We start from the raw sequence: 54,875 nt of genomic DNA on the forward strand, positions 1-54,875 counted from the left end.
CAACCTGCAGGGGCGTGACGCCAGCGCGCTGCGCCGGCTGCTGTCGGAGGCGGGCAACCGGCTGATCGCCCAGGACAGCCGGGCGGGCGCGCTGCCGACGCTCTACGCCGCGATCCGAGACCTGCCCGGTGCCAGCTACGTTGGCCCCAACGGGTTCGCCGAGGTCCGCGGCGCTCCCACGCTGGTCGGCAGGACGGCCGCGGCCAGCGACCCGGACACCGCCCGCCGCCTGTGGACGGTCTCGGAGGAGCTGACCTCCGTCACCTTCCCCGACCTGGCCGCAGCCACGAACTGACCGGCTTCTGAGGTGCGCTAGCCTTACGTTCGAAACTTGAGACATCGCATCTCAATCTGTGAGGAGACCGCCGGGTGACCGAGACCGCGCCGACCGGGCTGGGACGGCGGCGGCGCAGGCTGTCGGACGAGGAGACCGAGCGGCGGATGCTGGACGCCGCGCTGGCCATGGTCAACGAGGCGGGCCTGACCGTGAGCCTGGAGCACATCAGCTTCGAGGACGTCATCCGCGACGCCGGGGTGGCCCGTAGCGCGGTCTACCGGCGCTGGCCGTACAAGGACCTGTTCTTCAGCGACCTGCTCAGAGAGCTGGCCAAGGGCACCGGCCCGGCCATCGGGCGCGGCAACCCGGCGGCCGTCGAGGCGATCGGGCGGCTCATCCTGGAGCGGGCGGACTGGCTTCGGACGCCCGAGCTGCGGCGCGCGCTGGCGGCGGAGGTGCTGCGGCAGGCGGCGCTGACCGAGTTCGAGGTGTTCCACCGGTCGGCGGAGTGGCGGACGTACTTCGCCCTGCACGCCACGTTCCTGAGCCTGCCCGACGGCGAGCTGCGCGACGAGGTGCAGGCGGCGCTGGCGGGCTCGGAGCGGCAGCTGCTGACGCGGATCGCCAACGCCTACAGGCGGGTCGCCCGGCTGCTCGGGCTGCGGCTACGGCCGGAGTCCGGTGCCACCTTCGAGACGCTGGCCGGGCTGGTCAGCGCCACGATCAGGGGCATGGTGATCATGGCTCCCGCGACGCCGGAGATCGCGACCAGACGCGTCGAGGCCAACCCGTTCGGCGCGCCGCAGGCAGAGGAATGGTCGGAGCCGGCGCTCGGCCTGGCCGCGCTCGCGATGACCTTTATCGAAGCCGATCCGGAGGTGGAGGTCGAGTGGACCGAGCTGAAGCAGGCGTTGGAGAGCGGCTCATGGGCGAGCTGACGGCGGACTGCTCACGCTGCTTCGGCCTGTGCTGCGTGGCACTGACGCTGTCGAAGTCGGCCGACTTCGCGATCGACAAGCCCGCCGGCGACCCGTGCCCCAACCTGACGCAGGAGTTCCGCTGCGGCATCCACGCCAAGCTGCGGCAGAGCGGCTTCCCCGGTTGCACGGTCTACGACTGCTTCGGCGCGGGACAGAAGATCTCGCAGATCACCTTCAGCGGGCGTGACTGGCGGCAGGCGCCGGAGACAGCCGGGCAGATGTTCGCGCTGCTGCCGATCATGCGGCAGTTGCACGAGCTCCTGTGGTACCTGACCGAGGCGCTGCGGCGGCCCGAGACCCGCGAGCTTCACACCGAGCTGGGCAGGGCCCGCGACGAGATCGAGCGCCTCACCCTGCTGGACGCGGGCGACATCGAGAAGCTCGATGTGGCGGCGCACCGGGGCGAGGTCAACGGGCTGCTGCTGCGCGCGAGCGAGCTGGTGCGCGGCAGGACGCCCAAGAAGAAGGAGCGGCGCGGGGCCGACCTGATGGGTGCCCGGCTCCGCGGCGCCGACCTGCGCGGGGCCAACCTGCGCGGCGCCTATCTGATCGGCGCCGACCTGCGCGGCGCGGACCTGCGGCTGGCCGACCTCATCGGGGCGGACCTGCGCGACACGGACCTGCGCGGCGCCGACCTCACCGGGTCGCTGTTCCTCACGCAGGCGCAGGTCAACGCGGCCAGGGGCGACTCGGCGACGAAGCTGCCGCCGTCACTGACCCGGCCCGCGCACTGGTCCTGACCGCGGGGAGCCCTTGGCCGCGACCCGGGCGCCGAAACGGGCGGCGTCGATGACCGCCCGCTCGTGGGTGCCCGCGCTGATGACGTCCACGCCGTCGTGCGCGGACACCTCGAAGCGCAGCCGTCGCCCGTCCACCTCGACCAGCCGCGCGCGGCAGGTCACCGTCAGCCCCGGCGGGGTGGCGGCCTGGTGGCTGACGTCGATGTGCGTGCCGACCGTCTGCTCGCGCGGCCAGTCAAGGTACGGCATGACGGCCTGCACGCACGTCCACTCCAGCAGCCCGACCAGGAACCCGGTGGCGAACACCCGCGGCATCCGCTGGAACTCAGGCGCCTCCGGATACAGCGCCGCCACGATCTTGCTCTCCGGCACCTGGAAGGCGAACTCGTGCTCCAGCCCCTCACGCATCCTCGGCTCCGATCATCCGTGCGGCGGCCGCCTTGGCCCTGAGCATCGCGCCACGGTCCCCGTCGACCACCACCCGGGCGTTGGCCCCGTCGATCAGCAGGAGCAGCGCGTATCCGACCTCGTCCGGGTCGTCCAGCCCCGCCTGCGCGGCCAGCTCGCTCAGCCGGTCGCGTAGCCAGGCCTTGTAGGCGGAGATCACCTTGCGCGCCGGGTGCGCGGGGTCGGGCAGCTCCACCGCGGCGTTGGTGAACGGGCAACCTCGGAAACCCTCCGCGCCGTGGCCGCGGGCCAGCCAGTCGAAGACCGCCAGCAGCCGCTCGGCCGCCGACCCGCCGGCCTGGACGAGGAACTCGGTCAGCGCGGCCTGCCGTACGGCGCGGCGCCGCTCCAGGACGGCGGCCACCAGGTTCTCCTTGGAGCCGAACTGGGCGTAGAGGGTGGGTTTGGACACTCCGGCCCGCTCGACCAGCGTGTCCACGCCGGTGGCGCGGATGCCTTCGGTGTAGAAGACCTCGGTGGCGACCTCCAGCAGCCGCTGCCCGCCCGGGCTGTAGCGATGCACAGCTTCGATACTGACAGGTCAGTAAAGTCAGGGCAAGCGGGCCACGGCCTCCTGGATGCCGTCCAGGAGGAGCTCCAGTTCGGTGCCGAAGGCCTCCTCGGCCCGCTCCTCCCACCTGGCTCCCCCGGCGTCCTCGGTCTGCAGCCAGATCACCAGCGGATAGCGGTCGGCGAAGCCGGGCGCGACCTCCTCAAGCACGGCCGCGCGGGACATCCACCACTCGTCGTCGGAGGTCCCGGTGGCCGCCGGCGCCTGCCGGGACTCGGCGATCACCCGGGCGGCGCCGCGGACCAGGTCGAGCAGGGCCGCGACCGCGCCGCGCAGCACCCTTGCCCGCAGTCCGGTCTGGGACAGGATCCCGGCGAGCGTCTCGAGCGACTGGAACTCGTTGGGCCCGAGCACCGGGCGGGCCTGCGAAACCTGCAGCACCCAGGGGTGGCGCAGGTAGAAGGCGCGCGTGTCGTACGCCCACGAGGTGAGGGCCGCCCGCCATCCGCCGCCCGGCGGGTAGTCGCGGGGCAGCTCGGCGAGCACGTGGTCGTACATGAGGTCGACCAGCTCGTTCTTGCTGGGCACGTAGGTGTAGAGCGCCATGCCGGTACGGCCGAGCCGCTCGCCGACCGCGCGCATCGAGACCGCGGCCATGCCCTGCTCGTCGGCGACCGCGACGGCCGCCTCGACGATGGCCTCCACGCTCAGCCCCGGCTTCGGGCCCGGACGCGGCTCCTCGGCCTGCGGCGTGCGCCACAGCAGGGACATCGACCGGCGCGCGTCCCCCTGACCGGCGAAGACCGTCATCCAGCAACTCCTTATGGTGTAAATTATTGGGCTCAACCTACCACGGGGCCTTCCGGTAGGGTGTGACGCCCACCCTGGCTCCGAGGAGCGGCTCGCCCCATGATGACAAGCGAGGACTTCTCGCGACGGACCGATCCCTTCCGGCGCGAGCTGCTCGTGCACTGCTACCGGATGCTGGGCTCGGTGCACGACGCAGAAGACCTGGTCCAGGAGACCATGCTGCGTGCCTGGCGGGCCTTCGACCAGTACGACGAGAGCCGCGCCTCGCTGCGCACCTGGCTGTACCGGATCGCCACCAACGCCTGCCTGACCGCGCTGAAGAAGGACAGCCGCAGGCCGCTGCCGTCCGGGATGGTCGCGCCTGGCGAGGATCCGACGCTGCCGCTCAAGCCGGGGCACGAGGTGAGCTGGTTGCAGCCGATCCCCGACGCGATGCTCGATCCGGCCGCCGTGCTGGCCTCGCGGGGCAGCCTGCGGCTGGCGCTGATCGCGGCGATGCAGCTGCTGCCCGCCCGTCAGCGGGCGATCCTCATCCTGCGCGAGGTGCTCGGGCTGCCGGCCGCCGAGGTGGCCGAGATGCTGGAGACCTCGACGGCCGCGGTCAACAGCGGGCTGCAGCGGGCCAGAGCCAGGCTCGGCAACGTCACGCCGTCGGAGGACTCGCTGGGCGAGCCGTCCTCTGCCCACGATCGCGAGGTGCTCGACCGTTACGTGGCGGCCTTCGAGAGCGCGGACCTGGAGTCGTTGAAGCGGCTGCTGACGGACGAGGCGATCCTGGAGATGCCGCCGTTCCTCAACTGGTTCATCGGTGCCGACGCCTACACGCGCTTCATCGCCCGCGTCTACGAGATGCGCGGCACCGACTGGAAGCTGCTGCCCGTCGCGGCCAACGGCCAGCCGGCCGTGGCCGCCTACGCGCGGGCAGACGACGGCGTCTACCGCCTGCACACGCTGCAGGTCTTCGCGGTGGAGGGCTCGCGCATCAGCCGCAACGTGGTGTTCATGGACGACGAGGTCTTCAGTCTGTTCGGTCTAGCTCCTCGGCTGTCGTGACGAAGCGGATGTGGGTGCCGCGGTTGCATTCGCGGACCCAGTCGCGGAAGGCGTCGCTGGCCTCCACGTGGCGGGAGACGTCGCCGACGAAGGCCACGTCCACGCGGTAGACGGCGAGCTTGCCGACGATCTGGCCGGCCACGCCGGTGCTGAGGCGGAAGAAGTCCTCGTGCAGGCGTTCCACGGGGATCGCCACGCGGCCGGCGCGGTGGGAGATGGCCTCGCCGACGAGGTCGGCGGCGTCCTGCTCGGTTCGCAGCGGCTCGCCGTACGGGTCGAGGTGGAAGGTGTCAGACATCGAGGAATTCCTTGATCGTTGAGGTGTGGCCGGGCAATACGGCCAGCGTGCGGTAGCGGCGCTTCACGGCCTTGTCGGTTATCGGCGATCCTGAGTGACGACCTCGACGAGGTTGAGCAGGCCCGCGGTCTCGGCGACGCCGCCGAGGATGATGATCTTCACGGTGGCGCGGGACTCGTCGTAGACGATCTCGACGCGCACCCCCTCGGCGGCGGCCAGGAGCAGCGTGCTGAGGCGGTCGACCTCGACGCGGTCGGTGCCGTCGAGCTGGACGATCGTGGAGGCCTCCAGGTGGCGGGCGGGCTTGGGGGCGCCGGTGAAGGCGGCCAGGTCCTCCGGGGAGATCCGGTACTGCTTGCCGATGCGGACGGCGTTGAGCCTGCCGTCGCGCACGTAGCCGCGCACGGTCTTGACGTGCAGGCCGAGCAGCTTGGCCACCTGCTCCACGGAGTACATGTTCCCCAAACTACCCTATTTCGCATTTATAGGGAGCGATAGGGAATCCATCTGCCGGCAGCGAAAGAGGGCTCCTCTCGACGCCGTGGCCGCGTAGGTTCCGGGTTATGGATCTCGATGAGGTGATGCCCGGGCTGCACCTGCTCCGGTTCGGCCTGGGCCAGGCCTATCTGTGGCACGAGCGCGACGCCCTGACGCTGATCGACACCGGCATGCCCGGGGCGGCCGCCGACGTGGCGGGCGCGATCACGTCGCTGGGGTTCTCGCCGTCCGACGTGCGCAACGTCGTGGTCACCCACGCTCACGAGGACCATTACGGCTCGGTCGCCGAGATCGCGTCCTGGGGCGAGGCCGCGATCATGGTGGGGCGGGCCGACGCCGCCGTGATCCGCGGCCACGAGTCCGCGCCGCGGCCGGTGCGCGAGGAGATGCCCGACTGGGAGCTGGCCCTCTACGACAACCTGCCGCCGATGCCGGTGTGCGCGCCCGCCCGGGTCGACCGCGAGCTGGACGACGGCGACGTGCTGGACTTCGGCGGCGGCGCCGAGGTGATCGCCATTCCCGGGCACACCGCCGGGAGCGTGGCCATCCACCTGCCGCGGCACCGGCTGCTGTTCTCCGGCGACACCATCGCCAACATCGAGGGCAACACGATCCTCGGCGTCTTCAACACCGATCCGGCAGGAGCCGCCGACTCCTTCAGGAAGCTGGCCGAGTTCGACCTCGGCCTGGTGCTGGTGGGCCACGGCGATCCGCTGACCGGCGAGGCCTCGGCCCGGCTGCGTCAGGTGGCGAGCGCGCTGTGAGGGCCGCCTACGACGAGATCGCTTCGTGGTACGAGCACGAGTTCCTCGGCCCTGGAGACGCCATCGGCGTGACCCGGTCGCTGCGCGAACTGCTCGGCGAGGGGCGGGGCACCTGCCTGGAGATCGGCTGCGGCACCGGGGTGCACGCCGCGGCCGTCCGCGAGCTGGGCTGGACCCCGATCGGCGTGGACCTGTCGGGCGGGATGCTGCGATACGCGCGCGAGCGGCTGCCGGTCATGCGCGCCGACGCCGGGCGGCTGCCGCTGCGCGACTCCTCGGTCCCCGCGGTGATCGCGATGATGGTCCACACCGACATGCCCGGCTATCCGGACGTGCTGCGGGAGGTGGCCAGGGTGCTGCGGCCCGGCGGGGTGTTCGTGCACGTGGGGGTGCATCCGTGCTTCTGCGGCGGGTTCGCCGACCGCAGCGACCAGGACGCCATCGTGATCAAGCCCGGCTATCTGCGGACCTACTGGACCAAGGAGTCGTTCACCACGCACGGCGTACGCGACAAGGTGGGCGCCTACCACTGGCCGCTGCCCTCGCTGCTCAACGCCTTCCTGGAAGCGGGGCTGCAACTCGAGCGCTTCGCCGAAGGGGGCGCGCCCATCCCGACCGTGCTGGGGTTCAGGACACGCGCTTCCGGAGCCCGTGTCGAGCCCGGGTAGGACTGTATGACTCGTGGTGTGAACTGGACGGCTATGGTGACCGGCCATGAGGTTTCTCATCGTCGGCGGTAGCGGGTTTCTTGGCGGCGAAATCGCCCGGCAGTGTCTGGCGGCCGGGCATGAGGTGGCTGCGACCTACTTCACCCGGTCAGGAGCGGCCGCGGGTGTCGAGTGGCTGCCGCTCGATGTGCGCCGACGGGAGGACGTCGACACGCTGATCGGCGCGTTCCGGCCAGAGGTGGTCATCAACGCCGCGTACCGGCAGACGGATTGGGCGACCACCGCGATCGGAGCCGCGAACGTGGCTCTCGCCGCCTCCGCGGCAGGTGCGCGCCTGGTCCATGTGTCCAGCGACGCGGTCTTCTCCGGCGCCGCCATTCACTATGACGAGACGTGCGTCCCAGACCCGATCGCCCCCTACGGTGCGGCCAAAGCCGCTGCCGAGACAGCAGTGAACGCGATCGCGCCAACCGCGGTGACAGCCCGGACGTCCCTGATCATCGGTGACGGCGATTCTCCGCACGAGGCGCTCGTGTATTCGCTGGCCACCGGCAAGGCGAGCGGAACGCTGTTCACCGACGACGTGCGATGTCCCGTGCACGTCGCCGACCTCGCCGCGGCGCTCCTCGAGCTCGCCGCATCCGAGTATCACGGCATCCACCATGTCGCAGGAACCGATGCGATGAGCCGATACGAGCTGGGCCTGCTCATCGCCCGACGTGACGGACTCGACCCAGGCCGATTGCCTGCGGGCCGACGAGCGGACACCGATGTGCCCGGCCCGATAGACGTGCGCTTGGAGTGCGGCATGACTCAGCGTCGGCTACGAACCAGGCTGCGTGGCGCGCGGCAGTTCCTGGGGTGAAGGCATACCAGGGAGGGTTATGGGTGGAGGGTCTGGGACAGCCACGTCTGCCAGGCGGGGCCCTGGTCGGCGGTTGGGGTGAAGACGTGGTGGGAGGCGATCATCATGCCGCCCAGGCCCTGGATGAAGCGGTAGAGGGCGTCCGGGGTGCGGATGCCGAGCGTCTGGGCGTTGGCGAAGAAGACTTCACCGTCGATCGGCCCGATTCCTTCGACGGTGAAACGGCCGTCACCTATTTCCGAGCGCAGCACCTGCCAGGCGCGTGCCCAGTCGCTGACCTGCGGGCCGAACTCCGTGACAGTCGTGGCGGTACGGCCGGCGAAGTGCGTGAGGTATTCCACCAGCGTGGCGAAGAACAGTCCGAGCCCGTTGGTCATGGCCTCGAACTCGTCCTCCCAGTCGTCGCCGGGCAGGAAACCGCTGGTGACCATGCGCACGAGCGTGCTGCCCTGGCCGCGGGCCTCGACAAGGAACTCGTAGGCCAGCATGCGGCCGTCCTCGCCGGTGGGTTCGGCGTGGGCGAAGCGTTCGAGGTGATCCGCGGCGGTGACCTTCGAGGTCAGCTCCATGGCGCCGAAGGCGGTGCGGATCACGTCACCGTCGATCTCGGTGCGGCCCATGAACCAGGAGTCGATGCCGGGCCCGGTGGCGATGGCCTGCCACACCTGCTCGGGCGTGACGTCAAGCAGGGCTTCCTGCGGCAGCTCGTAAGCGTGGCCCACTCAGGACTCCTCCTTCACCGAAGGGTGAACGGCCACGATCACCCGGTGCGAGCGGCCGCCCTCGGCGCTCTCGTCGTGGTACTTGCTGACCAGCGAGGTCACGGCCACGGCCAGTTCCTCGGCGAAGGCCGCCCGGTCGGCGGCGGTGGCGAAGCGCACCTCCCCGTCGATCGCGAACGTGGCCAACCGCTTGCGCGCCTTGGCGGCGCCGGTGATCAGCATGCCCACGTCGCGGACGAGCTGGGCGGCCAGTGCCAGCAGCCACCTGGCCGACAGCCGGTCGGGCGAGCGGGAGGGGTCGGGCTGGACGGCGGCGAGGGCGACCGGGGAGATCACGTACGAGGCGCCGGTGGCCCGCATCACGCGCTCGGTGACGTTGCCCTTCTTGCGCTCCTCGACGAGCTCGACCAGGCCGTGCTTCTCCAGGGTGCGCAGGTGGTAGTTGACCTTCTGCCTGGCCAACCCCACCTTCGCGGCCAGCGACGTGGCCGAGCCCGGCTCGACCAGCTCGGCCAGCAGCCTGGACCGCATCGGGTCCAGCGACACCTCGGCGGCCGCCGGATCCTCGATCACCGTCACTTCTTCCATGCCTTAACGATCTCACCGACAATTTTCGTTGTCAACACGGCGGACCGCCCCCTCCGATCGTCCCACACGGCGGTCGCTCGCTTCTTCTGCCGCTCCTCTTGTACGGCCGGCCCCCGCCACCGGCTGCCCGCCGTACGGTGCCCGCGGAGGCGTCATGCCCGCGCGGGCCCACCCCTATTCGGGGATGATCGCTGTGGCGTCGATCTCCACGAGCGCGCCCGGGCGGGCGTGACCCGCGGTGGAAACGACCGTGATGGCCGTGCGGTGATCACCCCACACCGACCGCGTCGCCTCGTATCCCACCTGTGCGTCGCTCCCGCCGACAAGGTAGATGTTGAGTTTGACGACATGCTCGGGACCGGTACCCGCGGCGGCAAGCACGGCCAGCACGTTCCGCATCGCCTGAGCGCTCTGCGCCTCGATGCCGTCCAGCAGGTTCCCCGTGCTGTCGGTGCCGAGCTGGCCACCGACGTAGACGGTCCGGGCGGCGGGGGCGATCACGCCCTGCGTGAAGGCAGGGCTGACGTAGAGCCCTTCAGGGTCGAGGTGGGTCGTCGTGACGGTCATGAGTCTCTCCTTGAGGTGTGCAGGTAGAGGTCGCGCAGCAGGCAGACCTCGGACAGGTGGTGGATCAGCTCGCGGTGGATGTGCAGCACCAGATCGGCCATGGGCGCCTCGGGGTAGGGCTCCTTCTCGCCGACCGGCACCCGCAACCCTGCCTCGCCGAGGCCGCGCACCCCGGCCAGCCAGACGTCGAGCTGGGTCTCGAGCTGGTCGAGCGCGGTGGCCGCGCTGCCGGCGTACTCCCAGCTGTCGTACGACGCCGCCGGCGCGCCGAAGTGCGCCGCGTTGCGTGCGGCGAGCACGCCGACGATGACGTGACCGAGCCGCCAGGCGATCGTGGTGAAGGCCGCGGGGACAGGCGCGGGGATGGCGTAATCGATCGTGTAGTCCCCCGCGCCGATCTGCACGGGCGCCGTCGAGGTGCCGCGCGGCCGCACGCTCCAGGCGTCCGGCACCGGCGACCAGAAGTACTCCTCGTCGGTGAGGCCGTCGAGCCGGGCGCGGAGCTGGTGGTTCCAGTGGAACTCCAGTTGCTCGCGCAGCGCCCGGTTCCAGTCGAGTTCGTCTGCGTCCATGTGGCCACCCTGACGCCTCTGGCGGACAGGATCGGTCCGCTATCTGGCAGGCTGGCGACATGGACGGCGCGCGCGGTGACGAGCAGGGTACGACGGAGCGGGTGCTGACCCTGCTCGGGCTGCTGCAGGAGCGCCGGGTCTGGACCGGCCCCGAGCTCGCCGACCGGCTCGGGGTCACGCCCCGCACGGTACGGCGTGACGTCGAGCGGCTGCGTGTTCTCGGCTATCCGGTGCATGCCAGCCAGGGTGTCGGCGGCGGCTACCAGCTCGGCCCGGGGAAGGACCTGCCGCCGCTGCTGCTCGACGACGAGGAGGCGATCGCCACCGCGGTCTCGCTGCTCGCCGGCGCGGGTGGCGCGGTCGCCGGCGCGGGCGACGCCGCGCTCCGGGCGCTGACCAAGCTCGACCGGGTGCTGCCCACCCGGCTGCGGCACGAGGTGCGCGCGCTGTCCGGCTCGGTGGAGTCCTTCGGCGGGGGCCGCACGCCGGTCGATCCCGAGGTGCTCATGACGCTGGCCAGAGCCTGCCGTGACGAGGTCGAGGCCACCTTCGACTATCCGTCGGGGAGTCAGGTGCGACGGCGGCGGGTCGAGCCGTACCGCCTGGTCGCCTCCGAGCGGCGCTGGTACCTGTTCGCCTACGACCTCGATCGCGACGACTGGCGCAGCTTCCGCGTCGACCGGATGACCGAGGTGGCCGCGCGGACCTGGCGTTTCCACCCGCGCGCGGCGCCCGACGCGGCGTCGTACGTGCAGGAGAGCGTGGCGAGCCGGGTCTACCCGCACCAGGCGCGCTTCCTCGTGCACGCCTCGGCCGACACGGTGCGCGCGCAGATTCCGGCGTCGGCGGCCGTCGTACTACCGCGCGGGAGCGAACGCTGCGAGGTGGTCAGCGGCGCCGCCAGCCTCGACTTCGTGCTCATGCACATGGTCCTGCTGGGGCACGACTTCGAGGTGCTAGACCCTCCGGAGCTGAGCGCGCGCTGTCGCGCGCTGGCCGCCAGACTCCTGTCGGCCGGCGCGACGGTCGCGGAGGAGCTATGAGGTGAGGCGGGCGGCGCGGGATTCGAGGTAGCGCTGTTCAGGGAGGCTGGTGGTACGGCGGGCCGCGTCGCGATAGGCGGCCGCGGCGGCGGCGCGGTCGCCCGACATCTCCAGAAGGTGCGCGCGGACGGCGGCGAGGCGGTGGTGGGTGGCCAGGCGTTCGTCCGCGGCGAGGTCGTCGAGGGCGGCGAGGCCGGCCTGGGGCCCGTTGACCATGGCGAGGGCGATGGCGTGGTTGAGGCGGATGACCGGGTTGTCCTCCATCCGCAGCAGCACCCCGTACAGCGCCAGGATCTGCGGCCAGTCCGTGTCCTCCGCCCGCGCGGCCTCGTCGTGGACGGCGGCGATGGCGGCCTGGAGCTGGTACGGGCCCAGGTCCGTGGTGCGCAGGGCCCGGCTGACCAGTTCGACGCCCGCCGCGATGGCCTCGCGGTCCCACAGGGTGCGGTCCTGCTCGGCGAGCGGGATGAGGCGGCCTGCCAGATCGGTGCGGGCGGGACGGCGGGCCTCGGTGAGCAGCATGAGGGCGAGCAGCCCGGCGACCTCCCCGTCGGCGGGCAGCATCCGGTGCACCATCCGCGTCAGGCGGATGGCCTCCGTGGTCAGTTCGGGGCGGTGCAGGTCGGGGCCCGAGGTGGCGGTGTAGCCCTCGTTGAAGATCAGGTAGAGCACGTGCAGCACGACGCGGAGCCGCTGGGCCCGCTCGGACTCCGGCGGCATGGCGAAGTCCGCCCCCGCGGACTTGATGCGCTGCTTGGCCCGGCTGATCCGCTGCGCCATCGTCGCCTCGGGCACCAGGAAGGCGCGGGCGATCTGCGCCGTGGTGAGACCGCCCACCGCACGCAGCGTCAACGCCAGCTGCGACGGCTCCGACAGCGACGGATGGCAGCACAGGAACAGCAGCGTCAGCGTGTCGTCGCGGTCGCCGAGCCGCTCCTCCCCCGGCTCGGGCAGCACCCAGTCCTCGCGCGCCGCGACGGTCTCCTCCCGCCGGCGGCGCGCGCTCTCGCTGCGTACCTGGTCGGCCAGCCGCCTCGAGGCCACCGTGATCAGCCAGGCGCGCGGGCTGTCGGGGAGGCCCTGCTCCGGCCACTGCACGGCGGCGTCGAGCAGGGCCTCCTGCACCGCGTCCTCGCAGGCGTCGAACTGCTCGTAGCGCCGCACCAGGATGCCGAGCACCTGCGGCGCCAGCTCCTTGAGCAGCCGCTCGACCTCTGTCACCCCTCGACCTCGTCGATGATCGGCCTGACCTCCATCGCGCACAGCCGGGCGTCGGGCCACCGCACGGCGATCTCGGTCGCCCGCTCCAGGCTGTCGCACTCCACGATCAGGTAGCCGGCCAGGTGCTCCTTGGCCTCAAGGAATGGCCCGTCGGTGATCGCGGGCACGCCGTCGCGCACCCGCACGGTCCTCGAGGTAGCCACCTCGGCCAGCGCCTGCCCGCCGACCAGCTCGCCGGACTCGGTCAGCTCCTTCATCAGCGCGTCGACCTCGCCCATGATCTCGTCCATGTGCTCGGCGATGTACTGCTGGGACGCCGGGTTGCTATAGATCATCAGCATGTACTTCATGCGATGGCTCCTCTCTTCCGTCCCCTAGTCGTAGCAGGTCTCGCCTCCTCTACGTGCTCAACGCAAGATCTTTTCGTACGGGTCAGTGGCCCGCCGTACCAGGAAGGTCCTTTCCCAGGCGGGCGAGCGGGGACAGGGCCATGAACAGCGGGGACAGCGCGAGTGCGACCGCGGTGAGGAGGAGGCCGGTGCGCGGTCCGAGCGCGCCGGCCAGGTAGCCGCCGAGCAGCGAACCGAGCGGGGTCAGGCCCATGCCGACGAAGTTGATCGTGGCGACGACGCGGCCCTGGAGCGGGATGGGGGTGATGGCCTGGCGCACCGTGACGACGGTGACGTCCACCAGCTGGCTGAAGACTCCGAACAGGAAGTTGACCGCCATCAGCGCGGCGATCGTGACGGCGGAGGAGCCGTGCAGCGCGGGGACGACGAGCATCACGCCGTCGGCGAGGACGGCGGCGGACACCAGGACGGGGCCGTAGCCGAACCGCCTCGGCAACAGGGCCGACAGCAGGGAACCCACCAGCGCGCCCGGGCCCGTCGCGGCCAGCACGAGCCCGACGGCGGCGCCAGGGAGGTGCAGGGTGCGCGGCAGGAACAGCAGGTAGACGGTCATCAGGGCGGCGAAGGAGAACTGGAAGAGGGCCGAGGAGATCCCCACGGCCCGCAACGAGGGGTCGCCGATCACGAAGCGCAGGCCCTGGTGGGCCTGCCTGGCGGTGGGTTCGGGCAGCGGTTCGACCCTGCGGATCCGCCGGATCGACAGGAAGGACAGGGCGAAGAAGAACGCGCTCCCCATGATGGCGATCGGCGCGGCGAGCAGCGAGGCCATGGCGCCGCCGAGCGCGGGGCCCGCGATCTGCGCGGCGGACCTGCTGCCTTCGAGCACGCCGTTGCCCTGGGCGAGCCGGTCGCGGTCCACGAGGCGGACGAGTAAGGCCTGGTAGGCGACGTCGAAGTAGACGGACAGGGCGCCGATGAGGAAGGCGACCAGGACGAGCAGCGGCATCCCGAGCAGGCCGAGAAGGTAGGCGACCGGGACGACGGCCAACGCCGCGGCCCTGCCGAAGTCGGCCACCACCATCACGGTGCGGGCGCGCCGGCGGTCCACCCAGGCGCCGGCGAACAGCGAGAGCAGCAGGATCGGCGCCTGCTGGACGGAGCGCAGGAGGCCGAGCTGCTGGGCGTCGGCGTTGAGCGCGACCACGGTGATGAGCGGCAGGATGATCTGGCAGGTCTGCGCCCCCAGCTGGGAAGCGGTCTGGCCGAGCCAGAGCCTGCGGAAGTCGGCGTCCTGCCAGAGCGCCTTCGTCGAAGGCCGCGCGGGAATCATGAACGGCACAGGGTGTCCTTCAGTCAGTGCCCGTCCCAGGGGATCCGGGCAGGAGGGGTCGCTGTGCCGCAGTTCGGGGTGCAGCACGCGGTGACGGGCCGTGGTGGCCCAGAACGTCAGCGCGTGCTCGGTTGGCCGACCATCTCCCCTCCTCAAAGGATCATTCGGACCTTAACCACCGTCCCCATGACTGAGCAACGCGTTTACCGCGACAAGTTTGACCCAAGATAGTTAGCAGTCGTACTATCGCTCATCGAATCAAAGGAGACCATCATGCGCACCTTGATAAGGAACGTCCGCCTGTTCGACGGCGAGACCGTCACCGAGTCCGCGAACGTGCCGATCGACGGCACCCGGATCGCCGAACCCGACGAGCGCCCGGCCGACGTGGAGATCGACGGACGTGGCAAGACCCTGCTCCCCGGCCTCATCGACGCCCACACCCACACCTTCGACGGCGATCTCGCCCAGGCGCTGCGGTTCGGCGTGACCACCGAGCTGGACATGTTCTGCCTGCCCGGCAACCTGGCCCGCCAGCGCAGGCTGGCCGCGGAGCGCGACGACGTGGCCGACCTGAGGAGCTCGGGCGTGCTGGCCACCGCGCCCGGCGGGCACCCGAGCCAGATCATGCAGTCCGTGGACGGCGACTTCGGCGACGCGGTCGGCGCGTTCGAGACCGTGGGCGCCGCACCGGAGGAGTTCGTCAAGGCGCGGTTGGCCGAGGGCGCCGACTACCTGAAGATCGTGGTCGACAACGGCAGCGTGTCAGGCCTGGACCTGCCGACGCTCGCCCCGGAAACCGTGGCCGCGCTCGTCGCCGCCGCCCACGACGCGGGACTCCAGGCGATCGCGCACGCCGTCACGGTCAGGGACGCGCTCATCTGCCTGGACGCCGGCGTCGACGGCCTGGCCCACGTGGTCTGCGACGCGGGGCCCGAGCAGGCCGAGGACCTGGCGGGCAGGATCGCGGCGGCGGGCACGTTCGTCGTCAGCACGCTCAGCTACTTCGAGGCCGTCACGGGCGACCCGCGCGGCGCGGAACTCCTCCGCGACCCCCGCATCGCATCCTTGCTCGGCGACAGAGTCACCGACCGCGACACGAGCACCATTCCCGTCCACCCGGAGGGCGTGCCCAACGCGGTGCACGCCGCCGCCGCGCTGCACCGGGCCGGGGTGCCGCTGCTCGCGGGCACGGACGCCAACCCCTGGGCACCCCTGCACGGCGCGAGCATGCACCGCGAGCTCGTTCTGCTCGTCCAGTCGGGTCTCACGCCCGCGCAGGCCCTCGCAGCGGCGACCAGCGTGCCCGCCCGCCACTTCGCGCTCACCGACCGCGGGCGCGTCGCGCCCGGCCTGCGCGCCGACCTCGTCCTGGTCTCCGGGGACCCCACCCAGGACATCACCGCCACCCGCGACATCACCGCAATCTGGCGCAACGGCACCCGCCTGCTCTAGTCCTACGAGAGGCGTCGGTCCACGAAGTCGCGCACCGTTTCGATCAGCGGCACGCGGTGGTCGGAGAGGGCGTGGTCCGTGGCCCACTCGTGGTGCTCCACCCACCCCGACCAGGACTCCACCAGCGGCCGATGGTGGACCTCGGCGGGCGTGACGTCATCCAGGGAGGTGCCGATCAGCATCACCGGCCGGTCGGCGAGCCGGTCGCCGAGCCCGGCCAGGCTCCACCGCTCCCCCGCCGCCTCCATCTCCGTCACCAGGGCCTCCCCGCTCGTCCCGCGCAACGGCAGCAGTTCCCCGTCCCACGCCTCGACCAGGTCGGCCCGCCCGTCATGGGTGAGGGAGCGGGCGACCGTACCGAGGTCGAAGGCGGAGACCGACACCACCGCGCGGACCTCGGGCAGCTCAGCGGCCGTCATCAGGGCCGCGAACCCGCCGAAGCTGTGCCCGAACAGCGCCACCCGCGAAGGATCGAGCCGATGCGCGGTGGCGAACGGCTCGTCGCGCACGGCGCGCGTCACCGTGGCCGCGTCGGCGAGGGCGTGCGACCACGACCAGGTGCCGCCCATCCCCCAGGCGCCCCGGTAGTGGAAGACCAGCGTGACGTAGCCGGAGGTGCGCAGGGCCTGGGCCAGGTCGAGGCTGCGTTCGTTGCCGGGGAAGCCCTGCAGGAGCACCACGACGGGATGCGGCCCTGGTCCGGCGGGCAGGTGCAACAGCCCGGCGAGCGTGACGCCCTGGCTGTCGAAGGTCACGGCGGAAGTGGAGGCTCGATTCACGGCCAAGACCGTAGCACTCCATCGAACCGATCGGTACCATCTATTCATGCCAGTGCCCAAGGGAGCCACGCTCGACCCCGGCAGGACGCGCGCCGCGATCCTCGACACCGCTACCACCGTGCTCTACGAACGCGGGCTCGACGGGGTGGGGGTGGCGGAGCTGTGCCGGGAGCTCGGCGTGTCCAAGGAAACGATCTACCGGCATTTCGGCTCCAAGGAGGGCCTGATCGAGGCGGTGCTCGAGCAGCGCAGCGACCGGGTGACGCAGTGGCTGAGCCAGGCGGCCGAGCAGGCGGGCCCGGATCCGCGGGCGCGGCTGGCGGCCGTGTTCGACGCGCTCGGGACGTGGCACGCCGAGCCCGGGTTCCGCGGCTGCGCCATGCTGAACGCCGCCACCCAGCACCACACCGACCCCGAACGCGGCCTGGCCGCCCGCCACCTGGAGCGCCGCCTCGCCCTGCTCACCGACATCGCCCGCAGCGCGGGCGCGGCCGACCCCGAGTCACTGGCCCGGCAGCTCCTGATCCTCATCACCGGCGCCACGATCGTCGCCGACCACCACCCCACGACCCCGAACGCCGCCGCCCACGCCCGCCACGCCGCCCTCACCCTCCTGCAGGCGGCCGGCAGCGTTTCTTGATCTTGCCGCGGGGCGTCTGAGCTTGTACGGCGAGCCGCCGCCACCGGCCGCCCACGGGCGGCGGGCCCGGGGGATCGGGTGACGCACCGCCGTGACGGTGGGTAACCGTCACCGACTCGCCGGAAGCGCCGGTCACAGGTCCCGCGCCGGAGTGCGGCGGGCGGCCGGTGGCGGTGGCATGCCGTAACAGATCAAGAGACGCACCGGGGTTGGCAGGGGCCGGCGCCCGAAAAACCTGGGCATCTACAAGCCCCGGACCCGGTAGACGTCAAGGCCGGTTCGGATGAGATCCGTTCGCGAATCGCACGGTGATGGACAAGCCGCCGTCGGGGCGTGCGCTGGTGGTAAGGGTGGCGTGGTGAGCTTGCGTGACGGCATTGACGATGGCGAGGCCGAGCCCGTAGCCGTCGCGGCTGCCGTGACGAACAGGCGCCAGTTTCTGGAAGGGTTGAAAGAGGCGCTGGATCTGGTTGCCGGGGATGACCGGCCCGCTGTTGGTGACCGTAAGGGCCACCTGCGCGCCGGAGGTCTGCGTGGTGATCTGGACGTGCCCGTCCGCGTGGTTGTGGCGGATGGCGTTGTCGATGAGGTTGGCGACGAGGCTTTCGATCAGTCTCGGGTCTCCGGTCGTCACCGCGGGCGTCAGGTGTCCGGCGAGGTCGATGCCTTTCCGCGTTGCCTGGTCACGGCGGGAGGCGAGCACTGATTCGGCGACGCGGGCGAGGTCGAGGGTGTCCCAGCGAGTGACGCCGCGCTCGCTGGTGGCCAGAGCGAGCAGTGCCTGGACGAGCCGCTCCTGGTGTCCGCCCAGAGCGAGGGCCTCCTGGCAGGCCGAGCGCAGGGTGTCGGTGTCGGCATCGGGGTCGGCGAGGGCGACTTCAAGCAGGGTACGCAGGCCTGCCAGAGGGGTGAGCAACTCGTGGGAGGCGTTGGCGACGAAGTGGCGTTGGGCGTCGAAGGAGGCCTCAAGGCGGGCGAACAGGTCGTCAAGGGTGTGGCCGAGCTCGGTCAGCTCGTCCGTGGGTTCGCCGAGGTCAAGGCGCCGGTGGAGGTCGCCGGCGGAGATGATTTGGGCGGTGGCGGTGATGGCGCGCAGCGGATGCAGGAACCGTCCGGCGACGAACCAGCCGAGAGCCAGGGCGACGGGAATCAGCAGGACCAGGGCGACGGCGGATCCCGTGAGAAGCTGGGGCAGGCTGATCCCGGGCCCGGTTTCGGTGATCGCGCTCGATGAGGGCTCGCCTTTGGGGGTGGCCGCGTCGATGCTGGCGAGCGGCACGGCGACGAGGACGACCACGAAGACCCCGGCGGCGTAGATGCCCGCCGCGTAGGCGAGCGCGAGCCGGGTCTGCAGGGACCTTCTGGCCGTCATGACGGTCCGATGCGGTAGCCGCCTTCGCGGATGGTCTCGATCACGGGCGGATCGCCGAGCTTGGCCCGTAACCGGTGCATGGTGTGCTTGACGGCGCTGCTGAAGGGGTCGGCGGCCTCGTCCCAGACGCGCTCAAGCAGCTCCTCGGCGGAGATGACCAGGCCGGGTACGGCGAGCAGGCATTCGAGCAGGGCGAACTCCCTGGGGCTCAGGTCAAGGCGCCGACCGGCCCTGGACGCGATACGGCGGGCCGGATCGAGGGTGATGTCCCCGCATGCCAGGGTGGGCGGCAGCGGCGGGGTGGCACGGCGGGCCAGGGCGCGGACGCGGGCGACCAGTTCGGCGAACGCGAACGGCTTGGGCAGGTAGTCGTCGGCGCCGAGGCTGAGCCCGTCGACGCGGTCCTCGATCGTGCCGGAGGCGGTGAGCATCAGTACGCGGGTCTCGCAGCGGCCGTGGGCCAGTCGCCGGCAGATCTCGTCCCCGTGGACGCCGGGCAGGTCGCGGTCGAGGATCACCACGTCGTAGCGGGTGGCGGCCAGGCGGTCGAGGGCGGCGGTGCCGTCCAGGACGACGTCGACGGCCATGCCCTCGCGGCGCAGCCCGGTTGCGATGGAGCGGGCGAGGACCTCGAAGTCCTCGACGACGAGAACCCTCACCGCCGATCACCGCCGGTCGTCGTGCGGACGGGGCGGCCGGGTTCAGGTGCCATGTCTCCACGATGCCAGGTCCCCGGTCGCAGCCGGGTCGCAGCGGCTGCGACCGGGCTGGAACCGGGTGCCGCGTACAACCGTCGGCATGAGTTCAGATACGCCCTACCGATCAAGCCGGCGGGACGGCTTCCCCCGGCTGCTGCGCGCGGAGTGGACCAAGTTCCGCTCCGCGCGGGGCCGGGTGCTCACCATGGCGGCCTCCGTGCTGGTCACCGTGTCGCTCGGACTGCTGGTCGCCGGGGGTGCCCGCACCACCTGCGTGACCGGGAAGGGCGAGGGTCCCTGCCCCGCGCCTTTGGTGGGTCCCGATGGCACGGCGGTGAACGACAGGTACTACTTCGTGCACCAGCCGCTCAAGGGGAACGGCAGTATCACCGCCCGCGTGTCGGACATGACCGGGCAGATGCGGCTGCCGGACGCCGTCCCCGGGGTGCGCAACGTCATGAAGGGGGTGGTGCCGTGGGCGAAGGCCGGGCTCCTGATCAGGCAGAGCCTCACGCGAGGCACGCCGTACGCCGCTGTCATGCTCACCGGAGATCACGGCGTGCGGATGCAGTACAACTTCACCCACGACGTGCCCGGCGGTCCTCACAACGGCCCCCAGTGGCTGCGGCTGACCAGGTCGGGCGACACCATCACCGGCTACGAGTCGGACGACGGCAGGACGTGGGCCGAGATCAGCGCGGTCAAGCTGGCCGGGCTGCCGGAGACGGTCGAGATCGGACTGTTCGCCACCTCACCGGGCGTCCTGTGGGAGATGGCGAAAGCCTTCGCCCAGGCCACCGCCACCTTCGACCAGATCACCCTGCAGGGCGCGAACGGTTCGTGGCGCCGCGACGACGTCGGCGTCTCCATGGAGTCCGACGGCAAGACCCCGCATCATCCCGGCGGGGTCGTCGAGTCCGGCGACAAGCTCATCGTGACCGGAGGTGGTGACATCGGGCCCGCCACGGAGGAGGGCGGTCTGCGCGCTGACCTCATGCTGATCGGCGGGGGCGTGGGGCTGATCCTGGTGCTCGTGGTGGCGGTCTTGTTCTTCACGGCGGAACACCGGCGCGGGCTGATCGGGACCGGGCTGCCGGCCTCGCGGCTGCTGGCGGCCAAGGCCGTGGTGGTCGGCGCGGTCGCGTTCGTGGCGGGGCTGGTGACCTCGGGGGTCGTGGTCCCCGTCGGCCTGGCGATGTTGCGGGCCCATCAGAACCCGATCCAGCCGCTGACCCTGGGTACCGAGCTGCGGGTGATCGTGGGCTACGCGGCGCTGGCCGCGGCGGCCGCCGTACTGGCTCTGGGCCTGGCCGCGCTGGTCAAGCGGGGCGTCGTCGCCATCGGGCTGGCCATCGCGCTGGTCGTTGTGCCGTACCTGCTGGCGATCGCGGGGCTGGTGCCGTGGCTGCTGATGATCACCCCTGCCGCCGGGTTCGCGATCACGCAGAGCGTCCCCACGTTCGCGCAGGTGGACGTGGATCAGTCGCTGATCGCGGGCTATTACCCGCTTCCGCCATGGGCAGGTTTGACCGTGATCTGCGGATATGCCGCCCTCGCCCTCGGGGCGGCGATAGCCGTACACCGCAGGAACGTCCATCGCATTCCCTGAGGTGGGGTGTTGCGACGACCGCTAGAGCCCGCATAGCCGTCGCCCCTGGGAGAACGTGTGGCCCGGGCTCCCGCGTGGGAGCCCGGGACTCGAGTATCTCCAATGACCCTCAGAGACCTGGCCTCTTCCAAGGCCCCTCAGAGACCCGGCCTCTTCCAAGGCCCCTCAGAGACCTACTAGCCCCTCCGGGGATCCGGAGACCTGCTTCTGGAAGGACCGGAGGCCGTGGGTGTGTTCAAGGGCTCGCCGGGAGCTGGGTGCCCTGGAAGGCGAGGGGTTCTCTCAGAGGGTTTGTTCGTGGGGGTTCCAGTTGGCAGGGAGTGGGGGTGGGATGTCGACCGTGCTTGCCACTTCGACGGGCTCCCCGCTCGTGAGGGAGTCGTTGATGGACAGCATCGTGTCGAGGACGTGGTAGGCAAGCTCCCCCGAAGCCCGCTCCCCCACCCCCGCACGGATCGCGCGGGCGAGTTCGAGGGCGCCGGTGCCGCGTTGGGCGGTGTGGCCGTGGGGGGTGAGGGGCACGGGTTCGCGGGAGCCCAGCAGGTGCAGGGCCGTCGGGCCGTCGAAGCGGTTCGGGTCGGGGACGACCGCGGTGCCCAGGGTGCCGGTGACCTCGAAGAAGCCGGTACGCGCCAGACCGGAGTCGAAGGTGAGCAGCACCTGCGCCGAAGCCCCCGACTCGAAGGTCACCAGCGCGGTGACCGTCGTGGGCACCGTCACCTCGAACGAGGCCCCGGCCCGCGGCCCCGACCCGATCTCCCGCCTTTCACGCGCCCGCCCGCCCGCCGCGAACACCCGACGCACCGGCCCGAGCAACTGCACCAGCCCGGTCAGGTAGTAGGGACCCATGTCCATCAGCGGCCCGCCACCTGCCTGGAACAGGAACTCCGGGCTCGGATGCCACACCTCGGGCCCTGGCGTCTGGAAGAGCGTCAACGCCGTGAGCGGCGTCCCGATCCGTCCCTCGGCCACGGCCCGCCTGGCGGTCTGGAACCCGGCGCCGAGCACCGTGTCCGGCGCGCAGGCCACCCGCAGCCCGCCGGCGGCCGCCCGATCCAGCAGCGCCCGCCCCCCTGCCCGGTCGAGGGCTAACGGCTTCTCGGTCCACACGTGCTTGCCGGAGTCGAGCACCGCCAGGCCCACCTCGACATGCGCCGCCGGGATGGTCAGATTGACGACGATCTCGATGTCGTCGTCCGCGAGCAACTGCTCCACGCTTCCCGCACCTGCCACGCCGTACTTGTCGGCCTGTGCCTTGGCCCGCTCGATATCGAGATCGGCCACGAAGCGCACCCGCAGATCGGGAAAGCTGGTCAGATTCTTCAGGTAGGTATCGCTGATAACCCCAGCACCAACGACGCCAACCCCAACGACGCTCATACCCACCCCTCCACACACCCCACAGCCCGCTCCACCAGCTCGCTCATCCCGAACCCCACGCGGCGGTCCCGCACCACCTGCTCGCCCTTCCCGGGCCCCACGCGGTGAGCTCGCACCACCAGCTCACTCACGCCGCCCGACACCAGCACGACGCCGCCGCGCCTGCGAACTCGCCCGCTGACGCAGCTCCGCTCGAGCGCAGCACCGCAGTTCCTGTGGGCTGGCGCGCTAACACCACACCACGTGAACGCAGCTCCGCCGAGACGTCCGGCTCGGCCGCTCCGCTCGAGCGCAGCACCGCCGTTTCTGTGGGCTGGCGCGCTAACACCACACCACGTGAACGCAGCCCGCTGAGACGTCGGGCTCGCTCGCTCACGCAGTGCCGCACGGGCACAACGTCACCGCGCCTGTGGGCTCGCCCGCTGACGGCGCTCAGCGTGAACGCGGCGCCGCCGTGCTCGTGGGCTCGCTTGCTCACGACGCGCCGCGCGAACACGGTGTGGCAGTTCTGTCGAGCTCGCACGTTCACGGCGTTCCGCACGAGCACGGCGGTGCCGCGGCTGTGGGCTTGGTCGTTCACGCCGCCTCTCCGGTGAGGTAGGCGTAGCTGGCGGACAGGCCGTCGTAGATGTCGCCGTCGTAGTTGTCGAACTCCACCACCCGCAGCGCCGACGGGGATGCCGCGAGCACATCGCGCATCGGGACCCGTCCTTGGCCTGCCGGGACCTGGCCGGTGGTGTCCTGGGCCAGGTCGCCGTCCTTGACGTGGATGGCGCGCACCCGGTCGCCCAGGCGGCGCAGCAGCTCGGGCGTGTCGGCGCCGCCGACGGTCGACCAGTAGGTGTCGACCTCCAGCACGACCTCGGGATCCAGCTGGTCGGCGAAGGCCTCGAGCGCGCTGCGCCCGCCCAGCTGCGACTTCAGCTCCCACCAGTGGTTGTGGTAGCCGACCGTGATCCCGTGCGGGGCCGCGGCCTTGGCGGCGGCGTTGATCGCGGCGGCGATGTCGGCCACCTCGACCGGATCGCTCCAGCGCTCGGGCTGCGTGAACGGGTCGATCACGGTCGTCACGCCCAGCACCTTGGCGGCCTCGAACACCTCCTCCAGGTCGCGCCCGATGAGCTGCTGGTGAGCGGTGGGCGCGGTCAGTCCCGCCGCGGTCAGTCCCTCGCGCAGCGCCTGCAGGTTGTCGACGATCCCGTACGGCTCGGCCTGGCGGAACCCGATTCCCGCCAGCCGCGTGAGCGTGCCACCCGGGTCGGCGGCGAAATCCTGCCTGACGGAGTAGAGCTGGACGGACAGTTGCGTGCTCATGGAGCTCCCCGATCTACGACGCTACTGACACGAGTAAGTTATGCTCGGCGTAGGATCCTGACAAGAGGCAATCCACCTCCACGGATCCGACGATTCACCCCATGGCACGACTCTGTCCGTGGTGTGGCGCTCGGGGATCGCCACACCACGCCCAGGTGGTGCAGGCTTGCCGTACCACGCGACGGGGTGCGGGTCTGCCGCATCACCCGACGTGTGGCACGGGTCGGCCGCTCGCGACGCACGCGGGCGCGGGCCTGCCGTATCACCCGACGTGTGGTGCCGGGCGGCCGTTCGCGGCTCATGCGCGTGTGGCGCGGCCTCGCCACACCACGCGGCGTGTACGGCGGGCTTGCCGTTTGCGCGGCGTGTACGGCGGGCTTGCTGCTCGCGCGGCGTGTGGGTGTCGGGCGGGATTGTCGTGGCGTGTGGTGGGTGGTGCGGGCTTGTTGTAGTGGGCGGCGTACAGTGCGTCGTGTGTGGTGGAAGGGGGTGCGGTGGGGCGTCGGGTGACGAGCGTGGACGTGGCGCGCGAGGCCGGGGTTTCGCGGGCGACGGTCAGTTATGTGCTCAACGACGTGTCCACCCAGAAGATCCCTGAGAGCACCAGGGAACGGGTGCTGGCGGCGGCCGAGCGGCTGGGCTATGCGCCCTCCGCCGCCGCGCGGGCGTTGCGGGCCGGGCGGAGCGATGTGGTGCTGTGCCTGCTTCCGGACTGGCCGATCGGGCCTACGGCGGGCGAGTTCCTTGACCACATGTCGACGGCGCTGGCCGACTACGGGCTGACGTTCATGGTGCATCCGCGGGGACGGCACGCGCGGCCGATCACCGAGGTGTGGAAGGCGATCACGCCGTGCGCGGTGATCGCGTATGAGGACTTCGACGAGGCGGAGCTTGCCGCGATGCGGGCGGCCGGGGTGCTGGCCACCCACGTGATCCCGGGCACGGCCAAGGCCAGGGCCAAGGCGGTCGACCAGGTGCGGATCGGCCGGATGCAGGCCGAGTACCTGCACGGACGCGGCCACCGCCGCCTCGGCTACGCCTTCTACCCCGACGAGCGGCTGACCGATCTGTGCCGGCCTCGGCTGGAAGGGGTCCAGCAGGCGTGTGCCTCGCTCGGCCTGCCCGAGCCGCTGGTCGTGGACGTCCCGCTCAACGCCGCGGCGGCGGCCCGCGCGGTGGACCGCTGGAAGGGCGAGGTCACGGCGGTGTGCTGCTACAACGACGAGACGGCCTTCGCGGTGCTGGCCGGTATGCGCGAACGCGGCCTCTCGGCGCCCGCCGACCTGGCCGTCATCGGGGTCGACGACATCCCCACCGCACCGCTGAGCGCCCCACCGCTCACCACGATCCGCACCGACCACGACACGACCGCCAGCCGGGTCGTGGACCGCCTCCTTTCCCTCATGTCAGGCGAGACCCCTCCATCCCCCACCCCTCCAGTCAGCATCCGCCTGATCCACCGCGAATCCGCCTAACCACCATCCCCTGCCAAGGCCCCTGGGCCTCCCGAGATCCCCACCAAGGTCCTGGGGCCTCCCGAGCCCGCCGACCCATCGCATCTCCGGGCCATCACGACCTTGAGGGCCACCAAGACCACGGGGCATCCCGGACGACCGGGGTCACAGCGAGCGACTGAAGCCGCGAGGACCACCGGGGCTGTCCCGGGGACCCACCAGGTCACCCCACCAGGCGGCCATGTCGACCTGACCGGTCCCCGGGGACCCACGAGGTCACCCATCAGGCGCCGTGTCGACTTGGCCGCCGAGGCTGTCCCGGGACCTATGGGGTCACCCACCCGGCGGCCATGCCGACCTGGTCGCCGGGGTTGTCCCGGGGAACCACGAGGCCTATCAGGCGCCGGGCCGCCGAGGCGGTCCCGGGACCTACGAGATCGCCTGCCAGGCGCCATGTCGGTCAGACTGCCGGGGGTGTCCCGGTACCCACGAGATCGCCTGCCAGGTGAGGAGGTGGACGGCGGAGGTCGGCGCCCGGTGCGGCGGGAAACCGTGGCCGGGGTGCCGCGATCACGAAGCGCCGTGGCGGCGGGCAAGTGGAACCGACTCGCCGGAAGCGCCGGTCACAGGCCCTCAGCCGGAGTACGGCGGGCGGCCGGTTGCGGCGGCTCGCCGTACAGGAAACTGCAGGCCTTACGAAGCCACGGACGAGGCCTAAGCGCTTGTGGAGTCGCGGCGGGACGTCTCCCAGGCGGCGATCTCCGCGCGGAGCCGGGCCTTCACGTCGTCGGGGGCGAACGAGGCGTCGACCCCCGCCACCGCCAGGGTGGCCAGGTCGAAGCCGAAGAGGTCGTGGACGCGCGCGTACTCCTCCGCCAGGGACGTCTCGCCGTCGGTGTTGAGCGTGACGCGCAGCCCCGCCTCGGCCAGCAGCGGCAGCGGGTGGTCGGCGAGAGTCGGGACGAGACCGAGCAGGACGTTCGAGCTCGGGCACACCTCCAGCGGCACCCCCCGATCGCGTAGTTCGGCGACGAGCGCCGGGTCCTCGAGGGCGCGGATGCCGTGGCCGATGCGTTCGGCGTGCCCGAGGTCGAGGGCCTCGCGGATGCTGGCGGGTCCCGCGGTCTCGCCGGCGTGGTGGACCAGGTGGAGACCGGCGTCCCTGGCCGCGTCGAGGACGGGGGCGAAGGGTGCCAGCGGGAACGCCTCGTCGCCCGCCAGGCCGATCCCGATGACCTCGTCGTGCCGGGTGGCCAGCTCGAGGGTCTGCCGGAGGCGTTCCACGGGACGGCGGCGGGAGTGGTCGAGCAGCAGGCGGCACTCGATCCCGTGGGCGCGTCCTTCGGCGAGCCCGTCGATCACGGCGGCCAGGGGCATGCCGAGGTCGCCGACGCGCTCGCCGTGGGCGGCGGCGGTGAAGGTGAGCTCGGCGTAGCGGGTGCCCTGGGCGGCCTCGTCCTCGCAGAACTCGGCCGCGATCCTCCGGAAGTCGTCATAGGTCCGGACTCGTTCGCGGACCCGGGCCCGGTGGTCGGCGAACTCCGCGAAGCTCGCGAACGGCCTGTCCGGCTCGGGCGGCCCGCCCAGCTCCAGCACGGTCGAGGGCCTGATGGTGCTCTCCAGGTGCACGTGCAGGTGCGCCTTGGGCGGCCCGCTAGGCCTTGGGCTTGGCACGGACGTGGATCCTTTCTCCCTGACGGCCGAAAAGGCTGAGCACCTCGACCGGCCCCTCTCCCGTGCTGCCGAACCAGTGCGGCAGCCGGGTGTCGAACTCGGCCGCCTCCCCGGGCCCGAGCACCAGATCGTGGTCGGCCAGCACCAGCCGGAGCCGTCCGGCGAGCACGTAGAGCCACTCGAAGCCCTCGTGGGTGCACAGATCGGGCGTGCTGCGGGAGGCCGGGATGATCGACTTGAACGCCTGCAGCGGCCCAGGATGGCGGGTCAGCGGCAGCACCACCTGGTCGTTGACGCGGCGGGGCGTCAGCCGCACGCGCGGGTCGCCGACCTCGGGCGCGCCGACCAGCTCGTCGAGCGGCACCTGGTGGGCCTGCGCGATCGGCAGCAGCAACTCCAGGCTCGGACGCCGCTGGCCCGTCTCCAGTCGCGAAAGCGTGCTCTTGGAGATGCCGGTGGACTCCGCCAGGGCGGCCAGCGTCACGCCCCGCTCGGTACGCAGGCGCTTGAGCCGGGGCCCCACCTCGGCCAGCGCGGCGGCGATCCGGTCTTCCACCCGGACATCGTCCCAGAAACGGCAACAAAAGTTGTCATCGGGGTACCCGCTGCGCAGTCTTGGCCGCATGGACGACACATACGACGTGGTGATCATAGGCGGCGGCGCGGCCGGGCTGAGCACGGCACTCGTCCTCGGACGGGCACGCCGCCGGGTGGCGGTGATCGATTCCGGCGAGCCGCGCAACGCGCCCGCCGAGCACATGCACAGCTTCCTGTCGCGCGACGGCATGCCGCCCTCGGCGCTGTTGGAGGCGGGCCGCGCCGAGGTGACCGAGTACGGCGTGCGGCTCGTCGAGGGGCGCGTCGAGGGTGTCGAGCCCGGGTTCACGGTCCGGCTGGCCGGCGGGGCGACGCCGGCGGCGCGGCGGATCGTGGTGGCCACCGGGCTGCGCGACGAGCTGCCCGACATTCCCGGCCTGCGTGAGCGGTGGGGCGTCGACGTGCTGCACTGCCCCTACTGCCACGGCTACGAGGTGCGCGACGAGGCGCTCGGGGTGCTGGGCAACGTGCAGCACGCCTTGCTGCTGCGGCAGTGGTCGGACGACGTCGTCTTCTTCCCCGGCGACATCGAGCCGTCAGCTGAGGAGCTGGAGCGGCTGGCGGCGCGCGGCGTGCCCGTCGTGGCGGGGAAGATCACCCGGATCGTGGTCGAGGGCGGCAGGCTGCGCGGGGTCGAGCTCGCCGACGGCCGGGTGGTGCCGCGGACGGCCGTGTTCGTCATGCCGCGGATGCTGCCCCACGACGCGGTGCTGACCAAGCTGGGCTGCCGGAAGTCCGACGGCTGGGTGGTCACCGACCCCTCCGGACGCACCAGCGTCGAAGGGGTGTGGGCGGTCGGGAACGTGGTCGATCCCCGGGCCCAGGTCATCACCGCTGCCGGAATGGGTGCCGCGGCGGCCTTCGCGCTCAACCACGACCTGGTGGAGGAGGAGGTGGTTCGGGCTCTGACTATCCGGTCTCGAATAGGCTGACCTGCATGGAGGACGCGATCGACGTGATACTCGCCCAGTGGCGCCGCGAACGGCCCGACCTCGACCTGGAGGCCATGAGCGTCTTCGCCCGCCTGGCCAGGGCGTCCCGGCTGGTCGAGGACGCGGTGGACCAGGTCTTCACCCGGCACGGCCTGCGGCAGGGCGAGTTCGACGTGCTGGCGGCGCTGCGCCGCTCCGGCCCGCCGTACACGCTGATCCCGTCGGAGCTGTCGCAGGTGCTGATGATGTCGCGGGCCGGCATGACCAACCGCCTCGACCGCCTGGAGGCGGCCGGCCTCGTCTCGCGCGCCCTCGACCCCGCCGACCGCCGCAGCTTCCGCGTCACGCTCACGGACGAGGGCCTCCGCGTCATCGACGCCGCCCTCACCGACCACGCCGCCAACCTCGCCCGCCTGTCCTCCCGCCTCTCCCCCGCCGACACCGCCACCCTCGACACCCTCCTCCGCACATTCCTCTCACCCTGACCTCTACGGTGGTTCTCTGGGCATTCCGGTGCGGGCGAGGTTCTTGTACGGCGAGGTGCTTGTACGGCAAGCCACCGCCACCGGCCGCCCACCGCACTTCGGCTGATGACCCGCGCCCGGCGCTTCCGGCGAGTCGACGCCGCTGACCCGCCGCAACGCCCCTTCGTAACCGTGACACCCCGGCCACGCCCCCCGCCGCACAGGGCGCCACCCTCCACCGCACACCTCCCCACCGACCCGGCGCCAGAAATGCGAGCCCGTGGTCACCCGAGAAACCCCAGAGCTCCCCAGGCACCCGGGCGGCAGGGCGTGGGCGGCGGGCAACCGGAGGCCGGGGTGTCACGATCACGTAGCGCCGTGGCGGTGGGAAGCGGCGTCGACTCGCCGGAAGCGCCGGGCGCGGGTCCTCAGCCGAAGTGCGGTGGGCGGCCGGTGGCGGCGGCCTCGCCGTACAGAAGCCCAGAAAGACAGAAGCCCAGAAAGCCTGCCAACCAGGAGAGCCTCACGCTCGCCGTACAGCAAGCCCAGAGGACCTGCCATAACAGAGAGCTCAGAAAATCAGGAGCGCCCGGGGAGGCGTCAGACCTTGATGGTGAGGGTTTCGAGGGCTTGGACGAGGGGGGTGAGTTCGGGGAGGTGGGCGGCTTCGGCGAGGGCGGATTCGAGGGCCGCGTTGTGGGTCGGGGCGGCCTGGTCGTGGAGGAGGCGGCCCGAGTCGGTGGCCTGGGCGTAGATGCCGCGGCGGTCCTCCTCCGACAGGACGCGGGTGAGCAGGCCGCGCCTCTCCAGGCGGGCGACCAGGCGCGTGGTGGCGCTCTGGCTGAGCACGAGCAGGTCGGCGAGCTGCTGCATGCGCGTGTGAGGTCCGTCGGGTCCGGCCAGGTGGTGCAGGACGCAGAACTCGTTGACGCTGAGGCCGTGTTCGTCCTGCAGGGCGCGCTCGATCTTGACCTCGATGCGGTTCTGCAGGGCCGCGAGCGTGCGCCAGCCCTGCGCGCGGGCCTCGGTGAGTGTCACTGCAGCAGATTACCCTCGAAGGTGGCTTCGAAGGTCGCCTGCCTGGCGCGTCCGCGCAGCAGGATCAGGCCGAGCGGGCGGCCGTTCGGGTTGCCGTCCGCGGTGGCGGTGTAGGCGTGGAAGCCGTCGGGGATCGGCATCGTGAGGCGCGGCGAGCCGGGCCAGTGCCCTTCGACGCGGTCGCCGGTGATGCGCCTGGTGTCGCGGAGCCAGGGGGCGTCGAGCTCGGCGGGTTCGGTCTCGTCCGCCTGGAAGGCGCCGTCGCCGTGGAAGATCCACTCGAGGTCGTGCTCGCCGTCGAGGCGGGCCTGGTAGGTGTCGGTCCAGCCGGTGTCGGTGATGGTGACCGTACGGCGGAAGGTGTGGCCGTCCCAGGCGGACTCGGCGGACAGGTGGCGCGGCGAGCCGTCCAGCAGGCGGCCCGTGTGCGAGGGCTGGCGAGCGCCGTCGACGACGACGAGGTTGTGGGCGCGCGGCGAGCGCAGCCAGGTGGTGAAGTCGGAGCCGTAGCCGCTGGTGCCCAGGTCCAGGCTGGTCCAGCCGGTGGCGGTCTCCACGTCCACGGCCAGCTTGTCGCGGTGGTCGTGGCCGCCCGCGTCGGGGCCGAACCGCATGGCCAGCCGCACGTGCGGTGATCGCAGCACGCCGATGCCCGCCTCGGGCCAGATGAAGCTCCGGCGTGGCTCCTGGGCGGCGGGCAGGTCGTCGGGGCCGAAGACCAGCGCCGCCACCGACGAGCGGCCGGGCAGCACGACGTTCCTGTCGGCGTGGTCGGGGTTGCCGAACCACAGCCGCACCGGGTTCTTGCGGCGGTCGGCGTAGTAGGAGCCCAGGTCCACCGGGCCGAGCCGGGCCCAGGCGGCCTCGGCCTGGGGTGCGAAGTCGCCGAGGAAGCACCTGGCCCACCCGTCGCCGTAGGCGGGCAGGCGGCCGTCGGAGTAGGCCAGGGCGGGCGGGGCGTCGATCGCGCGGGCCAGGCGGGTGCGGGCCTCGTCGCTCAGCCCGCCCACCTCGGCGTAGGAGAGCAGGGCGGCGACGGTGTAGTAGTGGTAGTGCGGGTTGATCTCGTACCAGAGGCCCTCCGGGTGGAAGCCCTGGCGGATCTGGGCCTCGATGCCGTGTTCGCTGTCGCGGCACCAGGCCAGCAGGGGCTGGTCGTCGAGCAGGGCGGCGCACTCCGCCAGCGCGGCCAGCAGCCAGCAGTGGATGTTGTGTATCGCGCCGACCTGGGGTTTGAGCAGGTCGATGACGCCTCGCGCCAGCGTGGCCGCCGCTTCGACCGTGTCCCTGGTCGCCGCGTCGCCCGCCCATCTGAGGGCGCGCAGCATGCCGACGGTCCAGACGGCCTCGTCCAGGGATTGGGGGTGGACGCGGCCGATGCCGGCGTGGACGCCGTGGGGCTCGTAGGCCTGGTAGTCGTAGGCGGTGAAGATCCGCTCCAGCTCGGCGACAGGGGACCGGATCTTCTCCGAGGTGCCGACCGTGATGAGACCGGCGTCTCCAGCCTGAACCCGCCAGGGCACTTTCGCCTGCTTGGCCGCCGCGATCCGCCTGCCCGCCGGCGAGGCGTTCTCCGCCAGGCGGATCAGGAGGGCGGCGCGCTGGGCCTGGGCCGCCGCCTGGTTGTGCATGCGGGTCCGCCAGGCGCCGTCCCACGGTTCACCCGTGTAGAGGCGGCCGCACCTGGTGCACGCGTGCCGTTCCGGGGATGCCACGTCGAAGCGCAGCGGCGCTCCGTCGGAGTCGCAGAAGTAGTGGTGCGTCCACGCCGACGGTTTGTCGGGGCCCGGGATCCGCAGGTCCAGGCGCCACCGCTCGTACTGGGCCCGCACCTGCGCCACGACGTCCCTCGCCCAGCCACGCGTGCGCACCTTCCGCCTTACGGCGTGCCAGTCCATCCTGCCATTCTCACGCGTGCCCTCCCACAGTCACAGTGCCGATCGTGAGCCGGGGCGTCCCCTCGAGGATCTCCCCGAGCCGAGCCACCTGCTCGTCGAGCTCCCCCAGTTCCCGCTGCGTGAGCGTCCGGAGCGGCTCCACCGTGACGTCGATCCTGCTGCCCGAACGCCGCTGATGCCACACCCCCGTCACCTGCCCGCCGGCCAGCAGCACGGGGTAGTTGCCCGCCTGCCCTCCGGCCAGCGCCCGCTCGGCCGCCCGCCCCGGATACAGCAGCTCACGCGGCCGCCCCGCCACCACATAGGCGTCGAAGTACGGCAGCAGCCGCATCCCGCCCGCGGCCTCCCCATCCTCGGTGTCACCGGCCAGCACCCAGGCGGGCGTCCCTTCGACGGCCACCTCCTCCAGGTCCACCAGCCCGAAGGCCGCCACGGCCCACGACTTGGGCGCCCCGATCCACTGGGCGAACCATTCCGGGGTGGCCGGGCCGTACGCGTGCAGGTAGCGCCTGACCAGCTCGGCCCGCCCGTCGACCACCGGCAGCCCGGACGGCGGGCTGGTGTAGGTGACCTTGCGCCCCCGGTTGCGCCCGAACACGAATGCGCCCCTGTGCGACGCCAGCGCCATCGCCTGCCGCCAGCGCGGCCACATCGTCTGGAACGCCGGCATCACCAGATCCCCCGCCCACGGCCCGGTCGCCGCCACGACCGCGTCGCTCAGCTCGTCGATCGTCAACTCCACACCATCGACGGCCTGCGCGATCGCGGCAACCACCGCATCGGTCTGCTCGCCCGTCATCCGCACGTCCCGCGCCTGCGTGCTGCCGCCCGGGATCGACGACAACGCCCCCACCCACATCGGCAGTTCCGCCGCGGGCAGCAGATGCACGGTCCCCCGCGGCCCGTGCGTCTTGACCAGGCTCCGCCCGCTCCACAGCGCCTCACGCACGTCCACCCTGGTGACGCCCTCCAGCCGCATCCCCACGGACATCTCGGCTGCCGACATCACCTGCGCGTGCGCCCCGCACATCGCCCCCACGACCCCGGCCACGCCGTACGGCTCGCCGCTTTTGTGCGGCGAGTCGCTCTGGTACGGCGAGCCTTCGACGCTGCCCTTGTACGGCGTGCCGAGCCCCTGCCGCTCGAACCGCCTCGCGCTGACCTCTGCCCACGTCATCTGCCTCATGGACACCACCGTAGAGGCCAATGCGGCAAGGTTGCTTCCGCGATGTCAGTAGTACTCGCGCATCAACTCCACCGCCCACGCGGGCTGCCGCACCTCGCCCCGCGGCCCGAACTCCCGCATGTACGGCTTGATGTCGAGCACCGGGGTTCCCTCGATCGCGTCGAGCCCCTTGACGTGCACGTCCAGGCCGTCGACCTTGACCAGCTCGCACCGCGAGACGCCGATCCGGTTCGGCCGGTTCTTCCCCCGCTGCGCGAAGATCCCGACCAGCGGCCACTCGGAGTTGTTCCGCGGATGCCGCGCCCCCGTCTCGACCTTGTCCTCGCTCACCAGGTGAAACCGATAGACCACCTCGAGGTGCGAGAACTGATCGAGCCCGAACAAGGCCTCCTCCGGGAACCCCTCGACCCGGATCACCGCGACCTCCTCCCCCCAGTGATCGTCGACCGCTTCGCCCCGCCCGCCCAGAACAATCCCAACCGCCTCAACATCCATAACCCCCTATATACCGCCCCCAGGGCTCCCACCACGTACCCACCGGGGGTGCCAACCAAAGTCACCAGGAGAGGTGTCCGAAGTGTCTGGCGAAGGCAACCTGGGCTGTCACGTTCCGGCCGTCCGCCAGCAGAGGCAGGCTCCCAGCGCCCGGCACGCTGGCCCCCATGAACGCACCCGACAGACCCAAGGGCGGCCGACGCCCCGCGTTGCCGCTCGCGATGATCACCCGGTCATCGCCGAGCTCGCCCTGGGCAACCCGCCGCTCGGCCGGATCTGGCTGGTCGTGGTCGGCGCCGAAGGCGGAGGGCGGGGCCAGCACGCCGAGATGGATCCCTACGACGCCGGCACGGCGCTGATCCGGGAGCTGGTACGACGGCGCCGCGGGGGCTGGCCGTCGATCCTGCTACCCGGACCGGCGTGCGGCAGCGTCCTTCGTGCGCCAGATGTAGAGAACGTCGCCACGGCGACGACTCACCCGCGAAAGCAAACAGAACAGGCGCCGGACATGCGTAAGATCATCTTCTGGGTGCACACCTCGATCGACGGCCACATCGACGGCCCGAACGGCGAGTTCGACTGGCCCGTGATGGGCGAGGAACTGTCGGCGTACTCCGAGGCGCTGAGCGACCGTTCCGACACCTTCCTGTACGGGCGCGGCGTCTGGGAAGGCATGGTGGCCTTCTGGCCGAATGCCGAGTCGATGTCGGATCACCCGCACGTCCTGAAGTTCGCCCCTCTCTGGCGCGACACGCCGAAGATCGTCTTCTCGAGGACGCTGAAGGAGGCCGACTGGGCCACCCGGATCATCGGCGACGACCTCGCCGAGCAGGTCGCCGAGCTCAAGCGACAGGACGGCAAGGACCTGCTGCTCACCGGCGGCTCCAGCCTGGCCGCCGCGCTCACCGATCACGGCCTGATCGACGAGTACCACATCGCGGTGCACCCGGTCGTGCTGGGCGGTGGCCGGCCGCTGTTCGTCCCGCGCGACGAGCAGCTGGGCCTACGGCTGGCCGAGTCGCGCACCTGCGATTCGCAGGTGCTGGTGATGCGCTACGACCGCGCCTAGCCGAGCGTGGCAGTGAATGCCCTCAGCGGCACCGTTCCTGGACTACGGCCGCTGAACCATTCGGGCCGCCTTGAATACCGACCGCTGTCGGCATCCCTCCCCCAGAACGCACTCGACCCAGCCAGTTCCGCCCGTACTCCCGCGCATCCATCGCAGACCTGTCGGTAACCCGCCCTATCGCGCTCCCCGCCGTACATAGGCACGCGCCCCGGCAGGGCCCCACCGGTGACCCGCCGTGCGGGCCCCGGCGGCGTTCGTCGGGTCGCGTGGGCGGGTCGGCGGGTTGGAGGTGGCCTGCCGTACAGGTGCCGGGGTCAGCTGAGGTAGTCGCGGAGGGCGAGTGAGCGGGAGGGGTGGCGGAGTTTGGACATGGTCTTGGCTTCGATCTGCCTGATGCGTTCCCGGGTGACGCCGTAGACGCGGCCGATCTCGTCGAGGGTCATGGGCCTGCCGTCCAGCAGGCCGTACCGCATGGAGATGACGCCCGCCTCGCGCTCGGTGAGGTCGCCGAGCAGTTGCCGCAGTTGCTGCTGCAGCAGCGTGAACGACACCGCGTCGGCGGGCGAGATGGCCTCGGTGTCCTCGATGAGGTCGCCGAACTGGCTGTCGCCCTCCTCCCCGAGCGGCGTCTCCAGGGAGATGGGCTCGCGGCCGTAGCTCTGGATCTCGATGACACGGTCGGGCGTCAGCTCGGTATCGGTGGCGAGCTCCTCGGGCGTGGCCTCGCGGCCGAGCTCCGTCTGCAGGCGGCGCTGCGCCCGCGCCACCTTGTTGATCAGCTCGACCATGTGCACGGGGATGCGGATCGTGCGGGCCTGGTCGGCCATGGCGCGGGTGATCGCCTGCTTGATCCACCAGGTGGCGTAGGTTGAGAACTTGAACCCGAGCCGGTAGTCGAACTTCTCGATCGTCCGGATCAGGCCGAGGTTGCCCTCCTGGATGAGGTCCAGGAAGAGCATGCCGCGCCCGGTGTAGCGCTTGGCGATGGACACGACCAGGCGGAGGTTGGCCTCCAGCATCCGTTCCTTGGCTTGGATGCCGTCCTCGGCGATCCACTCCAGGTCGGCTCGCAGGTCGGCGGACAGGCCCGGCTCGGTGTCGAGCCGCTCGCGGGCGAACAGTCCTGCCTCGATGCGCTTGGCAAGCTCGATCTCCTGCTCGGCGTTGAGCAGCGGCACCCGGCCGATCTCTTTCAGATACACCTTGACCGAGTCGGCGCCGGCGGCCGGGGAGCCGTCGCTGACGTTGTCGTCCAGGACGAGTTCCTCTGCGGCTTGGGACAAGATCTTCTCCTCGCTCGGATTACGTCCAAACTTAGGCTGAACACAACTTTAGGTCGCTCCAACCGGATCGTCAACCTAAAAACAGGTCGGACCTAAAATTTCGTGGCACACTAAGGGCTATGGGCATCGACACCTTGGGGTTGCGGGAACAGAAGAAGCGGGAGACCAGGCAGGCCATCTCTGACCACGCTACCCAACTCTTCCTGCAGCGCGGCTTCGACAAAACCACCATCGCCGACATCGCCAACGCGGCGCGCGTGGCCAAGATGACCGTCACGAACTACTTCCCGCGCAAGGAGGACCTGGCGCTCGACCACCACGAGGCGTTCGTGGCGAGCCTGGCCGACGCGGTCGGCGACCGCGCTCCCGGCGAGTCGGCCCTGGCGGCGGTGCGCCGGGCCTTCATGGAGGCGCTCGAGCGGCGCGATCCGGTGATCGGCTTCACCGGGCGCGAGTTCGCCCGCATGATCGCCGACAGCCCGACGCTGGTGGCCCGCCTGCGCGACCTGCACGAGCAGCGCGAAGCCGCCCTCGCCGCGGTCCTCGTCCACGAGCTCACCCCCTCGAGCACTTCCGCTATTCCGGGCGGTCGAACCTCTCCAGGTACGGCGGGCCCCCGGGGACCCGTATCCCCATCCCCGGATGCTCCCGAACCCGGGTCACCTCTTAACGCTCCCGGAGCGGAAACCGTTACCGCCCGCGCCGTGGCCGCCCAGCTCGCCGCCACCGGCCGCCTCCTGTTCCGCGAGCTCCAGACCCGCACGCTGGCAGGCGAATCCCCCGACACCATCGCCGCCGCCCTCCAGCCCATGGCCGAGCAGGTCTTCGACCTCCTCGAACCCTCCATCGGCACCTACGCCACCCGTTGACCCCATCGGCCGCGTTCCTGTCTCAAACACCCGCTCCGCCGGGGGCCACCGCCTGCTCCCGCAGAGCCTGGATCAGCGTCGTGACCTGGGGGTGGTCGCGGCGGCGGCCGATCGTGGCAACACCGATGTGCCGGGTCGGAGCCGGCGGCTCGATCGGGACGGTGCGCAGGCCGGGCACGTCCGGCATCAGCGCGATGGAGGGAATCAGCGAGATCCCCATGCCCGCGGCGACGAGCGAGCGGGCGAAGAAGTAGTCGGTCGTCGTGCCGCGCACCTCCGGGTCGAAGCCCGCACGCTCGGCGTAGCGGCGCAGGTAGGCCTCGGTCTTGAGGCAGCCGAGCACCCAGGGCTCGGCCGCCAGATCGGCGATGTCGAGCGCGTCGCGGTCGGCCAGCCGATGCCTCTCCGGCAGGACGACGTGCAGAGGGTCTTCCATGAGCGCAGTCCACCGCATGCCGGAGTTCTGGCCCAGCTGACCGGGCAGCGGGCCGTCGAAGTGGTAGGCGAGGGCGAGGTCCACGGCGCCCTGGCGGACGAGGGGCAGGCTGTCTTCTGGCTCGCCTTCCCTGACGTGGAGCACCGTGTCGGGATGGGCCGCCGTCAGCCGGGCGAGGGCCCCGGGCAGCAGGAGCCTTCCGCCGCTGCTGAACGTCGCGACGGTGAGCTGGGTGCGGCCGGTCCCGAGCCGGTCGACCTGCTGCTTCGCGTGTTCGAGCTCTGCGGCGACCGACTCGGCGGCGCCGACCATGATGCGGCCGGCCTGGGTCAGGGTGACCCCGCGGGTGCTGCGCGCCACGACCTGGGCGCCGAGGCTGCGCTCCAGGGCAGCCACGTGCTGGGAAACGGCCGAAGGGGTGAGGTGGAGGGCCGTCGCCGCCTGATTGAAGCTGCCGTGCTCCGCCACGGCCCGCAGGACGCGCAGCCGCTGTACTTCGATCAACAGTATTCCTTAATACGTTTCCAGTAAGTCGGCCATTCTGCTGGTGACCGTAGGTGGCCAGGATGGGGGCATGCAAGAGATCTGCGTCATCGGCGGCAGCCGGTACTTCGGCAAGCTCCTGGTCCAGCGGCTGCATGCCGCGGGACACCGGGTCACTGTGGTCAACCGCGGCTCCACCCCGCCGCCCCACGGTGTCGAGCACCTCGTCGCCGACCGCAACGACGAGGCCGCCCTCACCGCCGCCATCGGTTCCCGCACCTTCGACGTTGTCGTCGACCAGGTCTGCTACACCCCCGTGCAGGCCGCGATCGCCGCCCGCGCCTTTCACGGTCGTACCCGGCGTCTCGTCATGACGTCAACGATCGAGGTGTACGACCCGGCGACCGCCGCGCTGCCGTCCGTCCCGCATGGCACCGCGGTGCCGGAAGGGATCGTGGACCCGGCCGCCTGGCTGGTTCGGATGGACCTGCCCTGGCACGACGACGCCTACCTGGAGGCCCACTACGCCGAGGGCAAGCGCCAGGCGGAGGCCGTCTTCGCCCGGGACGGCGGGTTCGACTTCGCCTCCGTGCGCAGCGCCCACGTGCTCGGCGGCGGCGCGCAGGAGTTCACCGGCCGGCTGGCGCACTACGTCGAGCGCATCGCCCGCGACGAGGAGATCGCCGTGCACGCCGAGGCGCTGCCCACCGTCTTCATCCACTACGAGGAGCTGGCGGACCTGCTGCTGTGGGCGGCCACGACCGCCGGCTTCACCGGTCCGATCAACGCCTGCTCCGACGGCCTGCTCGACGTACGCGACCTGGCCTCGGCCATCGCCGCCCAGACCCGGCGTGAGCCCGTGTACCGCGTCGTCGGCGCGGGCGAGACGGCCTCGCCGTTCTCCTTCGACCGCCACTACGCCATGAGCAATGCCCGCGCGAAGGAGCTGGGCTTCGGCTTCGCCCGCACCGCGGACTGGCTGCCCGGCGCCGTCGCCGAAGCCATCACCCCTACTGCCTGAGGAACAGACCTGCCATGCAGTACCGCACCATCGGAGACACCGCCGTCAGCGCCGTCGGCCTGGGCGCGATGCCGCTGTCCATCGAGCACCGCCCCGACGAGGCGCGGGCCGTCGCCACCATCCACGCCGCCCTCGACGCCGGGGTCACGCTCATCGACACCGCCGACAGCTACCACTGGCACGCCGGCGAGACCGGCCACAACGAGCTGCTTGTCGCCCGAGCCCTGGCCGGCTACGGCGGCGACACCTCCGGCGTCCTGGTCGCCACCAAGGGCGGCCGCGGTCGCCCCGGCGACGGCAGCTGGACGGTCACCGGCAGCCCCGCCCACCTCAAGCGCGCCGCCGAGGCTTCCAGGCGCCGGCTGGGCGTCGAGGCCATCGGCCTGTACCAGTTGCACAAGCCGGACCCGGCCGTGCCCTGGGCCGACTCCGTCGGCGCGCTGCGCGAGTTGCTCGACGCCGGCACGATCCGTGCCGCCGGGATCTCCAATGTGACCACTGACGAGATCCGCGAGGCGCACGCGATCCTCGGCGACGGGCTCGTGTCGGTGCAGAACCAGTACTCGCCCGCCGTGCGCACCAGCGAGGCGGAGCTACAGCTGAGCGCACAGCTGGGCCTGGCCTTCCTGCCCTGGAGCCCGCTGGGCGGCATCTCCCGCAGCTCCCTCGACGGGCCCTCGGGCCCGACCTCGGCGGGCACCGCGTTCCACCGGATCGCGGCGGTCCACGGTGTCAGCCCGCAGCAGATCGCCCTGGCCTGGCTGCTGTCCCGCTCCCCGACGGTGATCCCGCTGCCGGGAGCCAGCCGTCCGGCCTCCATCCAGGACTCTGCCCGGGCCGCGGAACTCAAGCTGAGCGAGGCAGAGCTGTCCCAGCTCGAGGACGCCCTGCCAAGCTGAACCGACGCCGCACGACCGTGACCCTGGACCGCCGGTTGCCGCCGTGCAAGCGCGCCGGCGACCGCCGTGCCACGTCTCGCCGACCCGGCGCGAGAGACGGGCCGTACTCCGGGCCGCGTTTCGCCTCTCAGCCGTCGGGGCGCGTCCCCGGAGTGCCGGTGGCGCGCCATACGAAGGCGCCGGTGGCCCGTCATACGAGCGCGCCAATGGTCGCCGTGCCACGTCTCGCCGGCCCGGCGCGGGAGGGGGCCCGTGCTCCGGGCCGCGTTTCGGTCGTCGGGGCGCGTTTCCGGAGTGCCAGTGGTCCGTCGTACGAGGATGCCGATGGCCGCCGTGTCTCGGAGCACGTCGCAGGAGTGGCGGTGCGCGCCGTATGAGGATGCAGCGTCTCGGGGGGACGGCGTAGGCGGGGTGGGCGGGGTCGTGTGGATCAGGGGGAATGGGTGGAGACGAAGGTGTAGGACTCGGCCAGGAGGGGTTCCCAGGAGGCTTGGGTGGTGATGGCTACCCATTCGCGCATCTTGCGGTTGCCGGAGGTGAAGATGTGGGCTTCGCCGTCGGTGACCAGGGCGGTGACGCGAGCGGCCGGGAGTTTGAGTATGAGCCGGTCCTGGGAGACGAAGGCGAAGAACTTGCCGTTGACCTTGAGGCCTTCGGCGTGCAGCATGCGCCCGGTGCTCACCGCGGGCCTGATGAGGTATTCCTGCATCAGGTCATCGAAGAGCTCCTGTGTGGTTGCCATGCGATGTTCCCTCCAGACACGCCCGCGAACGCCAGCAGCCGCTCCCCCTCGGCGGCCAGTTCGTCCATCGCCGCAGGGGGCAAGGGGTGGAAGGGCCGGAGGGTCAGCGTGGCCTCCTTAAGGTCCCACATGCCACCGACAATTCCGTCGACCAGGAACGTGGGGTACACCATCGAGCCGACGCAGATCTCCTTGCGCTGATCCGTGGTCATCAGCCGGGAGCGGTCGTGGAAGGCCACGATGAGGTTGTCGAAGTAGGGCAGGAACCGGACTGGCGCGGGGGCGTCGGCGGAGGCCAGCGGCGCATCGGGCAGGTCATACAGGACACGTCCAGAAATATCGTGGTAATGGCGGAGCTGCATCCCCTCGACGACGGACCGCAGCCGCGTCAGGCCCGACCACGCCTGGATGTCCATGACACTGGCCGGCCCGAAGGCCGCCAGGTAGCGCACGACCAGCCGCTCGACGGATGGCGACGCCGACAGCGACCGCCCGAGCCACTCCTCGGCCAGCGTGAAGGGCGTACCGCCGCCCCGGTTCCAGATCCCGGACGGAGGCGTGTGGATCACCGCGAGCAGCGCCTGCACCGACCACCCGAGCGCCGCCGGATCCACCGAGGGCCACTGCGGCGCCAGCAGGTCGCGCAGCTGGGTGCGGGTCAGCGTCCGCCCCCGCAGGTGCTCGCGCGCCGCCCGCGCCAACTCGGCCAGGTCGACCGAGCGGGTCTCCTTGCCGAAGGCCGCCTGCCGCCCCTTGCCGAGGCGTTCCTGCATCAGCGGCCGCACCCACAGGTAGTCCTCGGCCCCGACCAGGTGCTGGGTGCCGCGCAGGAGCCCGCCCCGCACGACCTGCTTGCCGTACAGCAGGTCGATCAGCTCGTCCTGGGTGAAGGACGACAGTCGCGTCCACAGCCCGACATAGGGGGCGTTGGTGTCCTGGGCCTGCAGCGCGACGAGGCGCTCGACGGCGGCCATCGGCGACAGGTCCGCGCGGCGCAGCAGCAGCTGCCGTTCCAGCGTGGTGCGGTTGAGGGTGCGGGTGCTCAGCTCCATGCTGCGAACGCTACGGCCTATCGCGGCAAGGTTCATTCCGCGATGAGCAGCAGCTCGTCGAGTGACGAGCGCAGGTATCCGGTCAGCTCCCAGGCGTCGGGCACCATCTCCCGGTCGGTGACGACGCCGATGTCCAGGGACCCGTTGTAGGAGAAGGCGGTGATGTTGACCCCGCCGCTCACGTCGGTGATCACCGAGACCGGGTAGTGGGTCAGCAGCCGCGCCCCGCACACGTACAGCGGGAACTGCGGCCCCGGCACGTTGGAGATGGCCACGTTGATCGGCGGCGCCGTCTGCCCGACCAGCCCGAAGGCCGAGCGCGAGGCCAGCCCCATGAGCGCGGCGGGCATCGACTCGCTGAACTCCCGCAGCCACCGGGCGGGCGCCAGCGAGAACCGCTCCTTGATCCGCTGCATGGCCTGCCGTACCTGCCGCAGCCGCTCGACGGGATCGTCCACCTGTACGGCCAGCGGCGCGGTCATGAAGGCGACCTGGTTGCCGCCGCCGACGCCCGCCTCCCGCAGCGAGAACGGGATGCCCGCCACCAGCGGCTGAGCCGGGACACCGCCGTGGGCGGCCAGCCAGCGCCGCAGCGCCCCCGCGCACACCGCCATCACCACGTCGTTGACCGTCGCCTCGAACGCCTTGCGCACCAGCTTGATCTCATCCAGCGGCAGCGACACGAACGCGAAACGCCGGTGCGCCGAGACGGGACCGCTGAAGGGCGTGCGCGGCGCGGGCAGCGACGGCAGCCCGGGCGCCTCCCCCGACCCGGCCAGGCGTCTGGCCAGCCCGGACACCAGCCGCGTGCCGGGCATCCAGGACACCACCGGGATCTCGTCCAGATGCGGTAATGCCCGGGCGGCGAAGCGGACGGCCTGGGCGGGGTTGGCGCCCAGCCGGATGAGGGCCCGCCCGAGCATCTCGAGCCGGTCGGGCGGCGGCTCGTCGCGTTCAGGCTCACCGTCGCGCAGCGCGGGCACGGGGGTGAGGTCGAGCAGCGCGGCCAGCACGTCTGCCCCGCCGACGCCGTCGACGGCGGCGTGGTGGATCTTGGTGTAGAGGCCCATGCGGCCGCCGGACAGGCCGTGGATCAGGTCGATCTCCCACAGCGGCCGGTTGCGGTCGAGCCGCCGGGCGTGCAGGCGGGAGATCTGCTCGGCCAGTTGCCGGTCGTCGCCGGGCGGCGGCAGCCCGATCTCGCGCACGTGGTAGTCGAGGTCGAGGTCGTCCTCCTGCACCCAGTAGGGGTGGTCGAGTCCGAAGGGGACGGGCGCGAGTTTGCGCCGCATCGCGGGGACGTGGGGCAGGCGCTGTTCGAGCAGCGCCTGCAGGTCGCTGCGGTTGACGTCGCCCTCCAGGATGGCCAGCCCGGCGATGTTGGCCACGTTGGTGGCGGTCTCGAAGTGAAGGAACTGGGCGTCCAGGGGGGTCAGCTGCGGCATGGGGCACCTCCGCCACGAACAAACCAGACTCAGCCCACCACTTCAAGGCCGAAGTCGGCGGCGTCGGGCTCGGCGAAGCGCAGCGCGCGCAGCCCCTCCTCCTCCAGGTCGGCGACCTTGACCGGCACGAACGGCGTCAGCAGCAGCCTGGCCTTCTTGCCCGAGCGTTTGATCTGCCAGGTGCCCGCCGCGAACCCGTCGACCAGGAACACCGCCCTGACCCGCAGGTTCTTGGTGGTGACCTCGCCCTTGAAGGCGTCGTCGAGCACCCGGGTGCGGTCGGCGTGGCCGAGCACCAGGTTGTCGAAATCGGGCAGGAACCGCACAGGAGCGGGCACGTCGCCGCCGGGCCGCGGCGCGCCGGGCAGGTCGAACAGCTCCCGCCCCGCCGAGTCCTGCAGGGCCACGAGCCGGTCGCGCATGCCGTACACGATCTTCTTCATGGCGCCGACGCCGGAGAAGGCCTGCACGTCGGCGGCGGTGGCGGGGCCGAAGGCGGCCAGGTAGCGCTCGACGAAGGCCTCCAGGTCGGGCGCGGCCATCGGCACCCCGGGCAGACCGAAGGCCGACTCGCGCGGGAACCCCCACCGGTCGTCGGTGGGCACCATGACCAGCGGCGTCAGCATCCGCACCGCGTAGCCGAGCGCGCGGTCGTAGGCGTCGGGGAACTCCTCCTGCAGCCGGGGCCGCAGCTCGTTGAAGGTGTGCGGCCGCTCGGCCAGCAGGCGCAGCGCGGCCTGCACCACGGCGTCGGAGTCGAGCTCGTCGAAGCGGCGCATGGCGGCCTCCAGCATCGTCTGAAGGACAGGCCGGAACAGCGCGAAATCCTCGGCGAGCGCCATGTGCAGGGTGCCGCGGAACAGGGTGCCGCGCACCACCTGGCCGGAATGCAGCGCGCCGTGCAGATCCTCCCGCTCGAAGGAGGACAGGCGGGCTGCCAGCGCCAGGTAGGGCGGGCGCGGCTCCTGCGCCTGCAGCGCGACCAGCCGCCGCACCGCCGACGGCACGTCCAGCTCGTGCCGCTCGAGCAGCAGCTGGCGGGCGAGGGTGGCGCGGTTGAGGTCCCTGAGCGTGAGCATGAGGCCCATCCAACCAGGGGAGGCTGACAAGTATGCGTTTCCCCATTGAAGAGGTTCGCGCCGCTTATCCAGCTCTGTCCGACGGCTACGCCTACCTCGACGGCGCGGCCGGAACCCAGACCCCGACCCCGGTGATCGAGGCCATCGCCCGCGCCTACCGCGAGGGCATCGGCAACGTCGGCGGCGCCTTCCCTGCCAGCGGGCGCTCCGACGCCATCGTCGCCGAGGCCCGCAGGGCCGTGGCCGACCTGGTCGGCGGCGACCCGCGCGGCGTGATCCTCGGGCCGAACATGACCACGCTCACCTACCGCCTCTCGCGCGCCCTGGTCGGCCCCGGCGACGAGGTGGTGCTGTCGCGGCTCGACCACGACGCCAACGTGCGGCCCTGGGTGCAGACCGGCGCCACGATCCGCTGGGCCGAGGTGGACACCGTCACCGGCGAGCTGCCGGTCGAGCAGTACGGCGAGCTGATCGGCCCGCGCACCAAGCTGGTCGCGGTGACCGCGGCGAGCAACGTGCTCGGCACCCGCCCCGACGTGGCCGCCATCACCGACCTCGCGCACCGGGCGGGCGCGCTGACCTACGTCGACGGCGTGCACGCCACCGCACACGGCCCGGTCGACGTGCGCGAGCTTGGCGCCGACTTCTACGCCACCAGCGCCTACAAGTGGTCGGGCCCGCACATCGGCGCCGTGATCGCCGACCCGGCGCTGCTGGAGACCGTCCGCCCGGACAAGCTGGCCTCCTCCTCAGACGAGGTGCCCGAACGGTTCGAATGGGGCACCAGCGCCTTCGCCGACCTGGCCGGGGTGGCCGCCGCCGTCGACCATCTGGCGGGCCTCGTCGAAGCGTCCGGGACGCGGCGCGAGCGGCTGCTGGCCTCGATGGCCGCCGCGGAGGCCCACGAGCTGGCCCTGTTCGACCTGCTGATCGAGGGCCTGCAGACCTTGCCGCACGTCACGCTGTACGGCAAGCCGGCGCGGCGCACGGCCACCGCCTACTTCACCGTGGCAGGCCGCACGCCACGCGAGGTTGCCGAGCATCTGGCCGGGCTCGGGGTGAACGTGTGGAACGGCCACAACTACGCCTGGGAGCTGACCGGCGCGCTGGGCATCCGCGAGACGGGTTCGGCCGTGCGCGCCGGGCTGGTCCACTACAACGACGCCTCGGACGTGGAGCGGCTCCTCGAAGGCGTCAGATCCATCCCTCGATCGAGGCCATGAAGCCGGCGAAGTCGTCGCGGTGCACGCAGTGGCCGGCACCCTTGACCGTGCGGATCTCGAAGCCGCGCCGCGACAGTTCGTCGGCCGCGTCCGGCTTGATGGTCAGGCTGGGGTCCGCCAGCTGCACCAGCGACGGCACGATGGCGGTCCGGGGCAGGTAGTCGCCGTCGAAGCCGCGCACGCCGTCCAGGAACGTGGGGTCGAACAGGGCGAACCCCGCCAGTTCGGCCTCCACGTCGGCCTGCGACCAGCGCGGGTTCATGGTCTTGACGCTGTCCTCGGTGGCGGTGGTGACCATGTGCTTCATGAAGGCCATCGCCTCGGCGGGGACGGCGTCGAGGGTGAAACCGGGGTCGGAGTAGACGGCCTTGCTGGGCCGCAGCCGCTCGACGGCCAGCGCCAGCGACAGCCCGCCGAGCGAGTGGCCGATCGCGACGTCGGCGCCCTGGGGCAGGTTCTCGGCCAGGTCGTCACCGAGCAGCTCGGCCTGGTACTCGCCGCGCGGGCTGAGGCCGTGGCCGCGCAGGTCCGGTGCGACGACGCGGTAGCCGCGGGCGATCAGCTCGTCCTCGACGGCGTGCCAGGTGCGGTGGTCGGACATGCCGCCGTGGATGAGCAGCGCCACCTTCTCGCCGTCGCCGCGCTCGTGCACGTTGAGCTTCACGGAATTACCTCCTCAGGGTTTATACGTATAACCGAACCTTACTCTGCCGAGGAATGAACTGCGCCCCGCCGGTGCTGTGCAGGAGCGCAACGTTCCTGAGGAAAGGCTTGTCACCATGTCCACCCAGGCCGACGCGGCCCGTCTGCTGGTCAGGGCCCTGGAGGCGGAGGGCGTCGAGTACGTCTTCGGCATCCCCGGCGAGGAGAACATCCACTTCGTCGACGCGCTCAACGACTCCTCCATCCGCTACGTCCTGGTCCGCCACGAGCAGGGCGCGGCGTTCATGGCCGAGATGTACGGCAGGCTGACGGGGAAGGCGGGTGTCGCCTCGGCCACCCTCGGACCCGGCGCGATCAACCTGCAGCTGGGCGTGGCCGACGCCACGACCAACTCCACGCCCGTGGTCGCCATCACCGCCCAGGTCGGCCTGGACCGCATCTACAAGGAGTCGCACCAGGTGGTGGACCTGGTGTCGCTGTTCCGCCCGATCACCAAGTGGGCCGAGCTGGTGCCCACGGCCCAGGCGCTGCCGGAGATGATCCGCAAGGCGTTCAAGACCGCACAGACCGAACGGCCCGGCGCGGTCTACCTGGCCATCCCCGAGGACGTCGAATCCGCCTCTGTCCCCGACGACCTGCGTCCCCTGCCGGTCAACGTGGTGCGGGCGCAGGATCCCTCGCCGTCGCAGATCGCCCGCGCCGCCGACGTGCTGACCACGGCCCGCCGCCCGATCATCCTGGCCGGGCACGGCGCCACCCGCGCCGGCGCCTCGCACGCGCTGGTGCGCTTCTCCGAGCAGCTCGGCCTGCCGGTGGCCACCACGTTCAACGGCAAGGGCGTCTTCCCCGACGACCACCGCAACGCGCTCGGCGCGGTCGGCTTCATGCGCCACGACTACGTCAACTTCGGCTTCGACGAGGCCGACGTGCTGATCAGCGTCGGCTACGAACTGCAGGAGTTCGACCCCGTCAAGATCAACCCGCACCGGGACAAGCAGATCATCCACATCCACCAGTTCCCCGCCGAGGTCGACGACCACTACCCGGTGTCGGTCGGCATCCAGGGCGACATCTCCCGCTCGCTGCACGCGCTGGGCGAGGCCGTACACCGGCGTTTCGAGATCAACGGCACGGGCGAGAAGATCCGTCAGATGATCGCCGGCGAGCTGTCCTCGGGCGCGGTCGACGACCGCTTCCCGATGTCGCCGCGGCGCGTGGTGTCCGACATCCGCCAGGCGATGCGGCGCGAGGACATCGTGCTGGCCGACACCGGCGCGGTGAAGATGTGGATGGCGCGCATGTACCCGACCTACGCGCCCAACACGATGCTGGTGTCCAACGGGCTGTCGTCGATGGGCTTCTCGGTGCCGGGCGCGCTGGCGGCCAAGCTGGCCCTGCCCGACCGGCGCGTGCTGGCGGCCACCGGCGACGGCGCGTTCCTGATGAACTCCCAGGAGATCGAGACCGCGGTCCGCGAGCGCGTCCCCTTCGTGATCCTGGTCTGGGTGGACGACGCCTACGGACTGATCGAATGGAAGATGGACCTGGAGCTGGGCCGCAACTCCAACATCGCCTTCGGCAACCCGGACTTCGTCAAGTACGCCGAGAGCTTCGGCGCCAAGGGCTACCGCATCACCGCGGCCGCCGACCTCCTGCCCACCCTCCGCAAGGCCCTGTCGGACGACACGGTCTCGATCATCGCCGTTCCGGTCGACTACACCGACAACCTCGCCCTCACCACCAAACTCGGCGACCTCACCGGCCCCTTCTGACACGGTTCCCCGCGGGCACCGTACGGGGCGCTCGGACAGCCGTGAAGACGCACAGCGAAAGCCAGCACCCTGTACGGCGGGCCCCCGGGCGGCGTGCGGCGGAATGTCCTGTACGGCTAGCCACCACGGGCACCGCGTCGGCGGGACGTCGTACGGCGCAGCCCCCTGGTAGGCGCCGCAGCAGCGTGTGGAGCATGTCGTCGGTGATGACGGCGGGTCGCCCGCCGCGGAAGTGTCGCGGTCAGCGCACGAGGGGGAGGAAGATCGTGTCGACGATCTCCTCGAGGACGTGGTCGGGCACGGGGGCGAAGGCCACGAGGATTTCGTGGCGCAGCAGGTCGAAGGGGAGGGACTTGATGCGTTCGCTGAGGTGTTCCGGCTTGATCTCGCCGCGTTCGACGGCGCGGTCGAAGAGCACGTCGGCGGTGTTCTCGCGCGCTGTGGCGAGAAGGTCGCCGGGGCTGGTGCCCGTCTCCTGGTAGTAGCCGGCCAGGTGCACGTTCATGACGGTGATGAGCTGGGCGCGGGTGGAGTTGATCGTCCGCATGAGGGTGAGGACGTCCTCGCGCAGGCTCCCGGTGTCGGGGACGTCGATGCGGGACCGCTCCAGGACGTGGGCGATGGCCGCCCGTACGAGCTCGTCGCGGTCGGACCAGCGGCGGTAGAGCACGGGAGGGCTGGTGCCGGCGCGCTGGACGACGGCGTCCATGGTGAATCTGGCGTAGCCGTTGGCCGCGAGTTCTTCCCAGGCCGCATCGAGGAGCGCCTTCTCCAGTGCCGGTCCGCGGCGTCGCTCGGGCATCCACACTCCATTAGATAGATTTGCCTATCTTATCTCAGCGGCCTACTCTGAGGATCTCAAGATAAGCCACTCTATCTAAAGGAGGTGGCCGTGAGCACTCCCAACGCGCCCGCGGCGCCGGACTCCGACCGCGTCGACCCTGCCGTGTGGCGCCTGGCCTTCACGGTCATCGTCGGCGCCCTCGCCGTCGTCTTCGACACCACCATCGTCACCGTCGCCATCAACGACCTGGCCAAGGACCTGGGCGCTCCGCTGTCCACGATCCAGTGGGTGAGCACCGCCTACCTGCTGGCCGTGTTCGTCACCATCCCCCTCGCCGGATGGGCCCAGTCCCGGCTCGGCGGCAAACACCTGTGGATCGCCGCGCTGGGCATGTTCCTGCTCGGCTCGGTCCTGTGCGCGCTGGCGTGGAACGTGGCCAGTCTCATCGTCTTCCGCGCCGTCCAGGGCATCGGGGGCGGCATCATGATGCCGCTCATGGTCACGCTGGTCATTCAGGCCGCCAAGGGCCGCAACATCGGCAAGGTCATGGCCACCGTCACCCTGCCCACCGCGCTCGGCCCCATCCTGGGCCCGGTCCTGGGCGGCATCATCCTGAGTCTGGCCGACTGGCGCTGGACCTTCTTCGTCAACATTCCCTTCTGCGTCGTCGGCGGCTGGCTCGCGTGGCGCAACCTGCCCCACGACCGTCCCGCGCCCGACCGCCCCCGCTTGGACATCGTCGGCCTGCTCCTGCTCTCCCCGGGGGTCGCCGCCATCATCTACGGACTGTCCAGGGTCGAGGGCAGCTCAGGCTTCACAAGCACCGAGGTACTCGTGCCGCTGGTCGGCGGGCTCGCCCTGGCCGGCGGCTTCGCCGCCTGGGCACTGCCGCGCGCGGGCGCGCTGGTCAACCTGCGGCTCTTCCGCCACCGCGCGCTGGCCTCCTCCGCCACCCTGACCTTCCTGGCCGGCACCACCCTGTACGGGGCGATGCTGCTGCTGCCGCTGTACTGGCAGCAGGTCCGGGGCGAGGACGCGCTCGGCGCCGGACTGCTCCTCATCCCGCAGGGCGTCGGCGCACTCATCGCACGCACCCGGGCCGGCGACTACACCGACCGGATCGGCCCGCGCTGGGTCGCCTTCGCCGGATTCGCTCTCGCGACCGCGGCCACCGTGCCGTTCTTCGTCGCCACCCCCGACACCAGCGAGGTGCTGCTCATGGCCGCACTGCTCGTGCGCGGCATCGGCATGGGCGCTGCCATGATCCCGCTCAACGGCGCCGCGTACTTCGGTCTGGGACACGGGGAGATCCCCGACGCCAGCATCATCACCCGTGTCGCCCAGCAGGTCGGCGGCTCGGTGGGCATCGCCGTCCTCGCCGTCATCCTCCAGCGCACCACCGACGGCGCCCACACCCCGGGCGCCGTGTCCGACGGCTTCGGCGCCGCCTTCTGGTGGGCGGTCGCCTTCACCGCCGTGGCCGTACCACTCTGCCTGCTCCTACCCACCCGCCCCAACCCACAGACCCCAACCGACAAGCCCGAACCCGAAAGAGCCACCTAGGGACGCGCCTTTCCGATCATCCGAGACGGGCCACCGACCATGTTCCGACGAGCCCCCGAGACCTACAGCGGGCCCCGACAGGCCCCGCGTCGGCGGGACGTTGTGCGGCGGAAGCCGACGCCCTCGTACGGCGAGCCACCCACCGGCGCCGCGTCGGCGGGACGGTACACGGCGGAAGCCGACGCCCTCGTACGGCGGGCTACCCGGGGCCGTGGTGCCCGGATTACGTAGCGCCGTGGCGGCGGGAAAGCGGCATCGACTCGCCGGAAGCGCCGGGCGCGGGTCCTCAGCCGAAGTGCGGAGGGCGGCCGGGAGCGGCGGCTCGCCGTACACGAGACCAACGAGTCTCTACCCGAGGGGCAATATGATCGACCCCGTGACGGTGCCCGCTGTGCAGATGCCCGCACCCGCGGTGGAGCCGGCGCGCGACCCCTATCACGTCTACCTGGACTCGCTGACCAGCCCCGAGTCCCGTCGCACCATGCGCGGCTGCCTCGACAGGCTGGCCAAGCTGCTGACCGGCGACGAGGCCGCGACGGGCGCGGGCCAGCCGTGGCATCTGCTGCGATACGAGCACACGGTCCGCATCCGCAGCCTGCTGACCGATCAGGGATGGTCGCCCGCTTATGTCAACAAGCATCTGGTGGCGTTGCGGCGCGTGCTGAAGGAGGCCTGGCGGCTCGGCCAGACCAGCTCCGAGGACTACGCCCGCGCCTCCGACCTGGCCCCGGTGCGCCAGACGCGGCTGCCGACCGGCCACCACGTGGCCAAGGAGGTGGTCGGCGCCGCGCTGTCCACGTGCGACGACTCCACCGCCGGGATCCGTGACGCGGCGCTGATCGCCACGCTGTACTCCACCGGGTGCCGCCGCGCCGAGCTGGCGGGGCTGATGCTGGCCGACTACGATCCGGGCGCCCGTTCGCTGCGGGTGCGCGGCAAGCGCGACAAGGAACGCCTGGTCTACCTCACCACCGACGCGATCGGCCTGCTCGAACGCTGGCTGGCGGTGCGCGGCGGCAGCGCGGGCCCGCTGTTCAGCCCGATCAGCAAGGCGGGCAGGATCCGTCCGCGGCCGCTCAGCGGGCAGGGCATCGCCGACATCCTGTCGCGCCGGCTGGGCGAGGCGGGTGCGAGCCGCCGTACGGCGCACGACTTCCGCCGCACCTTCATCGGCGAACTGCTGGACGCCGGCGTCGACCTGGCGACCGCGCAGGCACTGGTCGGCCACTCCTCCCCCGCGACGACGGCCCGCTACGACCGCCGCCCCGAACGCACCCGCCGCGAGGCCGTCGACCGCCTCACCCTGCCCCCCGCCCGCCCCCTCGCCTGACCCCCAGTCACCTCCCCTCCTGCCCCAGTCACCTCTCCTGCCCTCGTCACGTCTCCTGTCGTCGTCGCCTCTCCTGTCGTCGTCGCGTTTTCTGTACGGCGAGCCCCCGCCACCGGCCGCCCTCCGCACTTCGGCTGAGGACCCGCGCCCGGCGCTCCCGGCGAGTCGATGCCACTTTCCCGCCGATACGGCGCTGCGTGTCCCGGGCACCGCGGCCCCGTGTGACCCGCCGTACAGGGGCGCCGATCTCCGCCGTACAACGTCTCGCCAACACGGCGCCCGGCGGTGCTCGCCGTAAGCCTCGGCCTCGGAGACCCGCCGCACAAGGCGCCGAATTTCACCGCACGATGTCTCGCCGACGCGGCGCCGGTGGGTGGCTCGCCGTACAGGGCGCCGACTTCGAAGCTCGGTGATCCCCCGTGCGAGGCGGCGTGGTCCCCCGTGCGGGGGAGGAAGGGGTGGCGATGTCCCTGGGAGGGTGGCGGGGTGACTGAGGAGCCGCGCCATGCCGTCGCATGATTCGTCGTCGTCCAAGGGCCTGGAGATCCAGCGGACGTTCAACAAGATCACTGACTACTACGACCGGATGAACAGCCTCATGACGCTGGGACGGCATGCCGCCTGGTGCCGTGAGGTCGCGGTGCGTACGAAGGTCCCCGCGGGTGGGAGCATGCTCGACGTCGCCACCGGGACTGGTGTCATCGCTCTTGCCGCACTGAAGAAGTATCCGGACTCGACCATCTACGGTGTCGATTTCTCGGAGCGGATGCTTTCGGAGGCGGCGAGCAAACCTGGGGCCTCCGCCGTCAGGTGGCAGCACGCGGATGCGAACGAGCTGCCCTTCGGCGATGAGTCCTTCGATGCCATCACGCATGGGTATCTCCTGCGCAATGTCGAAGATGTCGAGCGCGTGCTCGAAGAGCAGTACCGGGTGCTCAAGCCCGGGGGCCGGGTCGTCATTCTGGAGACTTGCCCACCTCGAGGGCTGCTCCGATACCCAGTGACGCTGGGCGTTCGGGTCTTGATTCCCCTGCTCGGCCAGGTAGTCGCCCGTGATCGTGAGTCATACGCATACCTGCAGAAATCCACGCTCGGATTCATGACCCCGAACGAGGTCGTCACGATCCTTCGCCGGGTCGGCTTCGCCTCCATATCGTGGCGGAAGAAGTTCTTCGGCACCCACATGATCATCTCAGCCCAAAAACCGTAGCCTGTACGGCATGCCGCCGCTCCCGGCCGCCCTCCGCACTTCGGCTGAGGACCCGCTCCCGGCGCTTCCGGCGAGTCGATGCCCCTTGCCCGCCGATACGGCGCTCCGTAGTCCGGGCACCACGGCCCCGTGTGGCCCGCCGTACGAGGGCGCCGACTTCCGCCATATACCGTCCCGCCGACGCGGCGCTGTGGTGACTCGCCGTACCGGGCGCCGCCGCGGCGCCCGGCGTGGCTCGCCGTAGGCCTCGGACTCAGAGGCCCGCCGTACCGGGCGCAGGCTTCCGCCGTACAACGTCTCGCCGACCCGGCGCCTGTGGTGACTCGCCGTAGGCCTGCGTGGCTCGCCGTACAGAGCACCGACGTTCGTCGTGCGCCTTCCCGTAGACCCTGCGTCTGGGGACGCCGGGCCAACCAGGCCGGCGTCCCCGGGATGCCCGCCGTACATCCCTGCCCCGAGGGCTAGTCGAGGGCGCCGAGGGTGATGCCTTCGATGACGTGGCGTTGGGCGGTGAGGGCTACCAGGAGGACGGGGACGATCGTGATGAGGGAGGCGGCCATGATCAGGTTGTACTGGGTGGTGAACTGGCTCTGGAAGACCGACAGGCCCTGGGACAGGACCGACATGTCGGTGGTGTTGACGACGATCAGCGGGAACAGGAAGTTGTTCCAGTTCTGCAGGAACAGGATGATGGCCAGGGCCGCGACGACGGGCCGGGCCAGTGGGGCGTAGACGCGGAAGAAGACGCGCGCCTCGGAGGCGCCGTCCATGCGGGCGGCCTCCCCCAGTTCGCGGGGCGTGCCGAGGAAGAACTGGCGGAACAGGAACGCGCCGAGCGCCGAGGCGATGTTGGGGACGATGAGCCCCTGGTAGGTGTTGAGCCAGCCGAGGTCGCCGAGCAACTGCGACATGGGCACGATGATGGCGCTGAAGGGCACCATCAGCCCGCTGAGCGCCACCAGGAACAGCGGCCGCTTGGCGGGGAAGTCGAGCAGGGCGAAGGCGTAGCCGGCCAGCAGCCCGCTGGCGAGCTGCCCGGCGGTGGCGGCCACGCCGAAGATCGCGGTGTTGAGGAACCAGCGGCCGAAGGGGGCCTGTGACAGGGCGCGGCCGATGTTGGACGAGTCGGGGTGCTCGGGCCACAGCGGCGCGGCCGGGTTGATGATCTCGGCGTCGGTTTTCAGCGCGCTGAGCAGCATCCACACCAGCGGGAAGGCGACGATGAGGACGGCCAGAGCGAGCAGGACGTAGACGAGCAGACGGCTAGCGCGCACGGTCCACCCGCCCGATGAGCCAGATCTGGCCGAGGGTGATCAGCAGCGACAGCAGGAACAGCACCACGCCCATGGCGTTGGCGCGGCCGGTGTCGAACTGGACGAATCCCTCGTTGTAGACGTAGTAGAGGGCGGTCCGGGTGGCGCCGTCGGGCCCGCCCTGGGTGAGGACGTAGATCTGGGTGAAGGTCTGCAGCCCGGTCAGGGTGGTGACGACCCAGATCAGCAGGGTCTGGCGGCGCATCATGGGCCACTGGATGCTGGTGAAGCGGCGCCAGGCGCCGGCGCCGTCGACGCTGGCGGCGTCCAGCACGTCGCCGGGCAGCGATTTGAGGGCGGCCAGGTAGAGGATGACGTTCTGTCCGAAGAACTGCCACGACCCGAAGCTGAGTACGGCCAGCAGCGCCAGCCCGGGCGTGGACAGGAAGTCGGCCTGCGGCAGGCGGACCAGGCTGAGCAGCCGGTTGATCAGCCCGAACTGGGGCGCGAACATGTTGGCCCAGATGAGCGCGGTGGCCACGACGGGCACGACGAGCGGGATGACGAACGGCGCCCGCAGCCGGGCCACGCCGGGCGCCTTGGAGTTGAGCAGCAGCGCGAGCGCGAGCCCGGCTCCCATGGTGAGGACGACGAACCCGGCGGTGTAGACGGCGGTGACGCCGAGGGCGTGGCCGCCGCCCTCGGCGAGCATCTGCCGGTAGTTGTCCAGCCCGACGTACTGCGGCGAGGCGTCGAACACCCCGCCGCCGTACAGGCTGCGCCAGATGAGCATGGCCAGCGGGATGAGGGAGAAGGCCACCGTGAGCAGCACGGTGGGCGCGACGAAGGCGTAGGCCAGCGCCCAGGTGCGGTAGCGCCGGCGCATCAGCCCAGCTTCTTCAGCGCCGCATCGCCGTCCTGGGCGGCCTTGGCCAGCGCCTCGGCGGGGGTCTTCTGGCCTTTGAGCGCGGCGTTGATCTGGGTCCACAGGCTCTGGGAGATCGCGTCGTAGGCGGGGGTGATGGGGCGGACCTTGCCGGTCTTCTCGGCTTCGGCGAACACCGGGTAGGTGGGGTTCTTGGCGATGTGGTCCTTGAGCACCTGCTGGTCGAGCTGGGCGGGGTCGGAGGGCAGGCCGCCGTTCTTGGCGGCCAGGTAGGCGCCCTGGGCGGGGGTGGTGAGGAATTTCAGGAATTCCAGGCCCGCCTTCTCGGCCTGCTCGTCGGTCTTGAGCAGGGCGGCCACGCCGATGCCCATGCTGGTGGAGGTGCCGGCGGCGCCGGCGGGCATGGGGGCGACGCCGAAGTCGATGCCGGCCTTCTCGAACGTGGGCACCGCCCACTGGCCGTTGACGATCATGGAGACGGTGCCGCTGGCGAAGGCGGGCGCGCCGTCGAAGCTGCCGGCCTG

Annotated in this window: 57 protein-coding genes and 1 pseudogene (2 of these 58 only partly in view); 23 read left to right on the top strand and 35 right to left on the bottom strand. The window is 71.2% G+C overall.

All coding sequences use genetic code 11. From position 1 onward, the window contains the following. From KIK09_RS35660 to KIK09_RS35670, 3 genes are all read left to right on the top strand, one after another. Positions 1-295, top strand: the final stretch of a protein-coding gene (locus KIK09_RS35660; protein ID WP_214323848.1) for an oxidoreductase. The gene continues 590 nt to the left of window position 1, outside the view; only the last 295 of its 885 coding nucleotides appear in the window; its start codon lies beyond the left edge, outside the window; it ends in the stop codon at positions 293-295. 74 nt (positions 296-369) lie between these two features. Next, the gene (locus KIK09_RS35665) at positions 370-1,215 is read left to right on the top strand and encodes a TetR/AcrR family transcriptional regulator (protein WP_308164489.1); all 846 of its coding nucleotides are present in this window, start codon (positions 370-372) and stop codon (positions 1,213-1,215) included. Further along, on the top strand, positions 1,203-1,997 hold the full coding sequence (locus tag KIK09_RS35670; protein WP_214323849.1) for a pentapeptide repeat-containing protein: 795 nt from the start codon (positions 1,203-1,205) through the stop codon (positions 1,995-1,997). The genes KIK09_RS35665 and KIK09_RS35670 overlap by 13 nt, the downstream gene beginning before the upstream one ends. Here KIK09_RS35670 and KIK09_RS35675 read toward each other — a convergent pair. The 3 genes from KIK09_RS35675 to KIK09_RS35685 are packed head-to-tail and all read right to left on the bottom strand — an operon-like array spanning position 1,968 to position 3,765. Next, entirely contained in the window at positions 1,968-2,405 is a 438-nt protein-coding gene (locus KIK09_RS35675) for a thioesterase family protein (protein WP_214323850.1), read from the bottom strand. The genes KIK09_RS35670 and KIK09_RS35675 overlap by 30 nt on opposite strands. Next, entirely contained in the window at positions 2,398-2,967 is a 570-nt protein-coding gene (locus KIK09_RS35680; RefSeq protein WP_214323851.1) for a TetR/AcrR family transcriptional regulator, read from the bottom strand. The genes KIK09_RS35675 and KIK09_RS35680 overlap by 8 nt, the downstream gene beginning before the upstream one ends. Positions 2,968-2,994: 27 nt before the next feature. Further along, positions 2,995-3,765 (bottom strand): TetR/AcrR family transcriptional regulator C-terminal domain-containing protein, encoded by a 771-nt coding sequence (locus tag KIK09_RS35685; protein ID WP_214323852.1) that lies wholly within the window; start codon positions 3,763-3,765, stop codon positions 2,995-2,997. A 99-nt stretch (positions 3,766-3,864) separates the two neighbouring features. On the opposite strand from KIK09_RS35685, the gene KIK09_RS35690 reads away from it, so the two are divergent. Continuing rightward, a complete protein-coding gene (locus KIK09_RS35690; RefSeq protein ID WP_214323853.1) occupies positions 3,865-4,818 on the top strand; it encodes a sigma-70 family RNA polymerase sigma factor in 954 nt (317 codons plus the stop codon). Here the strand turns inward: KIK09_RS35690 and KIK09_RS35695 are convergent. Beyond that, positions 4,784-5,116 carry a DUF4180 domain-containing protein gene (locus tag KIK09_RS35695; RefSeq protein ID WP_214323854.1) on the bottom strand — a complete coding sequence of 111 codons (333 nt, stop codon included), beginning with the start codon at positions 5,114-5,116 and terminating at the stop codon, positions 4,784-4,786. The two genes, KIK09_RS35690 and KIK09_RS35695, sit on opposite strands and share 35 nt — an antisense overlap. A 78-nt stretch (positions 5,117-5,194) precedes the next feature. Then, positions 5,195-5,572 carry a helix-turn-helix domain-containing protein gene (locus KIK09_RS35700; protein WP_214323855.1) on the bottom strand — a complete coding sequence of 126 codons (378 nt, stop codon included), beginning with the start codon at positions 5,570-5,572 and terminating at the stop codon, positions 5,195-5,197. Positions 5,573-5,679: 107 nt separating this feature from the next. Between KIK09_RS35700 and KIK09_RS35705 the strand changes: the two genes are divergently transcribed. The 3 genes from KIK09_RS35705 to KIK09_RS35715 are packed head-to-tail and all read left to right on the top strand — an operon-like array spanning position 5,680 to position 7,911. Continuing rightward, the gene (locus tag KIK09_RS35705) at positions 5,680-6,378 is read left to right on the top strand and encodes an MBL fold metallo-hydrolase (RefSeq protein ID WP_214323856.1); all 699 of its coding nucleotides are present in this window, start codon (positions 5,680-5,682) and stop codon (positions 6,376-6,378) included. After that, the gene (locus KIK09_RS35710; protein WP_214323857.1) at positions 6,375-7,046 is read left to right on the top strand and encodes a class I SAM-dependent methyltransferase; all 672 of its coding nucleotides are present in this window, start codon (positions 6,375-6,377) and stop codon (positions 7,044-7,046) included. The genes KIK09_RS35705 and KIK09_RS35710 overlap by 4 nt, the downstream gene beginning before the upstream one ends. A 46-nt stretch (positions 7,047-7,092) precedes the next feature. Next, positions 7,093-7,911, top strand: a complete 819-nt coding sequence (locus tag KIK09_RS35715; RefSeq protein ID WP_214323858.1) for a sugar nucleotide-binding protein — start codon at positions 7,093-7,095, stop codon at positions 7,909-7,911. Between the two features lie 17 nt (positions 7,912-7,928). On the opposite strand, the gene KIK09_RS35720 is transcribed toward KIK09_RS35715, so the two are convergent. From KIK09_RS35720 to KIK09_RS35735, 4 genes are all read right to left on the bottom strand, one after another. Continuing rightward, positions 7,929-8,633, bottom strand: coding sequence for an SRPBCC family protein (locus KIK09_RS35720; protein ID WP_214323859.1), 705 nt, complete (start codon positions 8,631-8,633; stop codon positions 7,929-7,931). Continuing rightward, positions 8,634-9,221 (bottom strand): ArsR/SmtB family transcription factor, encoded by a 588-nt coding sequence (locus KIK09_RS35725; RefSeq protein WP_214323860.1) that lies wholly within the window; start codon positions 9,219-9,221, stop codon positions 8,634-8,636. A 174-nt stretch (positions 9,222-9,395) separates the two neighbouring features. After that, a complete protein-coding gene (locus KIK09_RS35730) occupies positions 9,396-9,788 on the bottom strand; it encodes a RidA family protein (protein ID WP_214323861.1) in 393 nt (130 codons plus the stop codon). After that, complete coding sequence (locus tag KIK09_RS35735) at positions 9,785-10,360, bottom strand: DinB family protein (RefSeq protein WP_214323862.1); 576 nt, start codon at positions 10,358-10,360, stop codon at positions 9,785-9,787. Before KIK09_RS35735 ends, KIK09_RS35730 begins: the two co-directional genes overlap by 4 nt. A 59-nt stretch (positions 10,361-10,419) precedes the next feature. On the opposite strand from KIK09_RS35735, the gene KIK09_RS35740 reads away from it, so the two are divergent. Next, entirely contained in the window at positions 10,420-11,403 is a 984-nt protein-coding gene (locus KIK09_RS35740) for a helix-turn-helix transcriptional regulator (RefSeq protein WP_214323863.1), read from the top strand. Here the strand turns inward: KIK09_RS35740 and KIK09_RS35745 are convergent. The 3 genes from KIK09_RS35745 to KIK09_RS35755 all read right to left on the bottom strand — a co-directional run bounded on the left by KIK09_RS35745 (position 11,398) and on the right by KIK09_RS35755 (position 14,304). Then, the gene (locus KIK09_RS35745; RefSeq protein ID WP_214323864.1) at positions 11,398-12,624 is read right to left on the bottom strand and encodes an RNA polymerase sigma factor; all 1,227 of its coding nucleotides are present in this window, start codon (positions 12,622-12,624) and stop codon (positions 11,398-11,400) included. The two genes, KIK09_RS35740 and KIK09_RS35745, sit on opposite strands and share 6 nt — an antisense overlap. Further along, the gene (locus KIK09_RS35750; protein WP_214323865.1) at positions 12,621-12,974 is read right to left on the bottom strand and encodes a YciI family protein; all 354 of its coding nucleotides are present in this window, start codon (positions 12,972-12,974) and stop codon (positions 12,621-12,623) included. The genes KIK09_RS35745 and KIK09_RS35750 overlap by 4 nt, the downstream gene beginning before the upstream one ends. An 82-nt stretch (positions 12,975-13,056) precedes the next feature. Beyond that, positions 13,057-14,304: an MFS transporter gene (locus KIK09_RS35755; RefSeq protein ID WP_250574348.1), complete on the bottom strand. Its 1,248-nt coding sequence runs from the start codon at positions 14,302-14,304 to the stop codon at positions 13,057-13,059. A 273-nt stretch (positions 14,305-14,577) separates the two neighbouring features. On the opposite strand from KIK09_RS35755, the gene KIK09_RS35760 reads away from it, so the two are divergent. Then, positions 14,578-15,759, top strand: coding sequence for an amidohydrolase family protein (locus KIK09_RS35760; protein WP_214323867.1), 1,182 nt, complete (start codon positions 14,578-14,580; stop codon positions 15,757-15,759). Positions 15,760-15,761: 2 nt separating this feature from the next. Here KIK09_RS35760 and KIK09_RS35765 read toward each other — a convergent pair whose 3' ends face one another. Beyond that, positions 15,762-16,538, bottom strand: coding sequence for an alpha/beta hydrolase family protein (locus KIK09_RS35765; RefSeq protein ID WP_308164492.1), 777 nt, complete (start codon positions 16,536-16,538; stop codon positions 15,762-15,764). 46 nt (positions 16,539-16,584) lie between these two features. Here KIK09_RS35765 and KIK09_RS35770 point away from each other — a divergent pair, with 46 nt between their 5' ends. Further along, positions 16,585-17,178 carry a TetR/AcrR family transcriptional regulator gene (locus KIK09_RS35770; protein ID WP_214323869.1) on the top strand — a complete coding sequence of 198 codons (594 nt, stop codon included), beginning with the start codon at positions 16,585-16,587 and terminating at the stop codon, positions 17,176-17,178. A gap of 268 nt (positions 17,179-17,446) precedes the next feature. Here KIK09_RS35770 and KIK09_RS35775 read toward each other — a convergent pair whose 3' ends face one another. Then, the gene (locus KIK09_RS35775) at positions 17,447-18,475 is read right to left on the bottom strand and encodes a sensor histidine kinase (RefSeq protein ID WP_308164494.1); all 1,029 of its coding nucleotides are present in this window, start codon (positions 18,473-18,475) and stop codon (positions 17,447-17,449) included. 71 nt (positions 18,476-18,546) lie between these two features. Further along, positions 18,547-19,209: a response regulator transcription factor gene (locus KIK09_RS35780; RefSeq protein ID WP_214323871.1), complete on the bottom strand. Its 663-nt coding sequence runs from the start codon at positions 19,207-19,209 to the stop codon at positions 18,547-18,549. A gap of 139 nt (positions 19,210-19,348) precedes the next feature. On the opposite strand from KIK09_RS35780, the gene KIK09_RS35785 reads away from it, so the two are divergent. Beyond that, positions 19,349-20,857 carry a DUF1349 domain-containing protein gene (locus KIK09_RS35785; protein ID WP_214323872.1) on the top strand — a complete coding sequence of 503 codons (1,509 nt, stop codon included), beginning with the start codon at positions 19,349-19,351 and terminating at the stop codon, positions 20,855-20,857. Between the two features lie 282 nt (positions 20,858-21,139). Here KIK09_RS35785 and KIK09_RS35790 read toward each other — a convergent pair whose 3' ends face one another. Further along, on the bottom strand, positions 21,140-22,237 hold the full coding sequence (locus tag KIK09_RS35790) for a Gfo/Idh/MocA family protein (protein ID WP_214323873.1): 1,098 nt from the start codon (positions 22,235-22,237) through the stop codon (positions 21,140-21,142). Between the two features lie 576 nt (positions 22,238-22,813). Beyond that, positions 22,814-23,551, bottom strand: a complete 738-nt coding sequence (locus KIK09_RS35795; RefSeq protein ID WP_214323874.1) for a sugar phosphate isomerase/epimerase family protein — start codon at positions 23,549-23,551, stop codon at positions 22,814-22,816. Positions 23,552-24,045: 494 nt separating this feature from the next. Between KIK09_RS35795 and KIK09_RS60220 the strand changes: the two genes are divergently transcribed. Next, positions 24,046-25,026, top strand: a complete 981-nt coding sequence (locus tag KIK09_RS60220; RefSeq protein ID WP_214323875.1) for a LacI family DNA-binding transcriptional regulator — start codon at positions 24,046-24,048, stop codon at positions 25,024-25,026. A gap of 693 nt (positions 25,027-25,719) precedes the next feature. Here KIK09_RS60220 and add read toward each other — a convergent pair. Next, a complete protein-coding gene (add, locus tag KIK09_RS35805; protein ID WP_214323876.1) occupies positions 25,720-26,679 on the bottom strand; it encodes an adenosine deaminase in 960 nt (319 codons plus the stop codon). Further along, the gene (locus tag KIK09_RS35810; RefSeq protein WP_308164495.1) at positions 26,660-27,235 is read right to left on the bottom strand and encodes a helix-turn-helix domain-containing protein; all 576 of its coding nucleotides are present in this window, start codon (positions 27,233-27,235) and stop codon (positions 26,660-26,662) included. Before KIK09_RS35810 ends, add begins: the two co-directional genes overlap by 20 nt. Before the next feature lie 67 nt (positions 27,236-27,302). On the opposite strand from KIK09_RS35810, the gene KIK09_RS35815 reads away from it, so the two are divergent. Together KIK09_RS35815 and KIK09_RS35820 are read left to right on the top strand one after the other, a co-directional pair. Beyond that, entirely contained in the window at positions 27,303-28,208 is a 906-nt protein-coding gene (locus KIK09_RS35815) for an NAD(P)/FAD-dependent oxidoreductase (protein ID WP_214323878.1), read from the top strand. A gap of 5 nt (positions 28,209-28,213) precedes the next feature. Next, the gene (locus tag KIK09_RS35820) at positions 28,214-28,693 is read left to right on the top strand and encodes a MarR family winged helix-turn-helix transcriptional regulator (RefSeq protein WP_214323879.1); all 480 of its coding nucleotides are present in this window, start codon (positions 28,214-28,216) and stop codon (positions 28,691-28,693) included. A 579-nt stretch (positions 28,694-29,272) separates the two neighbouring features. Here the strand turns inward: KIK09_RS35820 and KIK09_RS35825 are convergent. The 5 genes from KIK09_RS35825 to KIK09_RS35845 all read right to left on the bottom strand — a co-directional run bounded on the left by KIK09_RS35825 (position 29,273) and on the right by KIK09_RS35845 (position 33,611). Continuing rightward, the gene (locus KIK09_RS35825; RefSeq protein WP_214323880.1) at positions 29,273-29,710 is read right to left on the bottom strand and encodes a MarR family winged helix-turn-helix transcriptional regulator; all 438 of its coding nucleotides are present in this window, start codon (positions 29,708-29,710) and stop codon (positions 29,273-29,275) included. Beyond that, entirely contained in the window at positions 29,707-31,608 is a 1,902-nt protein-coding gene (locus KIK09_RS35830; protein ID WP_214323881.1) for a heparinase II/III domain-containing protein, read from the bottom strand. The genes KIK09_RS35825 and KIK09_RS35830 overlap by 4 nt, the downstream gene beginning before the upstream one ends. A 10-nt stretch (positions 31,609-31,618) precedes the next feature. After that, positions 31,619-32,794 (bottom strand): winged helix DNA-binding domain-containing protein, encoded by a 1,176-nt coding sequence (locus tag KIK09_RS35835; protein WP_214323882.1) that lies wholly within the window; start codon positions 32,792-32,794, stop codon positions 31,619-31,621. A 45-nt stretch (positions 32,795-32,839) separates the two neighbouring features. Then, entirely contained in the window at positions 32,840-33,211 is a 372-nt protein-coding gene (locus tag KIK09_RS35840) for an SAM-dependent methyltransferase (protein WP_308164497.1), read from the bottom strand. 139 nt (positions 33,212-33,350) lie between these two features. Then, entirely contained in the window at positions 33,351-33,611 is a 261-nt protein-coding gene (locus KIK09_RS35845) for a hypothetical protein (RefSeq protein ID WP_214323884.1), read from the bottom strand. Between the two features lie 186 nt (positions 33,612-33,797). Here KIK09_RS35845 and KIK09_RS35850 point away from each other — a divergent pair, with 186 nt between their 5' ends. Then, on the top strand, positions 33,798-34,358 hold the full coding sequence (locus tag KIK09_RS35850) for a dihydrofolate reductase family protein (protein ID WP_214323885.1): 561 nt from the start codon (positions 33,798-33,800) through the stop codon (positions 34,356-34,358). Positions 34,359-34,672: 314 nt separating this feature from the next. Here KIK09_RS35850 and KIK09_RS35855 read toward each other — a convergent pair. Next, positions 34,673-35,626 (bottom strand): annotated as a pseudogene (locus KIK09_RS35855) (RNA polymerase sigma factor); the annotation flags it as partial. A gap of 134 nt (positions 35,627-35,760) precedes the next feature. Here KIK09_RS35855 and KIK09_RS35860 point away from each other — a divergent pair. Next, positions 35,761-36,510, top strand: a complete 750-nt coding sequence (locus tag KIK09_RS35860; RefSeq protein WP_214323887.1) for a TetR/AcrR family transcriptional regulator — start codon at positions 35,761-35,763, stop codon at positions 36,508-36,510. A 22-nt stretch (positions 36,511-36,532) separates the two neighbouring features. Here KIK09_RS35860 and KIK09_RS35865 read toward each other — a convergent pair whose 3' ends face one another. Further along, positions 36,533-37,450: a LysR family transcriptional regulator gene (locus KIK09_RS35865; RefSeq protein ID WP_214323888.1), complete on the bottom strand. Its 918-nt coding sequence runs from the start codon at positions 37,448-37,450 to the stop codon at positions 36,533-36,535. 70 nt (positions 37,451-37,520) lie between these two features. On the opposite strand from KIK09_RS35865, the gene KIK09_RS35870 reads away from it, so the two are divergent. Continuing rightward, entirely contained in the window at positions 37,521-38,450 is a 930-nt protein-coding gene (locus tag KIK09_RS35870) for an NAD-dependent epimerase/dehydratase family protein (protein WP_214323889.1), read from the top strand. A gap of 14 nt (positions 38,451-38,464) precedes the next feature. Next, positions 38,465-39,349 carry an aldo/keto reductase gene (locus KIK09_RS35875; protein ID WP_214323890.1) on the top strand — a complete coding sequence of 295 codons (885 nt, stop codon included), beginning with the start codon at positions 38,465-38,467 and terminating at the stop codon, positions 39,347-39,349. A gap of 430 nt (positions 39,350-39,779) precedes the next feature. On the opposite strand, the gene KIK09_RS35880 is transcribed toward KIK09_RS35875, so the two are convergent. The 4 genes from KIK09_RS35880 to KIK09_RS35895 are packed head-to-tail and all read right to left on the bottom strand — an operon-like array spanning position 39,780 to position 43,667. Continuing rightward, entirely contained in the window at positions 39,780-40,091 is a 312-nt protein-coding gene (locus tag KIK09_RS35880) for a hypothetical protein (RefSeq protein ID WP_214323891.1), read from the bottom strand. After that, positions 40,058-41,143: a winged helix DNA-binding domain-containing protein gene (locus KIK09_RS35885; protein ID WP_214323892.1), complete on the bottom strand. Its 1,086-nt coding sequence runs from the start codon at positions 41,141-41,143 to the stop codon at positions 40,058-40,060. The genes KIK09_RS35880 and KIK09_RS35885 overlap by 34 nt, the downstream gene beginning before the upstream one ends. Positions 41,144-41,175: 32 nt before the next feature. Further along, positions 41,176-42,588 (bottom strand): WS/DGAT/MGAT family O-acyltransferase, encoded by a 1,413-nt coding sequence (locus KIK09_RS35890; protein WP_214323893.1) that lies wholly within the window; start codon positions 42,586-42,588, stop codon positions 41,176-41,178. A 29-nt stretch (positions 42,589-42,617) separates the two neighbouring features. After that, complete coding sequence (locus tag KIK09_RS35895; RefSeq protein ID WP_214323894.1) at positions 42,618-43,667, bottom strand: winged helix DNA-binding domain-containing protein; 1,050 nt, start codon at positions 43,665-43,667, stop codon at positions 42,618-42,620. A 32-nt stretch (positions 43,668-43,699) separates the two neighbouring features. Here KIK09_RS35895 and KIK09_RS35900 point away from each other — a divergent pair, with 32 nt between their 5' ends. Beyond that, complete coding sequence (locus KIK09_RS35900) at positions 43,700-44,890, top strand: cysteine desulfurase-like protein (protein ID WP_214323895.1); 1,191 nt, start codon at positions 43,700-43,702, stop codon at positions 44,888-44,890. Here KIK09_RS35900 and KIK09_RS35905 read toward each other — a convergent pair. Further along, positions 44,862-45,554 carry an alpha/beta fold hydrolase gene (locus KIK09_RS35905; RefSeq protein ID WP_214323896.1) on the bottom strand — a complete coding sequence of 231 codons (693 nt, stop codon included), beginning with the start codon at positions 45,552-45,554 and terminating at the stop codon, positions 44,862-44,864. The genes KIK09_RS35900 and KIK09_RS35905 overlap by 29 nt on opposite strands. A 115-nt stretch (positions 45,555-45,669) precedes the next feature. Here KIK09_RS35905 and KIK09_RS35910 point away from each other — a divergent pair, with 115 nt between their 5' ends. After that, a complete protein-coding gene (locus KIK09_RS35910) occupies positions 45,670-47,325 on the top strand; it encodes an acetolactate synthase large subunit (protein WP_214323897.1) in 1,656 nt (551 codons plus the stop codon). Positions 47,326-47,566: 241 nt separating this feature from the next. On the opposite strand, the gene KIK09_RS35915 is transcribed toward KIK09_RS35910, so the two are convergent. Further along, positions 47,567-48,127, bottom strand: coding sequence for a TetR/AcrR family transcriptional regulator (locus tag KIK09_RS35915; RefSeq protein WP_214323898.1), 561 nt, complete (start codon positions 48,125-48,127; stop codon positions 47,567-47,569). Between the two features lie 90 nt (positions 48,128-48,217). Between KIK09_RS35915 and KIK09_RS35920 the strand changes: the two genes are divergently transcribed. From KIK09_RS35920 to KIK09_RS35930, 3 genes are all read left to right on the top strand, one after another. Next, positions 48,218-49,672 (top strand): MDR family MFS transporter, encoded by a 1,455-nt coding sequence (locus tag KIK09_RS35920; RefSeq protein ID WP_214323899.1) that lies wholly within the window; start codon positions 48,218-48,220, stop codon positions 49,670-49,672. A 376-nt stretch (positions 49,673-50,048) separates the two neighbouring features. After that, positions 50,049-51,002: a tyrosine-type recombinase/integrase gene (locus KIK09_RS35925; RefSeq protein WP_308164500.1), complete on the top strand. Its 954-nt coding sequence runs from the start codon at positions 50,049-50,051 to the stop codon at positions 51,000-51,002. Positions 51,003-51,507: 505 nt separating this feature from the next. Then, a complete protein-coding gene (locus KIK09_RS35930) occupies positions 51,508-52,212 on the top strand; it encodes a ubiquinone/menaquinone biosynthesis methyltransferase (RefSeq protein WP_214323901.1) in 705 nt (234 codons plus the stop codon). A gap of 461 nt (positions 52,213-52,673) precedes the next feature. On the opposite strand, the gene KIK09_RS60225 is transcribed toward KIK09_RS35930, so the two are convergent. The 3 genes in view from KIK09_RS60225 to KIK09_RS35945 are tightly spaced (each overlapping or abutting the next) and all read right to left on the bottom strand, a layout consistent with a single transcriptional unit that may run on beyond the window. Further along, positions 52,674-53,486, bottom strand: a complete 813-nt coding sequence (locus KIK09_RS60225; RefSeq protein WP_214323902.1) for a carbohydrate ABC transporter permease — start codon at positions 53,484-53,486, stop codon at positions 52,674-52,676. Further along, the gene (locus KIK09_RS35940) at positions 53,476-54,351 is read right to left on the bottom strand and encodes a carbohydrate ABC transporter permease (RefSeq protein WP_214323903.1); all 876 of its coding nucleotides are present in this window, start codon (positions 54,349-54,351) and stop codon (positions 53,476-53,478) included. The genes KIK09_RS60225 and KIK09_RS35940 overlap by 11 nt, the downstream gene beginning before the upstream one ends. Beyond that, positions 54,351-54,875, bottom strand: the 3' portion of a protein-coding gene (locus KIK09_RS35945) for an ABC transporter substrate-binding protein (RefSeq protein WP_214323904.1). The gene runs 756 nt beyond the window's last position; the window shows 525 of its 1,281 coding nt (coding positions 757-1,281); its start codon lies beyond the right edge, outside the window — the gene reads right to left on this strand; its stop codon occupies positions 54,351-54,353. Before KIK09_RS35945 ends, KIK09_RS35940 begins: the two co-directional genes overlap by 1 nt.

The organism is Nonomuraea sediminis (assembly GCF_018531495.1).
GTDB classification, from domain to species: domain Bacteria; phylum Actinomycetota; class Actinomycetes; order Streptosporangiales; family Streptosporangiaceae; genus Nonomuraea; species Nonomuraea sediminis.

Excerpts from the sequence above, each read along its gene's own strand:
- KIK09_RS35670 (WP_214323849.1), top strand. The coding sequence starts at position 1,203 with ATGGGCGAGCTGACGGCGGACTGCTCACGCTGCTTCGGCCTGTGCTGC.
- KIK09_RS35675 (WP_214323850.1), bottom strand. The coding sequence starts at position 2,405 with ATGCGTGAGGGGCTGGAGCACGAGTTCGCCTTCCAGGTGCCGGAGAGC.
- KIK09_RS35685 (WP_214323852.1), bottom strand. The coding sequence starts at position 3,765 with ATGACGGTCTTCGCCGGTCAGGGGGACGCGCGCCGGTCGATGTCCCTG.
- KIK09_RS35690 (WP_214323853.1), top strand. The coding sequence starts at position 3,865 with ATGATGACAAGCGAGGACTTCTCGCGACGGACCGATCCCTTCCGGCGC.
- KIK09_RS35695 (WP_214323854.1), bottom strand. The coding sequence starts at position 5,116 with ATGTCTGACACCTTCCACCTCGACCCGTACGGCGAGCCGCTGCGAACC.
- KIK09_RS35700 (WP_214323855.1), bottom strand. The coding sequence starts at position 5,572 with ATGTACTCCGTGGAGCAGGTGGCCAAGCTGCTCGGCCTGCACGTCAAG.
- KIK09_RS35705 (WP_214323856.1), top strand. The coding sequence starts at position 5,680 with ATGGATCTCGATGAGGTGATGCCCGGGCTGCACCTGCTCCGGTTCGGC.
- KIK09_RS35715 (WP_214323858.1), top strand. The coding sequence starts at position 7,093 with ATGAGGTTTCTCATCGTCGGCGGTAGCGGGTTTCTTGGCGGCGAAATC.
- KIK09_RS35725 (WP_214323860.1), bottom strand. The coding sequence starts at position 9,221 with ATGGAAGAAGTGACGGTGATCGAGGATCCGGCGGCCGCCGAGGTGTCG.
- KIK09_RS35730 (WP_214323861.1), bottom strand. The coding sequence starts at position 9,788 with ATGACCGTCACGACGACCCACCTCGACCCTGAAGGGCTCTACGTCAGC.
- KIK09_RS35735 (WP_214323862.1), bottom strand. The coding sequence starts at position 10,360 with ATGGACGCAGACGAACTCGACTGGAACCGGGCGCTGCGCGAGCAACTG.
- KIK09_RS35740 (WP_214323863.1), top strand. The coding sequence starts at position 10,420 with ATGGACGGCGCGCGCGGTGACGAGCAGGGTACGACGGAGCGGGTGCTG.
- KIK09_RS35750 (WP_214323865.1), bottom strand. The coding sequence starts at position 12,974 with ATGAAGTACATGCTGATGATCTATAGCAACCCGGCGTCCCAGCAGTAC.
- KIK09_RS35755 (WP_250574348.1), bottom strand. The coding sequence starts at position 14,304 with ATGATTCCCGCGCGGCCTTCGACGAAGGCGCTCTGGCAGGACGCCGAC.
- KIK09_RS35760 (WP_214323867.1), top strand. The coding sequence starts at position 14,578 with ATGCGCACCTTGATAAGGAACGTCCGCCTGTTCGACGGCGAGACCGTC.
- KIK09_RS35770 (WP_214323869.1), top strand. The coding sequence starts at position 16,585 with ATGCCAGTGCCCAAGGGAGCCACGCTCGACCCCGGCAGGACGCGCGCC.
- KIK09_RS35785 (WP_214323872.1), top strand. The coding sequence starts at position 19,349 with ATGAGTTCAGATACGCCCTACCGATCAAGCCGGCGGGACGGCTTCCCC.
- KIK09_RS35790 (WP_214323873.1), bottom strand. The coding sequence starts at position 22,237 with ATGAGCGTCGTTGGGGTTGGCGTCGTTGGTGCTGGGGTTATCAGCGAT.
- KIK09_RS35795 (WP_214323874.1), bottom strand. The coding sequence starts at position 23,551 with ATGAGCACGCAACTGTCCGTCCAGCTCTACTCCGTCAGGCAGGATTTC.
- KIK09_RS35815 (WP_214323878.1), top strand. The coding sequence starts at position 27,303 with ATGGACGACACATACGACGTGGTGATCATAGGCGGCGGCGCGGCCGGG.
- KIK09_RS35820 (WP_214323879.1), top strand. The coding sequence starts at position 28,214 with ATGGAGGACGCGATCGACGTGATACTCGCCCAGTGGCGCCGCGAACGG.
- KIK09_RS35830 (WP_214323881.1), bottom strand. The coding sequence starts at position 31,608 with ATGGACTGGCACGCCGTAAGGCGGAAGGTGCGCACGCGTGGCTGGGCG.
- KIK09_RS35835 (WP_214323882.1), bottom strand. The coding sequence starts at position 32,794 with ATGAGGCAGATGACGTGGGCAGAGGTCAGCGCGAGGCGGTTCGAGCGG.
- KIK09_RS35850 (WP_214323885.1), top strand. The coding sequence starts at position 33,798 with ATGCGTAAGATCATCTTCTGGGTGCACACCTCGATCGACGGCCACATC.
- KIK09_RS35860 (WP_214323887.1), top strand. The coding sequence starts at position 35,761 with ATGGGCATCGACACCTTGGGGTTGCGGGAACAGAAGAAGCGGGAGACC.
- KIK09_RS35870 (WP_214323889.1), top strand. The coding sequence starts at position 37,521 with ATGCAAGAGATCTGCGTCATCGGCGGCAGCCGGTACTTCGGCAAGCTC.
- KIK09_RS35875 (WP_214323890.1), top strand. The coding sequence starts at position 38,465 with ATGCAGTACCGCACCATCGGAGACACCGCCGTCAGCGCCGTCGGCCTG.
- KIK09_RS35880 (WP_214323891.1), bottom strand. The coding sequence starts at position 40,091 with ATGGCAACCACACAGGAGCTCTTCGATGACCTGATGCAGGAATACCTC.
- KIK09_RS35885 (WP_214323892.1), bottom strand. The coding sequence starts at position 41,143 with ATGGAGCTGAGCACCCGCACCCTCAACCGCACCACGCTGGAACGGCAG.
- KIK09_RS35890 (WP_214323893.1), bottom strand. The coding sequence starts at position 42,588 with ATGCCGCAGCTGACCCCCCTGGACGCCCAGTTCCTTCACTTCGAGACC.
- KIK09_RS35895 (WP_214323894.1), bottom strand. The coding sequence starts at position 43,667 with ATGCTCACGCTCAGGGACCTCAACCGCGCCACCCTCGCCCGCCAGCTG.
- KIK09_RS35900 (WP_214323895.1), top strand. The coding sequence starts at position 43,700 with ATGCGTTTCCCCATTGAAGAGGTTCGCGCCGCTTATCCAGCTCTGTCC.
- KIK09_RS35910 (WP_214323897.1), top strand. The coding sequence starts at position 45,670 with ATGTCCACCCAGGCCGACGCGGCCCGTCTGCTGGTCAGGGCCCTGGAG.
- KIK09_RS35915 (WP_214323898.1), bottom strand. The coding sequence starts at position 48,127 with ATGCCCGAGCGACGCCGCGGACCGGCACTGGAGAAGGCGCTCCTCGAT.
- KIK09_RS35930 (WP_214323901.1), top strand. The coding sequence starts at position 51,508 with ATGCCGTCGCATGATTCGTCGTCGTCCAAGGGCCTGGAGATCCAGCGG.
- KIK09_RS35940 (WP_214323903.1), bottom strand. The coding sequence starts at position 54,351 with ATGCGCCGGCGCTACCGCACCTGGGCGCTGGCCTACGCCTTCGTCGCG.